This window comes from Enterovibrio nigricans DSM 22720, assembly GCF_900167155.1.
Lineage (GTDB): Bacteria > Pseudomonadota > Gammaproteobacteria > Enterobacterales > Vibrionaceae > Enterovibrio > Enterovibrio nigricans.
Genome location: NZ_FUXU01000027.1, coordinates 1 through 53,009 on the forward strand (window position 1 = coordinate 1; position 53,009 = coordinate 53,009).

Below are 53,009 nucleotides of genomic sequence, written 5' to 3' on the forward strand. Positions count from 1 at the left end.
CTTACAGGACTGGGTATGCCTGAAACTCAGTATATTGCTTAAGAACCGAACAACTTTAGGCTGCCATGTCTTCCAACCGAATTAAGCAACAAAGCCGCTCTTTTATCCTCGGCACGCTTTGTCGGCTTACTACACAAAGAAAAAGCAGCTTTGGGTTACCACCCGCTACCCTCTTCGTTTTGGTATTGGTCGTGTTAGATGAGTCAATACAATCGCTCATCCCCTCAAGACAATTCTCTTGGTTAGATATGGCGGTAAACGTCTTTGGCGCTCTAGCTGGTACATATTTTTGCAGTGTAATTGCGATGATTTGGTCAAAAATAATAGCGTCTCGCTAGATCACCCTACCTTGAATTCCTTATCCATTCTATATCATCTCAAATTTGATATAGTTATTTTTATCAACCTCTTGAATCCACTTTCAAGGAAGAATCATGAAAATCGCAGCCACTCTTTTGAGCGCGACTACCCTTGCATTATCTTCGTTAGCATTTGCTTTCGAAAGCGATGAACAACGCGACGCAATACTGCTTCAGCTCGGTGAAACACCGACAGAAGAAACGTACCAAAACGTTTTAATCGAAAATGCTGAGTTCGCTATCGATATATTGGCGATTTTACTTAGTCTGAAAGGCGTTGACCCTCAATTTGCCGTCCAAGCCGCGATGACGGCAGCCCCAGATAGCGCACTTGAGATTGCCCAACTTGCCCGTGATATCGGAGTGAGCAATGAAAACATAACGACTGCTGCTCTGCTAGCCGGGCTCGACCCAACTGCAATTGCGGAAGCAACCGCCGCGGGTATTCAAACTGCAACTGCAGGTCCCGCTCCACCTTCTGCTCCTACTGTAGGTGGACAAGGTGGTGGTGGCACAGGTGTTATCTCCCCTAATTAGGGTATAGATTCAAAATATTAGCCTTCTATTAGCCCAACATCTGTTGGGCTTTTTGTTGTACTCTCATCAAGAGATTTTGTATGGCTTCCTTAGAGAAACTTTCTTTTTATTCCCTTCTTTTACTTATTATTTGGCTACCAATCCCACTTGGCAGCAATAGAGATTGGGCTTGGGCAATCGCAGAAATCTGGATAGCGCTCCAATCGGTAACGCTGATTCTCGTCTATCGCGGAAACTTACCTTCGGAGCCAATAAAGCGTTATAGTTGCCTACTGTTTGGCCTAGCTCTATTTCAGGTATGGGTGTTTTTTCAAACGCTTCCCCTTCCATGGGAAATCCTCGCTTTCTTTTCTCATAAAAGTGCCGATATTTACCAACTTGTTGGCGCACCACAAGGCTTTGTCTCGCTTGATTCACGTATGACCCTTACCGCACTGTTTAAAGGGATTGCTTATACACTTTTTGTACTAAATGCTATTTTTTTGGTGAGTTCTAGCAAACGGCTCAAACACGTTGTATTGGCCATCGTGATAAGTGGGACGTTACAGGCATTTTATGCCGCTATGGTTGTGTTGCTTGATATAACTGAAAGCCCAGTATTTGACTTTGCTGAGGAAGGTATTGCCACAGGTTCATTCATTTATAAAAACCACCTTGCTAATTACCTTATGATGGCATTGTGTATGGGGCTGGGTTTAATTGTTACACAGCTTCACACCAGCCCTTCTGACTCACGCTTTGTCTTCATAAAACGGCTTCTAGAAGGGATCCTAAGCCGAAAAATGTACATCCGCCTATGTCTCGTTATTATGGTTATCGCACTCGTCATGACGCGTTCGCGCATGGGTAACACCGCTTTTTTCGCAGCAACCGCTATCGGCGGGCTCTTAGCACTGCTGTTTTATAAAAATAAACCCCGTGCGTTAACAGTGTTGGTTGCCAGTGTTATTGCAATAGATACCATTGTCGTCGGTGCGTTATTTGGTCTGGAAAAAGTGAAGCAGCGCTTGGTTGAAACTTCGCTAGGCGTAGAATCTCGCGACCAGGTTGTCATTTGGTCACTCGATATTATTCGTGATTTTCCGCTAACTGGGACAGGCATGGCGAGTTTTTATACCATCTTCCCCATGTACTCACGAGCTGACATTGGATTCTACGACCATGCGCATAATGACTACATTCAATTTATGGTCGAAGCAGGTATTCCCGCAACACTTCTGCTGGGATTTGTCGTGCTTTACGCATTTGCGCGCGCTTTTTCTACCATCAGAAAACGGCATAGCAAGACGATGAAAGGGATCGCGCTAGGGTGTATTATGTCCATCATTGGGATGCTTATTCACATTAGTGTCGACTTTAATCTTCAGCCTATGGCGAATGCCCTCACCTTCATATTGATTTTGTTTCTTGCTAATGCGAGTGCCGTGTTGCCAGCATCGGGAACATTAGTCGCAGCGAGCTCTTCACAAGCTCTCCGACAGAATATAGAGAGCGCCAATCATGTTTAATCGTATTCTTGTCGTTTGTACGGCGAATATCTGTCGTTCACCAATAGCAGAGGCACTCTTGAAAGCGAGCCTACCCGATCACGTGATTGCATCAGCAGGTACCAGGGTTGCGTCTAGCCATTTAATAAACGCCAATGCGCACCATTTATCCCAGCAAGTGAGTGCCGAACGTGGGTTCGACCTATCCGACCACGCTGCTAAACAGCTAAGTCCCGAATTGTGCTCTGAATTCGACTTGATATTGGTTATGTCACATGACCACATTGACGAAGTCGCGCAGCTTTTACCGGGTTCAAGAAGCAAAACCATGCTTTTAGGGCAATGGATTGGTCAAGGCGATATAGACGACCCCATCCACCAGCCCAAAGAGGCCTTTGATTCTCTCTTTCGCACCTTAGTGCGCGCAACTGACGCTTGGGTGCAGAAGCTCACATAAGCTAGATGCTTAATACTGCATCAGCAATGGACAAAAAAAATCCGCCCTAGTGGCGGATTTTTTCTTTCCAGAAACAAAACTCAACGTCGTTGATTTTAATCTCAAAGCATTTGCTATAAAGACAAGGCGACAATTGAACGAATCCCCGGGAGCAAAGTTAACAAGGAATAACTCAGCTCTCGACGAATTTCTAAATCATTGGCTCTGAGGCAGGGCAGCAATTTAGCGAGTCACTGGGAGCTTAGTTTACTAAGTGACTAGTGCGAGTTCATGCAGCTAACGCAGAATCAGAGCCAAGGATGACGAAATTAGCGTTCCCAGTATGCCTCTTCCAAGCTATCTTCCTTCTCAGGAAGCGCACGCGACAAACGTGGAGAGTGCTGCGCAAGCACTTCGTAGCTTACACGGTTTGCGTACTTACAAACCTGTGAGAATGAGCTATAAGTCAGGAATGGGTATGTGTGCTTACTTGAGTTCGGCACATTTTCGCGGTGGTAGCGGTTTGCTGACATATCGTGCAGCACAGCTGATAACGCACCATCGCCCGCACCATTTGTGTTCTTAATGCGCTCTGGACCACCCATATATGGTGCAATGTGTGAATACACCTTTATTGGGTCTTCACAGTATTTTTTCACCATTGGGCGGCTGAACTCATAACGGTTAAATTCCGCTACTGAACCTGGCAGCAACGGTAACGAGGTTTCACGCTTCGCGTCGTTTTCAGTATAACCTGCCATGTACAGACCCACTGGGCCAGCAGTACACAGCACCATGTCTACCCATTCTAGCGCCTTATCGGCTGCGCGTAGCGGATCCGCTTCACCCGTCAGTGCTTCACCTTCTTCTTCGTTCATCGCAACAACGGTTACGTGCTCAGAAAGGAAATCTCGCCACCACTGAGGATTCTGCTGAATAACGTATTTAGTGCCCAGCGTCATCACAACTGGCACATCGTATTTCTTCGCGTACTCAATCGCTTTCATCGTCGCTTCTGGCATTGGATCGCCTTCTTTACAACGAACAAGGTACGCAGTCAAAACCAACGCCGATGCATTCTTAAACACATGTTCAGGAATGGAATCAGGGTGAAGTTGGTTCATTAGGCCTTCACTGATTGCAAAAGTACGCTCGCCATCTTCACTGATCAGCGCGTAACAACGACCAATTGGTCCCTGAACCGCTTGAAGGTAGTTCATATCCATGCGGCTAGACGTGTTACACAAATAGCGATATGCGTAACTACCGATGGTGATGTCACGGCTCATTACACCCAACAGAATCGATTTGTCATCTGCCAACGTGGAATAATTGTGAAGCGTATTTCCAATAGTGCCACCCGCAAATTCGTAGCTGATCATGTTGTTTTCTTTAAGCTCTTGATACAAGGCTTCTGCACGCTTGTCATCAATAACCAAAGAGTGGCCTTTGCTCAACTCGTACTTCTTCACGAAGTCGTCACTGACTTTCGCTTCGATATCTACCAACGTTTGGTCAATACCGATTACACAAGGGCTTTTCAGCCTACGTTGTTCACTTGCCTGAACAACCAATGGATCACGTGCGTGCACAGGAAAATAGTGCTTAGACTTGCGTTGGCCTGGGAATTTCATGATTCGATGCGTCGTAGTAGTGGCGAAAAATGCGAATTCTATCACACATATTTGTATGATAAAGACACCCATTACAAATATACCCAAGTGACAACTATTTCATTTGGGTATATTCAGTATAGAAAGGCGCAATTTTCCCGCTTAAGACCTACCAGCCTTTGGTATGTCTTTCTACAAGATGACACATCATCTCAATGTGAGCAGGGGAATCGTTAAGACACGGAATGTAATTGTACGTTTTTCCACCAGCGGTAATAAATATGTCGCGGTTTTGCTCTGCAATTTCTTCCAAGGTCTCAAGACAATCAACAGAAAACGCTGGCGTGATGATATCGATTCGTTCAACGCCTTCAGAGGGTAAGACTTCCAACGTTTTGTCCGTATACGGCTGAAGCCACTCTTCGCGGCCAAACCTCGACTGATACGTCATCTTAACTGGCACTTCGGTATTCAACCGCGCAGCCAGCTTGATGGTTGTCTCTTGACAATGTTCCGCATACGGATCGCCATTGTCTGCAAAACGTTTTGGTATACCGTGGTAAGAGCACACTAACATGTCCGGTTTACCGTTTGCTTCCCATTGCAATTCAACAGACCGCGCTAACGCTTCAATGTACGTGTCTTCACTGAAATAGTGATTGATAAAGCGAAGCTCTGGCAATGCTGGGTGTTGCTTTAGCGACGTAGCCAGCTTGTCAAAAATCGCCGCGGTGGTCGTTCTTGAGTACTGCGGATAAAGCGGAAAAACGAGGATTTTTTCACAGCCGCGAGCTCTCAATGCATCTACGCCAGAAGCAAGACTCGGGGAGCCATAGGTCATCCCAAGTTCCACCGGCAGATTAAGCGCCGCTTCGAGCGCCATCTTTTGACGCTTAGAATGCACCAGCAGTGGTGAGCCTTCGTCCATCCACACGCTGGCATACAGCTTTGCGACCTTAGGCGCGCGTACCGGAAGAATAATACCATGCAGCAACGGACACCATAACCATCGCGTCATGTCTACGACACGTTTGTCATGGAGGAATTCACCCAAGAAGGCTTTCACTGCTTTCGCGGTCGGTGCTTCAGGCGTTCCCAAGTTTGCCAGCAACACCCCAACTTTTTGAGTACTTTCCATTTCAACCTTCTTTAACAGTTAGTTACGTCAAGAAGAATAACATACCGCACGAAACCATGGCTGCTTTCCTAGAAGATAAGATCAAAAAAGGGCAATCTTTCGATTGCCCTTTTTATCAAATCGCTATGCGTGTCTTACGACAGTGCTTGTTCGATTTCAGCACTAACTGCTGCAACTTGCTGAGTACCATCGAATTTCAGGTACTTAGTGTTACCCGCTTCCGCTTCTTTCGTGTAATAAGCGATAAGAGGTGCTGTTTGGTCGTGGTAAACACCTAGACGTGCACGTACTGTTTCTTCTTTATCGTCATCACGAACAACCAGATCTTCACCTGTTACGTCGTCTTTGCCTTCAACCTTTGGTGGATTGTAAACAACGTGGTAAGTACGACCAGATGCGATGTGAGCACGACGGCCTGCCATACGCTCAACAATAACGCTATCAGCAACGTCGAATTCCAGTACGTAATCTACGTCTACGCCGATTTCTTTCAGCCCATCAGCTTGAGGAATAGTACGTGGGAAGCCATCCAGCAAGAAGCCTTTGGCACAATCTTCTTGTGCAATGCGCTCTTTAACCAGACCCAGAATGATATCGTCAGACACCAACTGGCCAGCATCGATAACTGCTTTCGCCTGTTTGCCCATCTCAGTGCCAGCTTTGATTGCTGCACGCAGCATGTCACCCGTCGAGATTTGTGGAATCCCGTATTTGTCCATGATGAACTGCGCTTGAGTTCCTTTACCTGCACCTGGAGCGCCCAGAAGAATGATGCGCATAGTTATCCCCTTTCTTTACTTTGGAGTGTTCGCAAAAAAATGCAAAATACACGGTTATGTAAACGCTATCAAGCCCAGCGATCCTGCTGGGCTTGATAGTTAATGGTTATCTATTCAAAGCTGTGACGCAATTAGCCTTTAGTCAGAAGTTGATTCACGGCTGTCAGGAATTGAGACGGATCGTCCATTGCACCACGTTCCGCCAACATTGCCTGTCCAAGCAGCATCTCAGCCCAACGACCAAAAACAACCTCGTCAGCTTCATCAGACATCTGTTTCACTAACGTATGTTCAGGGTTCAACTCAAAAATATATTTCACTTCAGGCGCTTGCTGGCCTGCCGCTTCAAGTAGCTTAGCCATCTGTGTGCCCATTTCAAACTGATCCGTCACCACAACAGCGGGTGTGCCAGAGAGTTTGAAGGTTGGTCTCACATCTTTAACGCGATCGCCCAGGTAGTTTTTGGTGCGCTCAACAACAGACTCAAACGCTTTTTCTGTTTCTTCACGCTTCTCTTTCTCAGCATCATCTTCAAACTTACTCAGGTCGAGATCCGCTTTGGTGATCGCTTGGAACTGTTTGCCATCAAACTCTGGCAGGTAACCCATCAGCCATTCATCGATGCGATCGTACATCAGAATAACTTCAATGCCTTTTGCTTTGAACTGCTCAAGGTGAGGGCTGTTCTTCGCGGCCTGATAGCTATCAGCTGTCAGGTAATAAATCTTGTCTTGCTCTTCTTTCATGCGCGACACGTAGTCACCAAGCGACACGCTTTGCTCACTGGTGTCAGTGTTCGTTGATGCAAAACGCAAAAGCGCCGCCACTTTCTCACGGTTAGCAAAGTCTTCCGCAGGGCCTTCTTTCAGTACCAGACCAAATTCTTTCCAGAAGCTCAGGTACTTGTCAGCGTCATTATTCGACAGACGCTCAAGCATCGTTAGCACGCGCTTGGTACAGGCGTTTCGAAGCGCTTGTGTGACTTTGTTATCTTGAAGGATTTCACGCGACACGTTCAAAGGCAGATCATTGGAGTCAATCAGACCACGAACAAATCGCAGGTAACTCGGCATAAACTGCGCAGCGTCGTCCATGATAAATACGCGCTGAACGTATAGTTTCAGGCCATGCTTATGTTCACGATTGAACAAATCCCAAGGAGCTTTTGATGGGATATAGAGCAAGCTGGTGTAATCATTCTTGCCTTCGACACGGTTATGGCTCCACTGCAGCGGATCCGCAAAGTCGTGTGAAAGGTGTTTATAAAATTCTTTATATTCTTCTTCAGAAACATCTGATTTTGAGCGAGTCCAAAGGGCTTGAGCTTTATTTATTTTTTCCCATTTGCCCTGCTCAGTTTCATTACCTTCTTCATCGCGCTCTTTCGCCCACATTTCAACGGGAATGCCAATGTGATCAGAGTACTTACCAATCACTTCGCGCAAGCGCCAATCATCCAGAAACTCTTTGTCATCTTCACGTAGATGCAGCGTAATCACGGTACCGCGAGAAGCTTTATCAATGCCCTCAATGGTGTACTCACCTTCACCAGTTGATTCCCACAACACAGCCTCTGATGCATCAGTACCTGCCGCGCGAGTCTCTACTGTGACTTTGTCAGCAACGATGAACGCTGAATAGAAACCTACACCAAATTGGCCGATAAGCTGGCTGTCCTTGGTTTGCTCATCGGAAAGGTGCTTGAAGAAGTCAGCGGTGCCCGACTTTGCAATGGTGCCGAGGTTATCAATCACTTCCTCTCGGCTCATACCAATACCATTGTCTTCAATGGTCAACGTGCCCGCGTCTTTGTCGACACTAAGTCTTACACGCAGATCGCCATCACTTTCATACAAGGCTGCATTTGAAAGTGCTTTGAAACGTAATTTATCAGACGCATCTGACGCATTAGAAATCAATTCACGAAGAAAAATCTCTTTGTTTGAATAAAGAGAATGGATCATCAAGTGAAGAAGTTGCTTCACTTCAGATTGGAAACCACGTGTTTCCTTACTTTGTAGAGTCGCTTGATCGCTCATTTTAATCCAACCAAATGTAATTTATTAACTGTCTCTATGTAGATAGGGTCGCAGGTTTACTTTTCAAGGCTATTTAGGCATTTTTTCATTTATTGAGGTCTTTTTCGCAATTCGAGTATAATCATCTTCAATTACACCTATAAATCGGCCTTTTCCTCTAAAATTGCCCAAAATTCGTGCAGGTTAGAATTACGAATGTTAAATAAATCGAACCGATACCTACTGGGAGAGCGTTTTGTTTTTTCTCCCAGCGATAGCTCTCTGGTCGATCTTCATGAGAATGACGATTTAGTCCGGTTAGGGAGCAATGAATGCCGCGTATTGATGGTACTCATCGAAGAGCCTCATGCCATCGTTACACGGAACCGAATTCACGACTTTGTTTGGCGTAAGCAAGGCTTTGAAGTTGATGATTCCAGTTTGACGCAGTCTATTTCGACACTGAGAAAAGCGCTGAAAGAATCGACCAAAAATCCGATGTTCGTCAAAACGGTGCCTAAACGCGGTTATCAGGTTGTTTGTTCTGTTGAAGTCTACAATGACCAGCCAGTTGATATACCACAGCCGAGAGCACAGATTCAGGAGGAAACGTTACCGGAGCCTGTCGATAAAGTGTCGGATGACGTCGTTGATACGCCAGAGCCTATTGAAGAGGTTAGTCACGCCACCGACGACAAAATTGAAGACACATTTCCTGAGCCCATCCCGGTCACCCTCTCTGCTTCACCGATTTACCCTAAAACGCCACTGGGCTCTTGGGTTGCCTTTTTATTAGCACTCATTCTTCCGATTGCCTTTTTTGTTGCTTCAACCCCCAAATCAGAAGCATTTCGTGAACTTTTAAAGACCCAAGATGTGCCAGTATATATTCCTGTCACCAATGCACGTATTGAGCAGTGGAAACCAATGGTCGAGCGCTGCGTAAACAGGTATATCAGTCACTACAGCGACGGTGTCAAACTTGAAGAAGTGATTGTCACTGGTGGGCAAGATAATCAAATTTCCTTGAATTACATACACAGTGCGGCAGACGCAAATGACAACGTGACGTATGTTGTCCTGACAAGCGAAGAAGGGAGCCACTCATTATGTCGATAACGCCTGAAAAACGTCGACGCGACCAGTTCAAACGCTATTGTCCTTTTGTGTTGTTGTTGATATCACTTCTCGGCAGCAGCTGGATATTTTTAGGCGAAGATGTCCGCACAGCCAGCTTATTAAAATCACGCGAATGGAAATCAAAAACGTTTAACTACTTCCAAGAATCTGCATACCGTGATGCCAGCGGACTCACCATGTCTGAGCAGCAAAGTAATATGGTCTTTCTCCCGGACAACACGTACTCACGAGATACGCAGATCACTCTAAAAAATCAGGACGAAAACATTCAAATAATGATGTCAGTGTCTGAATCCGGTGAGTGGGAAGTCAGTGGCGGCTATTTAAAGTTGAATCTGGTGGAGTTGAAAGACGTGACAACGGGTGATACTACCGAGTTTTCCGAAAAAGACTTAACCTTTGTCCGCTCTATCTACCGCATGGGTGCAGAGAAAATTCGACGTATCGATGTACTCGGTGATGGTTCTCTGCTTTTAACAAGCTTAAATCATGGTTCGATGGTGTTGCACAGTAAGTACTGATGCCTTTTGAGTGCCAAAACACATAAACGCCGACTTTGTTGGCGTTTTTTAACTCTGCATTTATAGGAATTTTTAGCTTCTTAACGGGTTTGACCGGATATTTATCGGATTCTTGCGCCAATTTTTAGAACATTTTAAGCAAGTCAGTCTGTTGTCATTCTGCGCTTCTCCTCATATCGTTTAGTTGTTGCTCAAGAAGCACACCAAGAAGGAGATACGATTATGAAAACGACAATTATCGCTCTAGTTATGGTTTTTGGTGCATCTGCTGCAGTCGCGATGCCTTCTCACGACCTCAACCTTGATGTTACCCCTGCCAATGGCGGCGCTTGGGTGAAACTGACACAAAATGGTCAGCCAGTATCAGGCGCGAGTATTAACGATCAATTCATGACAGCTGAAAATGGACGCGTATTTGTCTATGTCGATAGCGAACCAGCAAAAAGCATTGAGATCATAGCCACGACGCCTGATGGTGATTTTGCTACAACACGTGCGTTTATCCCGCGTCAGTAAACACATTTAGCGATAAAAAAAGGCCGCTACGCGGCCTTCTTCATCGGAGGCGATGTCGTCCTATTATAGAATGAGACAACGTCGTGCCATCAACTAATTCTAGTTCACCGCCCATCGGAACCCCGTGAGCAATTCGGCTGGCAACCACATCATGCTCTGCACAAAGCTCGCTGATATAGTGAGCGGTTGCTTCCCCTTCCACGGTCGGATTCGTTGCTAAAATCAATTCAGCAATCGACTCTGAAGCCAAACGTTTTTCCAACACATCCAGACCAATGTCCGAAGGACCTATACCATCAAGTGGTGACAAATGCCCCATCAAGACAAAGTAACGTCCAGAGTATTGACCTGTCGCTTCAATCGCGGCGATATCTGCGGGACTTTCCACCACACAAATCTGCCCATTTTCCTGACGACGAGAGTTAGCACAAATGGCGCAGACCTCTTCTTCAGTAAAGGTTCGACATTTATCGCAATGACCAATATCTGTCATTGCAGCAAGCAATGACTCAGAAAGCTTTACGCCACCTTGGCGGTTACGCTGAAGGAGATGAAAAGCCATACGCTGTGCGCTTTTCGGACCAACGCCCGGCAGGCAACGCAACGCTTCCATTAATTGTTCAAGTAGTTGGCTGGTACGCATTCTTAGAATGGCATTTTCATGCCTGGTGGTAGTTGCATACCGCCAGTAACAGAAGCCATTTTTTCTTTCTGCGCTTCTTCAATACGGCGCGCTGCATCATTGAAAGCTGCTGCAATCAGATCTTCCAACATGTCTTTATCATCTTCCATCAGGCTTTCGTCGATATCAACACGACGAACGCTGTGGCTACCCGTTAGGGTAACTTTCACAAGGCCAGCACCCGACTCACCGGTTACTTCCATGTTTGCAATTTCTTCCTGCATTTTCTGCATGCGCTCTTGCATCTGCTGCGCTTGCTTCATCAGGTTGCCCATTCCGCCTTTACCAAACATATCAATCTCTCTTTTATAGTCTGGAACTGCTTCCCTATACGGCAAGCAGCATCACGTGGTTTATATCGGTCTAATGCTCTCTTCATCAATTTCTGCAGCGAACCGCTGACAGATAAAGCGAACATGTGGATCTTCGTTCAGGCTTTGACCGGCCTGAGTTAATTTTTCAGTGTAAAGCTTGTCTCGCCATTCTAGAGGCGTAACACCCTCTTCGCCAAGCACGACAGACAAGGTCACTGCGTGCCCTAATTGCTCACTCAGCGCATCACGCAATTTTACTTGTGCTTGCTCCGTATTCAGGTGCTTCTGCTTTGAACGCAGTGTCAACGTTAGCGTTGAACCCTCACTTTCCATAGACGCATTCAACGCCATTTGTTTCACTAAACGCGGGGCATTCAAGGCGTTGGCAATACGACACCACTCATCCTGCTTAATCGACTCTTGCTCTAGCTTTTCACGCATTTCTGGTGTCCGCTCGTGCTCCAACGCCTTTTTTATTTTTTCTGGCGTTACGGTCACGGCCTTAACTTCAACAACTTGTTGCGTGGGCTTCCAACGATAGGCATCGTCTTTCACCGTAGAGGCTTGAGTTTGTACAGATTGAAAAGTCGCCGGATCAGCAGGCTTGTGTTTGGCTGCAATACGATCAATGACTGACAGCGGTTTGCTGCCAACCGATACCGGACTACCCTTTTTTGGCGGTTGGCCCTCTTGCTTGGTTCTGCTTCTCAGCATGTTACGCGCAGCGAGAATACTGCCCGACGCAGTTCCTTGCGAAGGCGAACCTTGCGACGTTTGGGCAGACTGCTGCGCGATTTGAGCCTGTTGCGCTGGGGCTGGCTGATACTGCTGTTCATCGATAGGTGAGTGGTCGTATTCACGCATCGATTCCTGCTCCATTGCCGCCATGTGCGAAGACATTTGCGGGTCTTCCGTTACAGGCGAACTTGCTTGGGGCATTTGCTGACTAGGCTGAGATTCGGGCGGAGGCAAATCCGCAGGCGTAACTCGCGATTGACGCGTAGCGCTCTGCGGTGCACCTTGGTTCGCGCGCACCGACGCAACCTGTGCTTTTAACGTGGCCAGTTTATCCTGTGAATGTTGAGCTGGCTGTGCACTGTTAGGCTCTGTACTCGGCACATTGACAGGGGCTGGCTCATAGCGTGCGGATGTTACCGGCTTAAATGCCAAAATACGCAGCAACACCATTTCCAGACCCGCGCGTCCATCCGGCGCAAACGGCAAATCTTGGCGCCCCTGGAGCGTAATTTGATAATACAACTGTACATCTTGCGGTGACAGGACTTGGCTAAGGTGGCTTACTCGCTCCGCATCCGGTTGTGCTGTATCAATCGATGCGGGCAATGCCTGCGCCATCGCAATGCGGTGCAATTGCGCAGCGATTTCTTTCAGCAGACCATCCCACTCGACACCCACTTCAGCAAGTTGTGTCAGCACTTGCATAACAAGATCGGCCTGACCTTCAGACAGTGCTTCCAATAAAAGCAACGCTTGATCGGTGCTTAGCGTGCCGAGCATTTCGGTGACTTGCTGTTCAACAACCGCACCGTTGCCCAGTGCGATCGCCTGATCGGTCAAGGACAAGGCATCACGCATACTGCCTTCGGCGGCGCGAGCAATCAATGATAGCGCTCGGGGATCCGCTGTTACCTGTTCTTGTTCTAGAACATGGTGCAGTTGATCTTTAATTTGGGTTGCATCGAGATGCTTCAGATGGAACTGAAGGCAACGCGACAAAATAGTGACCGGCAGTTTTTGCGGATCAGTCGTTGCCAACAAAAACTTCACATATTCTGGCGGCTCTTCCAGCGTTTTCAGCAACGCATTGAAGCTGTGACGCGACAACATATGAACTTCGTCTATGAGATAGACTTTAAAACGACCACGAGCTGGTTTGTACTGGACGTTATCCAGCAAATCTCGTGTGTCCTCAACTTTGGTGCGAGACGCCGCATCAATCTCTAACAGATCGACAAAGCGCCCCTGATCAATTTCTTGGCAGGTCGTACAAACACCACAAGGTGTTGAGGTAATACCTTGCTCACAGTTCAATCCTTTCGCGAAGATGCGCGCAATCGTCGTTTTACCAACCCCTCGCGTGCCGCTGAACAAGTAAGCATGATGAAGTCTGTTGTGATCGAGTGCATTGGCCAGTGCTGTAAGCACGTGCGATTGGCCAACGACATCACGGAACTGGTGCGGGCGCCATTTTCTGGCTAATACCTGATAACTCATGCGTTATAAAATCTATTCTTCTATTGACGCCATCCTAGCACACAGACAAAAAGAGCGCGATCTTGACGATCACGCTCTTTCATTGAATCCGGGCTAAACGAACAATTAGTGTCCGTCAAACTCACACAGGCTGTAAACCTTGATGCCCTGCGTAGTCAGACGCGCTTCACCACCGATTTCTGGCAGGTTGATGATAAATGCCGCGTGTTCAACTTCACCGCCAAGACGACGGATAAGCTTCGTGGTCGCTTCAATCGTGCCACCTGTCGCAAGCAGATCGTCGACAACCAATACTTTGTCGCCTTCAACAATCGCGTCAGTATGAATTTCCAGCGTGTCTTCGCCGTATTCTAATGAGTAACTTTCGCTGATCACTTCACGAGGCAACTTGCCAGGTTTACGCACAGGAATGAAACCTACGCCCAGCTCCAGTGCCAGTGGCGCACCAAAAAGAAATCCACGAGATTCAGTGCCAACAACTTTCGTGAAACCTTGACCTTGGTATTTCTCTACCAGCAAGTCAATCGTTGCTTTGTAAGCCGCTGGATTTTCCATCAGGCTCGTGATGTCACGGAACATGATGCCTGGTTTAGGATAATCAGGAACGGTTTTAATGTTGTCTTTGATAAATGCGATTTTGTCTTGGCTCATAATGTCTCACCACCAACGTGGCTTCCAATGAAACTACAGGAATAAAGATAGAGCCTGAGCAAACATATACCGCCGAGACTCCAAAGAGCACATGTTATGTATTTTCGGGGGTGTGGGCAACCGCTTCTATTTCACGTAAACGGTTAAACCAGATTAAAAGTATGGTTGCCATAACGAATAGCATTACTTTTTGCCACGTTTCCGGCACGATTGCGATAGACAAACAAAAGCTCGCAACAATACAAACATTGGCTCGGCGCTTTATTCGACGGTCAATCGCGCGGTGCTGATGCCAGTTGTTGAGGGGGGGACCAAACTTGGGGTGATCATGAAGCCATTTGGCAATGCGTGGCGAACCACGCATGAAGCAGGCACTGGCGAGCAGCATAAACGGAGTGGTCGGCAATAGCGGGAGAAAGATACCAATTACCCCAAGTGCTACGCAGATCCAGCCAACACTTAACAGCACGATTCTTTTAAACGAAAGATTCACTCTTACTCCCTTTACAAATTGATCAGCGGCTCAACATTCCTATCCACGTCAGCGTCGCTGGTAAAGTTGGTATCAGTAATACAGCAACCATGCCGATAAAGTACATTGCGTTAAATGGGTCTTTGTATTCAGTATCCATCGTTAACTTCCTTTGTTTCCACGTTGGCGATTAAGCCCGCCAATATACCCGTTTCGCTTGAGCCTAAATACCGACAAAACTCAGGGTTTATGGCATTTGTCTTGATGTAAATCAGTGTGCAACAAACCGGAAACACTACACTGTCCTACTTGATAAGCGCACAAAGGCATTTACATGCTCGATAATAAAAAGGTAGCACAGCTACGCCAAAACCTTGAAAGAGAGAAAGAAGAGGTTCGCAGCAGGCTTGAAGATGCGCTAATTCGTTTAACGGGGCTGGACGCATCTTACGTACCAACCGCGCATTTGATTAAGCTATGCCGCCATGAAAGTGAGAAGCTCCATGAGGATGGACTTCGTTTGGAAAAGATTGATGCTGCAATTTGCGCAATTCATACCGGATTATTCGGTTTATGCGCCGATTGCGAAGAAGAAATCACAACAACAGATTTAGAAATAGATGCCGCTGAACCTCGCTGCGTTAGCTGTCGAGAGCACAGCCTCTATGTTCACGATAGGCCTCAATAGAGGCCATTACAGTCCCCGGCTTGAACCACATCTGTCACAAACCCGCCACTGCCTGCGTACCATGTTCTCACGCCCAGCCCCATATCAATGGCAGGGCCAAGCTGCTCACACGTGAACACCCGAACATCCTCTGAAATATCGGATTTGTTCATGTCCCAGTTCCATCTAGCACTGCGAAGTTTTCGGACAACAGTAAGCAAGGCTTTATCTTCTTCATAGACATAGTGGATAGTTTCGCCTCTCAGCGATTGAATCGGTGCATCATTAAATGTCAGGAGTTCTTGATTAAGTGCATCTGGCACATGGCCTTGATAATCAGAAGCGGGTAATTTATCGACCAATGAGCTTTGACAACCCACAATCCCTAAACCAAATAATACTGCGACAGCACTTCTCATAAAAACCTCTCCACCATGGTCTACCTAACCGCTATGACCTAAAGATCTTGGTCAATCATCCAGCGTTTAAACGCTTTCTTTTCTTCCGTTGATGCTTTGGTATACCACAGCTTGAGTTGTGTCACTGTATCGCCTTTGATATCAACATTGCCTTTTTCATCAATAGCTACAACAATTTCTTCAAGGTCTTGTGGTGAGCCACCTTCAAAGATGATGCCGTTCTCTTGGTTATACTTGGCAATAGCTTTTTCCATATTGTTATAAGAACCAAAGCCGCTGCCTGTCAGTTTCACGCCATTGATTTTCTGAGTTGAATCCGTCGTCAGATTTTCAAGTTCCCATTCCGGATTTCTAAAAAATGCTGCTGCCCGACTCTCAAACTTCAATTTTGGAATCGTTAATGCCATATCGTCATTCCCGATATCAATGTCGAATACAAACGGTTTCGATGTAAAAATACTCGTCTTTGAACCACGTTTCACCTCATCGTCAAAGCGCGCGACAACTTGGTAGCTGCCGGGTTGGAGATCAAGGCGCTTATCTCCCTCACTGCCCAGTGTTTTTACGTTTTTACCATTGATAACTAGAAATTCCAGACCATTGTCAGCGGATAACTCCGCTGCCACCGCCCCACCTTGGATGGCCAACAATCCAGCTGCAATTAGCATTTTCATATTTACTCTCCCTGAAACAAAAAGCCGCCCTAGCAGGCGGCTTTACTACGTAAAATAGCGGTTGCTTAGAATTTAACTTCCATACCCAGTACGTAACCAGTATCAGTATCTACGTCTGCGCCATTTACTTCGTCGTCATTTACACCTACTTCTGCATACACTTTCGCGTTGCTGTGCAGTTTGTAAGTGATGTTTGCATACAGGCTAGTGGACTCTTCTTTGGCAAAGCTGCTGCCAGAAGATGGGTCCATATCGATGATGTCATAACCGACTGCGATGTAAGTCTTCTCATCCGCTTGGTAGCCAGCAGAAATACCAAACACATCTACGTCTTTCTTATCAGAAGTATTAGCATGCTTCTTGTACTCAACCTGGCCATAGCTCACTGCGATGTCAAATGCATCAATCGCATAATCAAGCTCAGCGTTAAAGCCGCTTACATCTTCACCAGAGATATCTTCTGCATCGTATAGGTATACACGACCGTCAAAGCCTTCAAAGCGCGCACCGATACGACCGCCTACGATTTGGCGACCATCTGTGGTTTCTGATTTGTCTTGGTCTAAGTCTACGTTAGCACCTGCATAGAAAGTACCGTTGTCGTAAACCCATTTAATAACCTGACCACCTTCTGTTTGCACAAAGCTGATTTGCTCTGTACCCAACTCGTAGTCTTTTTGGTTGCCCGCATCATCAGAGATCAGCAGTTGGCGACCAAAAGTGATAGTACCAAACTCGTCGCTTGCAAAACCAACCCACAGCTCGTCATTCTTAACAGCGCCGCTGTCGTTTGATAGCGTACCGTTGAACTGATCTTCGTACTTGAAGCCCATACCGGCAACAGCATCAAGGCTATCTGTAACAGCGATTGCTGTTGTCAAAATCAAGTCCGCATCATCAATACGCAGATTCGCGTCTTCGGATTTGCTATAACCTTTAAAATACTGAATTTCAGCTGCACCGCTAAGGTCCACTACTACGCCGTCTGCGTCGTATAGGTTAACGCTTGCTTGTGCTGCACCAGCAGTCAGCAGAGCTGGAACTGCCATAGCTAGAACTGTCTTTTTCATGTTAATCCACTGCCTTTTCTTTATTAGAATGGAATTCCTGTTCCAGGATCCCTTTTATAATTGCACCCGTCACAAAGTCTCAACGACGTCACAACAAGTACGCTTTAACTTCGAAACTTAGAGTGCAGAGAAATCTAAAATCTGTCAAATCAGCAAAAAACAACATCAAAAAAACAAAATTGCGTTACACCACAACCACATAGGGGATATATACCGAGTTAGGTCACAATCCTGAAATCTTATTGTCAATTTTCTGTAAACTTACACGCAAAACACCACCAGAATAATTAACCTAATTCACCATGTAAAACACACAAAAACAGAATATTAAACTACAAATTATCAACATAAATAGTGAATGGCATTCCCCTTGGATTTCATAGTGATAGCTAATATTAGTTCAATCGGTATTCGTGATCCTCGTCTCAAAAAATAAAATAAATGCACGAATACTTGAACTCTTTCACATTCTACAAGCGTGTTATACTACGGCTCCCAACCTAACTTTGTGCCAAACATGCTTAGTCAATCAGTCAAAAAAGACATTCGTTGCAGCTACGAGAATTTGAAAGCGCAATTGCAAAATTTTATACCAAGAAAGGCACAGAACTATTTGGTAGCAGAAATCGCCAAAACCCTTGCGGGGGAATACAACCCTAAACGTCGTATCATCGTAGCTGAAGCTGGAACAGGCATCGGGAAATCAATGGCTTACCTAATGGGTGCAATACCGTTTGCGCTCAACAATAATAAGAAAGTCGTTGTGTCTACCGCGACAGTTGCGCTACAAGAACAGCTGTTTGAGAAAGACCTCCCTCTGTTTCGTCGCGTACTTCCAAAAGAATTCAGTTTTGTATTAGCGAAGGGGCGTCAGCGCTATTGTTGTGCGGAAAAACTGGCTTCTGCCGCTGGTGCAGAGGGAGCAGGACAACAAACACTTTTTGAGCAAAAACCTAAAAAATCGGATATTGAACTTATCAATACCATGCTGAGTGCATTGTCTCGCGGCAAATGGGATGGTGATAGAGATGCTTGGCCAAAACCTATTCCTAACCATATCTGGCAAACGATTGTGTCAGATAAGCACACGTGTCACTCCGGACTCAGTGCTCACCGCCAATGCCCTTTCGCGAAAGCCAGAGAGCACCTCGATAAAGCCGATGTCATTGTCGCGAACCACAGCTTATTAATGGCGGACCTCGAATTAGGTGGTGGCGTCATTCTTCCCGAGCCAGAGCAATCGCTATATATGATTGACGAAGCGCATCACCTGCCAATCGTCGCCAGAGACTTTTCGTCAGCCGCAGCCAGCTTACTCGGTGCGTCAGCATGGTTAGAAAAACTGAACCAATCTGCGTCAAAAATTGCCAATGCCGGGGATATAAAAAGAAGTAATCGGTTTTTAGACAGCTTGCAGTCGGGCATTCAAGTACTCATTCCTTCGTTACGCACTGTCAGAGACATGCTACGCCAATTGCCATTGAGCAAGGATGGCACCTATCGTTTTGAAAATGGCGAACTACCCGATGCGCTGGTTACCGAAGCCAAAGAACTACAAAAAGCAGCAAAAAAAGCGACGCAATCTTTAGGGAAGTTGCACGATCTGATTGCGGAACGGGTAAAAGACGGAGAAATCCGCAGCAGCCTTGCTGACCCGATCATGGCCGAATCCGCTTTCTTTCTACAGCGTCTCGAAAATCTCGAAAAGGTCTGGACATTGATGGCGCAGCCCAATTCTGACAAAGGTGCACCGCTAGCACGTTGGATTGAGCAGTGTCCAGAAAAAGAAAGTGATCTCATTGTTCATGTCTCACCACTGGAAATCGGATGGCGACTTGATCAGCTTCTATGGTCGAAAGCGGCAGGCGTGGCGTTATTATCAGCAACACTCAGAGCATTAAACAGCTTTAACTATTTTTGCCGTCAGGTTGGTTTGGATGAAAATGACGGCACACGGTTTCTTGCGCTGCCTTCGCCATTTAACTACCAAGAAAATGCGCGACTGGTCGTTCCATCAATGCCCTGTGAGCCACAAGAAGACAAGTTCACTGAAATACTGCCAGATGTCCTATTCGAATATCTGGAGGGGCAGACATCGAGCTTGGTGCTCTTTTCCTCATACTGGCAAATGAACCAAGTCGCCGACAAAATGCGCGCGCAAATGAAAAAGAATGCTTGGGAACTGCACGTGCAAGGCGAGTCTTCACGCTCCGTAATTTTGGATGCCCACCGTAAGTGTTGCGAGAAAGGGAAAGTCAGTGTCCTCTTTGGTACGGGTAGCTTCTCTGAAGGCCTTGATTTACCCGGCGACCAGCTTACTAACCTCATTATTACTAAGATCCCGTTTGCCGTACCGACGTCGCCCGTCGAAGAGGCACATGCTGAATACATTGAAAGTAAAGGTGGCAATCCATTTTTGCAAATTGCAGTACCTGAAGCCAGTAAAAAGCTTGTACAATCAGCGGGTAGACTACTACGCAAAGAACATGATTCGGGAAGAGTCGTACTGCTTGACCGGCGCATCATAAGCCGACGCTATGGAAAAGCCCTGCTGGATTCCTTACCTCCGTTTCAACGTATTATCGAACACACGTAAGAATATAAGAATGCTTGAACTTATGGATCCTACCGCCATCGCCATTTTGGCTGTGGTGGCTTTCTCTGCTGGTTTTATCGACGCAGTAGCTGGTGGAGGTGGCATGCTCACCGTCCCTGCATTGCTTTCTATTGGCCTTCCACCCCACGTTGCCTTGGGTACAAATAAACTATCCGCCACGTTTGCTTCTTCAACCGCTGCCATTACCTATTACCGTAAAAAACTGTTCTCTCCTGAATTTTGGAAACACGCATTCGCCGCTACCTTCATTGGCGCCATATTCGGCACACTATTGGTTGATTACATAAGTACTGAGTGGCTAGAAAAGGCCCTTCCGCTCGTCATTTTGGCCACTGCGGTCTACACCATCTGGCACCCACAACCTAAAGCTGACAATCATTTCTTACCGAAAGTCGACCCAAACCTAAGCAAAAAGCAATGGGGGCAAGGCCTAACACTCGGTTTTTATGATGGAGTCATCGGCCCAGGCACGGGTGCATTCTGGACAGTCTCTTCAATGTCTCTTTATAAGATGAACATTTTGCTGTCTTCTGGTCTCGCTAAGGCCATGAACTTCACCAGTAATATCACGTCGCTCGTGACCTTTATCATGCTCGGTCATGTAAACTGGGCCATCGGGCTAACCATGGGTGTATGCTTGATGTGCGGTGCATACTTGGGTGCAAATTCCGCCATTAAGTTTGGCGCAAAATTTATTCGCCCCGTCTTTGTTACTGTAGTGGTCGTACTTGCCGTAAAACTCGCTTATAGTGCTTGGTTTTAACACCACTGTTGAGAACCCATGGATTTAACCCAATTAAAGTCAGAGTTGCAGTCACTCGCAACCAAGGCTGCAGACATTGATAGACGACGAGGTGAAGGCGCAAAACCTTTGTTCGACGAGCGTCTATTCACCTGTTTGTCGCGTCTGTTAAGTCCATGCGTGACAGAAGCGAGAAGTGTTGTTGATACACTCGAACGTGAAAAGGAGAGTGGAAGACTCTCCAGCCTTCGTGCAGCACACCTTTGCGAAAAATTAGTAAATCAAATAAGTGCCCTTCAACGAGAAGTCGCTACGGTATCAGTCAGGGCGAAAGAAAAGACGTACGCCCCAAAAATGCGATCCTCTATCAGCCAGCTTTACCAGGATTTAGCGCAACATCAGGAATGGGAAAGACGGCTTTCTGATATGGTTAGAGACGCTGAATCCAAACTAGGGCACTGTGGATCGCTATCTGAGCAGCAAGCGGCACAAAAGCTTCTGTTAACGACCGAGAAAAGGCTTTTACGCTGCAGGGAAGCAAAGCAAAAAATCGAGTCTCGAATTTCATTCAGGGAAAAGAAAGGCTGATGCTACCTGTCGTTTATCACCCGATATACTCAGATTTTCCTATACCTGATGGACACCGATACCCCCTTTCAAAGTACCGGTTGTTAAATGAGTATCTGGCCGACAACTTATGGCCAGTGAGTGTGTATACACCTTCAGCTATTGATACTTCCGCGCTGAAAGAAATCCATGCTGCGGAATACGTCGATACTCTCCTTTCTGGCAGCATCCCGTTGGTCAAAATGCGACGGATTGGATTTCCCTGGAGCAATATCCTTGTGACGCGAAGCCTAACATCCTTAGGCGGCACAACATTAACCGTAGATCTCGCTATAGAGCACGGCGTCGCTATTCACCTCACTGGCGGCTATCACCACGCTCATTACGATTTCGGAAGCGGTTTTTGCCTATTTAATGACTTGGTGTTAGCAGCTAACCATGCGTTGAAATTCGAGAATATCGATAAAGTTCTTATTGTAGATTGTGATGTTCACCATGGCGATGGCACCGCGAGTCTGACTGCAAACCGAGCAGACATCATCACCTTATCGGTACACTGCGAAAAAAACTTCCCCTCTCGCAAGCCCGACTCGAATATCGATTTTCCGCTCCCTATCGATACCGACTCCGAAAATTATTTAAACGCGTTTTTACCCTGTTTACGTCTTGCACTTGCCCAGCACCAACCTGACATGGTGATTTATGATGCAGGCGTAGATATCCACCACGCCGACGAACTCGGGTATCTCTCCGTATGCCAAGATGGCATTTCGAAAAGAGATACTGCCGTTTTTGAAGCTTGCAGTGCCCACCAAGTTCCTGTTGCCGCTGTGATTGGGGGAGGCTATCACACTAATCATACGCAATTGATACCTTTACACGCAGAACTCATTCGCGCAGCAATCAATACCTACTATCCCACGACTTGGAATACAAACCATGACTGACCACGGACTAGAAAACGCGCTAGAAGATGTAAAACTGGCTGTTGATTTAATCTACTTGCTGGAAAGCAATGAGGTTGATCCTCGTATTGCACTTAGTGCATTGAACATGGTGAAACAAGATTTAGAGCGAAAAATCCGTGAAGACAGCCCAAATTCCGACTCCTCGTCAGAATAAGCTAACAAAAACGCGCCGCAATCGTTTTCCTCTTTAAAATCATTTCCTTCATGTTAACTCGACTAGCACTTTCTGTTGCTATGAATTGGTTTTTATATTTCATTCGTCTAATTATTAGCCAATCGCGCAAATTATAAGATGCCCATTCCACAAATTTGAAGTATTATCCTGCCGTTTTTCTTAGTCTGGCTCTTCGCCAATTAAGAAACTGGCCGTAGAAGAAAACTCAAATGGAATTGGAGAAAGCAGGGAGCAATCCTTGCACGCATACTGGCCATTGATCTCTGCACGGAAGCGTCGCCAGGGTGGCTTTCACCCAAGGCAGAGAGCTGAATAAGGAAGTTTCAGATCGTTTGTCGCCTCCTTACTCGCTCAACTGCTTCTTTTATTTTGACGACAGTAGAGTTTGTTATGACGGAACTAAAAGAACTATTTGTTTCCTTTGTCGATGCCGGGAATGGCTTATTGTGGGGAAGCGTACTTGTTTATCTTTTGATCGGCGCGGGTCTGTATTTCACTTTTCGTACCGGTTTCCTGCAATTCCGCTCGTTTGGGCACATGATTCAACTCATCAAAGGTAGCCGTGAAGGTGCCGATGGTGGTATTTCCTCTTTCCAAGCATTCAGTACCAGTCTTGCAGCACGTGTAGGTACCGGCAACATGGCTGGCGTGGCAGTTGCAATCTATCTGGGTGGCCCAGGTGCCGTATTCTGGATGTGGGTAACAGCCCTTGTAGGTATGTCCACCAGCTTTGCCGAGTCTACGCTCGCACAGGCATACAAAATTAATCACAAAGACAACACCTTCCGTGGTGGTCCGGCTTACTACATTGAAAAAGGCTTGGGTCAGCGTTGGTTGGGTATCGCTTTCGCAATCTGTTTGATCATCGCATTTGGTTTGGCCTTTAACGGTGTTCAATCAAACTCAATTGCAGCAGCAATGAACACAGCGTTTGGTACGGATAACACCTGGGTGGGTATCATCCTTGCACTGGCAACTGCGCCAATCATCTTTGGTGGCATGCGCTCTGTAGCACGAGCAGCAGAACTGATCGTGCCATTTATGGCGATTGGTTATTTGCTGGTTGCGCTTTACGTTATCGCTATCAACATCACTTTGCTGCCAGACGTCTTCGCGACCATTATTGGCAGCGCGCTAGGCTTCGAACAAGCGGCTGGTGGTGCATTGGGTGCGGCGATGATGCAAGGTATCAAGCGCGGTCTGTTCTCAAACGAAGCAGGTATGGGTTCTGCGCCTAACGCCGCAGCAACAGCGACAACCAGTCCGAACCACCCAGTGGCTCAAGGTTACGTTCAGATGCTGGGTGTATTCATTGACACCATCGTTATCTGTACAGCAACCGCCGCTATCATTTTGCTTTCTGGCATGCTGGATCCAAGCAGCGAACTGACCGGTATTGCGTTAACGCAAGCGGCGTTGGTTCAGGAAGTTGGTCCATGGGGTGCAGGCTTTATCGCCATTGCTATCTTGTTATTCGCATTCACCTCGCTGATTGCTAACTACTCGTATGGCGAGTCGAACATTGAATACATCTTCAAGAGCAAAGTGGCTATCAACATCTACCGTGCAGCGGTACTGGCGATGGTAGTTATCGGTGCGGTTGTTGACCTGCCAACTGTTTGGGCATTTGCAGACCTATCGATGGGTATGATGGCTATCATCAACCTTATCGCGATTCTGGCTTTGTCAGGTATCGTTATTGCACTTCTGAAAGACTATGAATCGCAAGTAAAAGCAGGCAAGAACCCAACTTTTGATCGTAAGAAGTTCCCTAAGCTGGACAGAGATATCGACAAAGATGTTTGGTAAACAAAAATAACAACACAACATCAAAAAAGGGAGCCTTAGGCTCCCTTTTCTTTGTCTATATCAATCAATGTACGGATTTAAGAATCCTCAAAGCCTCTTTGGCATGCTCCACAGCATCACGACCAATTGAAGTCAAATACCCACCGTCTTTTGCCGTCACCAACTTTTTGTCATACAAGCGTTCAGTCGCTGCCACCAAAATAGGATCCGCATCGCTATGAACCTTAATGCCCGTCAATTCCGATGACAAAGAAAACTTTACCAACACGTTCATTTCATCAATTAACTCAGAAGTAAATGGCATATCGCCTCCGCTGTTTCTTTCTGTTTGATATGACTATAGCCCTTCCTGCGTATGGGAATCTGTGCCGAGATCAAGAACAGGTTAATGCGTGCTAGAAAAATATTAAGCGGTGATAAAAAATATGATTTAGCCCACATCCTCGGTAGGTCTGGTTCTCCACCACACGACTTCATTTCCCGCCTCTGGAGATAACGGTACCATTCTGGCAAGCATCAAAGAACACAATGCGAGGCCTGTACCAAAGAGAAACACTGCGCTAGGGGAATGTAACCACACCAAACCCATCACCGCAGGGATAACAACAGCAGCAATGTGGTTGATGGTAAAACTCACACCCGCCGTCGATGCGATATCTTCTGGGTCGGCGATTTTTTGAAAATAGGTTTTTATGGCAATTGCCATAGCAAAAAACAGGTGATCGACAACATAAAGCACACCCGCCATTGTTGCGTCTTCCACAAATGCATAACCGGTAAACACAGCTGCCAATCCAATATATTCCACGGTCAACGCGCGCTTCTCACCGACTTTTCCAATCCACGATCCTATGCGTGAAGCAAATAACATATTGAACACATAGTTGACGATAAACAGGAGGCTTACTTCACCCACCGAATATTCGAATTTTTCCACCATCATAAAGCCCGCAAATACGATGAAAATCTGCCGGCGGGCACCGCTTAAAAACGTGAGCCCATAATACAACCAATAGCGTTTACGCAAGATCAACGTCTTTGCCTGAACATGTGGAGACGAAAAGGATGGAAAACTGCTCCACAGCACAAGAGTTGCTATGAGACCAAAAAAGCCAAACAGCATATACACCGCATTGTAACTGGCACTGAACAATTCCATCATCACCCATACTGTGCCGTAAGCAAGAAGGCTGGCCGCACCTTTCCACGCAAGCACCTGCCCCATAAAATTGGCACTTTTGTCTTTGTCTATCCATTGCAGCGTGAGTGATTGATTTACTGTTTCGAAGTAGTGAAACCCAACAGACATCACGAGTGTGGTTAAGTAGAGTCCATATTCGCTCGGGAACCAGCCTGTCACCACGACACCAATACACATGACAATCAACGAGAGAATGGCAAAGCGTTGTTCTTTAATCCAAAGCAAAAGATAGATGGCGGTAAAAGCGAGAAAGCCGGGCACTTCGCGCAGGCTCTGCAAAATCCCAATTTCACGTCCTGTAAAACTGGCGCGCTCAACCACAAAATTATTTAGCAGTACATTCCAGACAGAAAACGTCATTGCCATGATAAACGCCATCGCAATAAGAAATACGGGGGGTGTACGAAGTATTGACACAGAAAATCGTCCTATATGTTGTTTGTCATCGTTCCCTGACAGTTGTTACTACTCTACCTGCATTTTCCTTTTTAAACGAACCAACAAAAATAATGAACAAAAAAAAAGCGGCTGATAATCAGCCGCTTTCGCATTTGGAGGAAGTCTTGTTGTTACGCTTGGATACCAACAATCAACCATGGCGCATTTGGACGCGTCATATCGCGCTCAAGGTGCCAGATGTCCGTAATGTCATCTTCTACGCCTTCTTGACGATCGCTATAGCGGCCGCTGAACTGAAGGCTGAGTTGCGCACGGTTACTGTCGTAATCAGCACGGACGATTTCTGCATCCACATACATCACTTCAGTATGTTGCTCGCCATCCAGTTTCCGACGCTCTTCCGCTAAATCGTTATATAGCTCAGGCGTAACATACTCTTGAATCGTTTCAAGCTGGTTGTGGTTCCACGCACCCTGCAGGATTCGGTAGTGTTCACGCGCACCATTAACAAACCCAGACATATCAAAATCAGGTGGGAAGTTAAAAGGTACGTCGTTATTTACTGCACCAAAACCACCTGTAGATGAAGTCGCCGCTGCTGATTCACGGAACTGAGGCTGTTCGTGGTAGTAACCTTTTTGTTGCGATTGTTCTGGCTGCTGTTGCTGGCCACCCGCATAGGCTTGCTTGTTATGCTGGCTAATCGCACCATTTTTCGCTGCCATAAGACTTTTGAAAATCTTAAACAAAACGAACGCAATTACCGCGATGATGAGGAAATCCATCATCTGGAAGCCATCAAACGCACCACCGAACATTGCAGCGATCAATCCACCTGCCAGTAAGCCACCCAATAGGCCTCCCATTAATCCCTTCTTAGAAGAAGATTTAGCCGCAGAAGACGGATCACTTTTCTTGTTAAGTGTGTTTGTATTTGTAGGTTGAGATTTCGGCGCAGGTGCGGTCTTAAAGCTCTTACCAAAAGACTTACCGCCGCCAAATTTCTTCGCTTCTGCATGTGGGGCAGATACCACCATCACAAACATCAGCGCGAATAGAGAGAAAAAGCGTTTCATTCTGAACCTTTAAAGTCATTCCATTACTGCACTCTAGCTCAACAAGAGTACCGAGTACAAGGTAGTATCATGCTAGACTGACGCTCTTGAAAGTCAAACCAAGTTTGACGGGAAAATGTTACGAATCATTTTGTTCGTCACGGCTGCATTTCTTTCTTTAGCGACAATTCAGCAAAAAACGTAAGGAAATCTTCCTATAGGGGCGAATTTTGCAAACGATTTGCTTTACACTCTAGCTGTTTCATCTGTTTTAGGTTCAGTACATGAATGATACACACAGCAAAGTCATCGGCTACATCTTGTGGATTTTTGGTTTCCTCGGCGCACATCGTTTCTACTACGGTAAACCCGTCACCGGTACCATTTGGCTATTCACTTTTGGATTATTAGGCATTGGTTGGATTATCGACCTCTTCCTCATCCCGTCAATGGATAGAGAAGCAGACCTTCGTTTCCACAGCGGTCAATATGATTATTCTGTTGCATGGATACTGCTCACCTTCTTAGGTGTATTTGGTATACACCGGATGTACATGGGCAAGTGGTTGTCAGGTATTCTCTACCTGTTCACGTTCGGCTTCTTCTTCATTGGTATCATCTACGATTTTTGGACACTGAACGAACAAGTGTCTATCAAGAACGCCAAGCGTTTCTCCTAGATTTCACCTATTCCATGCGCCTCTAAAACCCCTATGTGTTGGTTATGAGAGGCGCATTGCTTGCCCTTTTATTTCGTCACTTCTAAAATATCGAACAATGTTCACTATTCTAGGTTGCATTCAGTAATGGCCCGCAGGAACGACCATAGTCGCGAAGAATTGGTTGAATTGACGCTAACTTGCGTTGAAGACTACCTTAAGACTCAACCCTATCACTCACTCAGTCTCCGTAAAATCGCAGCGATGATTGGTTATGTCCCCAGTACCTTGGTTAATGTTTTTGGCAGTTATAACATCCTGCTTTTGCATATTGTGGCGAGAGCCATTGATGAGCTTCGCAGCCAAGCGGCACAAGCACTGTCGGCCACATCGGAGCCCAAAACATCACTGTCTGCGCTTGCACACCTCTACCTCGATTTTGCCGCTGAAAACCGCTATCGCTGGCAGTTGATCTTCGAGCACAGTATGCAAGGAGACAAACTCCCAGATTGGCAAAATGATCGCATTCAAAGCATGACAGGATTGTTAGAGGCACTACTGAGAAAGCTGTCTCCCGACAAATCTGATGAAGACGTGATTCAGGCTAGCCGCGTTTTATGGGCGGGCGTTCATGGCATTACCCTACTCAGTGTGGACGACAAACTTTTCACAGATGTTCCGGTCAATGGTGGCGAGCTGATTGATAACCTGCTTTCAGGTTACTTATCGGGCTGGGTTAGCCACTAAAAGGCATGCAAATGACGATGTGAATACTTCATCGTCATTTCCTTCCCGTATCATCCCCAATGTTGTAATGCGGAAGATGAGCAATTCATAGGACGATTTCATGGCAACACAATCTGGCCTTTTGACGCAGCGACGCTTTCTCCCTTACTTCATCACGCAGGCTCTTGGGGCATTTAACGACAACGTCTACAAAAACGTTCTCTTGATCCTTGTTGCCTTCGCCGCACCTGGTGCAATTGGAGTAAGCACTAACTTATTTATTAACCTTGCTGCTGGCTTGTTCATCCTTCCCTTCTTTCTTTTTTCCGCTTTCGCGGGTGAACTGGCTGACAAATACGAAAAATCGCAATTCATCCGCGCAGTGAAGCTCATTGAAATCGCGATCATGGGCCTTGCTGCCATCGCATTTATCTATGAAAGCTACATGTTGCTGCTGTTCCTGCTGTTTTTAATGGGAACGCAATCTGCGTTCTTCGGGCCTGTAAAATACGCCCTATTACCACAAATACTCACATCAAAAGAGCTGGTTCCCGGTAATGCTTTGGTGGAAACCGGAACGTTTTTGGCCATTTTGATCGGCACCATGGTTGCTGGTGTCATCGCAAATCAACAGGATGCAAAAGAGCTTGCCGCTCTTGCTGTCGTCTTGTTTGCCTTACTTGGCTACCTGAGTGCAAGGCACATTCCGGCAGCCGAAGCAGGAAACCCAACACTGACCATTCGCTACTCCCCGATCCGACAAATGAAAACCACACTTGGCATCGCGCACAAAGATAAAGTGGTGTTACAAGCCATCATGGGGATCAGTTGGTTTTGGTTTTTGGGTGCTAGCTATTTAACCCAATTTCCCAACTACGCGAAGTTGTATCTTGGCGGCAATGAGGCGTCAGTGTCTTTTCTGCTTACGCTGTTTTCCGTCGGTATAGCCATCGGCTCACTGCTGTGCGATAAGCTGTCAGGACACCGCATCGAGCCGGGTATTGTGCCGATTGGCGCGCTGGGGTTAACATTTTTTGGTGCGCGATTGTTTTTATCGACACCAGAGACCGTGCCTGTCACCGCTAGCTTTACGGATTTTCTAAGCCAACCAACGCTTTGGTGGGTATTTACCGATTTGTTTTTTATTGGTGTCTTTGGCGGGATATTTATCGTGCCGCTCTATGCCTTAATGCAAGCAAGGGCCAAAGACAGCGAGCGTTCACAGGTGATTGCCGCTAACAATATCTACAATGCATTGTTTATGGTTGTTAGTGCAGTACTCGCCATTGTTCTACTGGGTGTGGTCGGCATCAGTATTCCGGTGTTTTTCTTCATACTGGCGATGTTGAATTTGCTTGTTGCACTTTACGTTGGAAAACAGGTTCCTGTGTTTGTCATTCGCTTTATGATCTGGGTTCTGAGCCATACCTTCTATCGCGTCGAACACAAGAACTTGCAGAACATTCCAGAGAAAGGCGGCGCATTGTTGGTCTGCAATCACGTAAGTTACGTTGATGCATTGCTGCTCGCTGGCGCCTGCCCTCGTCCCATCCGATTCGTGATGGATGACGATTACTTTAATCTTCCGCTACTCAATTATTTTTTCCGCGCTAGCCGCGCTATCCCAATTACGCTTAGCAGCGGTTCAATACGTCATGCACTGACACAAGTGAAGTCCCAGTTAGAAGCGGGCGATGTGGTGTGTATTTTCCCGGAAGGCCAACTGACGTCCGACGGAGAGATGATCCCCTTTAAGCGCGGTATCGATTTAATCATCAAGCAAACACCGGTACCTGTGATTCCAATGGCGTTACAGGGATTGTGGGGCAGCTATTTCAGCCGAAAAGGTGGCAGAGCATTGTTGAAGTTACCCTGCAGATTCTGGTCGCGCATTGTTGTATCCGCAGGCTCGCCTATATTGCCGGAAGACGCCACCTCTGAACGTTTATTCAATGAAGTGAAGCAGCTAAGAGGTGATGTTTGCTAACCAGTGTTGAAGATCACGGCGGGACACTTTGATTCCGCCATTTAACACGTCTTGGGGAAAGGGGAAAATACGCGTTGGGCATTGGTAAGGAGAAACGGTCACCTTTGCCCAAGCAAGGAACGCCTGAACATCAACGTCGCCATCTACAATCGCAACCGGCACCTGCCCCCATTTTGCATCAGGCAAAGGCAAGATAAAGATCTGACGAATACCGTCGTATTTACCCAATACACGCTCAGCCATTTCCGGCTGCACATTCTCGCCACCACATATAAACATGTTGTCCAGTCGGCCCAGAATCTTCAGTTCGCCATTTTCCCAATCACCCTTGTCTTTCGTGGCAAACCAGTCATTGGTAATAGAGTCCAATTGTCCGTTCTTCACATAACCCGGTGAGAGTGTTTCACCACGCACCAGCACCTCAGAGCAATTAGAGAGCATCAACTCACGATACTGCATCGGCTTACCCACCGAAAATGCGCCATTAGCACGCTTGGCGGTAATGGTTGAGGCCATTTCCGTCATACCATACCCACACCAGCACTGAATGCCAGCCTGCTCCGCACTGTCCACCAGGTCCTGCGGGATCACCGCGCCACCCAAGAGCACCGAATGCAAAGTCGATGAACGTTCACTGTCGAGCAACCGCTGTAATTGCGTCGGCACCAAAGACGCATGCGTTGCCCCTTCCAGTGCTTGGGACAATGCATCTCCCTGAGTATTGGCTATTTTCAGCACTGCACCTTTAGATAACCAGCGCCAGACAATCGCAAGACCAGACACATGAAAAAGCGGCAAAGAAAGCAGCCAACAATCTTGACGCTCAAACGGCATCAACGCAAAGAGTCCCTGTGCACTCGCGAGGTGATTTTTTGCGGTGTGAGCAACTGCCTTGGGTAACCCCGTAGACCCTGATGTGAGTGTCAATGACACGACGCGTGAGATATCAAATACAGGGCTGGGCAGTACGTCACCTTGTTGCTCCGGCATATTGTCGGGAGACAAATATGCCTCTATGCCAATATTCGCGAACAACTCTTCGCGCAAGGGTTCACCCAATGTCGGGTTCAGCATCAGCGTTTGAATACCCACTTCCCACGCCGCAAGCATTGTTACCAGCGTCTGGTAGGTATTTTGACTTTCGAGAGCGAGGAATGTCGGGACAGGAACTGGGAGTCTCGAACGCGCATTCGCGATATCGGCGCAAAGGTCAGCCCAGCTTTTGGCATGATTGTCGATTAAAATGGCCGTTTGCTGCGAACCCTTTAGATTCCAATGCAGCCACGGCCATTCTTTGAACGGATTCAGTTCGCGCGGATTTAGCACGACGCTTCCCAAGCTTTGTCGCATTCGGACAGCGGCATCACTGGCAGTTCGCAGTCTGGCCACGCGTTCTCAAGTTGCACACCAAACATGTCTACCGTGTCCAATCCTGGAATGGAATCTGGGGTCAGCCAGTGAGCAATTCGCGCCAACTGCATCAAGCCGAAGCTTGATTCCAGACTTGAGCTAATCACCACCTCTAATCCCATCTGATGCGCTTGCGCTGTCAGTGCTTTCACCTTGTCCAGCGACCCCACCAGCGTAGGTTTGATGACAATTGCCTTCAAACCGTCATGCATCTCTAGCGAAAAGCCATCATCACGCACCGTTTCATCCCACGCCAACGCAATGCCCGATTCCTGTGCAAAAGCGAGGCTGTCACTCGGTGATTGACAAGGCTCTTCTAGGAAAGCGATACGCGAGCGATACGCGGGGTGCACATACTTCGCAAACTGCGCGGCTTTTGCGGCCGTCCATTGACGGTTTGCATCCAATCGCAGCATCAAGTCTGGGATAACTTCAAGGAACATGTTCACGACCATGCCATCTCGAATGGCTTCGTACATGCCCACTTTAATCTTGGCGACTTTCTGCCCCGGCATGTCCGCCAGTTTTTGCACCAAATCATCAGGGTCGCCATTGCAAAGCGGCGCGGCCTGATAGTTACCTTCTAATGGCACCTCGGCATCAAGTTCCGCCATTGCCATTGAAAGACCAAACGCAACGGATGGATACAACGAATCTACGTCGATAGCATCGCCGCGTAGCCATTGAGTGAGAGCTTCTTGTGCCTGTTCACCCGCTTGCTCCGCATTCTCACGACTAAACTCTGGTAGTGGTGCAATCTCACCACGTCCAACCTTGTTGCCGTCACGCAGCTCAACGATGTATCCGTCTCTGTTTACCAGACGGGTGTGACGCAAGATCACACCACTGTCCATAGGCAAACAATAGCGATATAAAACAGCCTGTTTCATATCTGATGTCTTTATGGGTTACGAGGGAATTTGTTGAAGTCTGGACGACGACGCTCGTTAAACGCGTTACGCCCTTCCTGACCTTCTTCCGTCATGTAAAACAGCATGGTTGCGTTACCCGCCAGTTCTTGCAAGCCCGCTTGACCATCACAGTCAGCATTCAACGCAGCTTTCAAACAGCGAAGTGCCATTGGGCTGTGCTGCAGTACTTCACGACACCAGCGAACAGTTTCACGCTCTAGCTCTGCGTAAGGAACCACGTGGTTCACCAAGCCCATATCCAACGCTTCTTGTGCATCATAGAAACGGCACAGGAACCAGATTTCACGAGCTTTCTTCTGACCAACGATGCGCGCCATGTACGACGCGCCCCAGCCACCGTCAAACGAGCCCACTTTCGGTCCAGTTTGACCAAACTGCGCATTGTCAGCAGCAATCGTCAGGTCACACATCATGTGAAGAACATGACCACCCCCCACTGCGTAGCCAGCAACCGATGCGATCACAGGTTTCGGACAAGTACGGATTTGACGTTGGAAATCCAACACGTTCAAGTGGTGAGTACCTTCGTCATCACGGTAGCCGCCGTAGTCGCCGCGAATCTTTTGGTCGCCGCCAGAACAGAATGCGTGTTCACCTTGTCCTGTCAGCACGATTACACCAACGCTTTCATCATAACGGGCGTCAGCCAATGCATTGATCATTTCTTTGACTGTCTGAGGGCGGAATGCATTACGCACTTCAGGACGGTTGATGGTGATACGCGCGATACCGTCTACAGACTTTTGATAGATAATGTCTTCGTAACCGCTTGAGCAATCATTCCACTCTACAGGTGCATAGAGTTCTTGTTCGGTTAAACCTGTTGTTCTGGCCATAGTGATTCCATTAAATCGTCAGTTAAATTGTTTCTATCAGTTGTTTGACCAACTGGCTAAACAGCTTGGGCTGTTCAGCGTGAATATTGTGTCCAGCGTTTGGGACAATATGAAAATCAAATCCCGCTCCTCTCGCAATCGTCAAAAATTTGCCATCACCTTCACCACAGATAAAGTGGACAGGAATCCCTCCATCTCGAAGCGCATCGCACAACAGCGGCTGCTTAGATAAAGATGTGGCACGCAGCATGCTGGCTACTTTATTTCCGAGATTACCACCACGAACTGCAACCAAACATTGTTTTTGCTCATGGTTTAGCGAGGAAAATACGGGTTGTTCATACCAATTCTGAAGCACATCACTCATGGGTTCCTGTTCAAACCTTATTGCCCATTGCTTGTCATTTTGCCATCTCGCTTCTCGCTCTTGCGGCGGTATGCCTGTATGCCCGCTTTCCACAATTAACGCGTCGATTGAAAACGCAGCATTCGGCAACAAACGCGTGTGAAATGACGAAATATACATTGCCAATCGCGCACCTAAGCTGTAACCAATCAACCAAATCGGTCCGTCTACATGCTGTGCGATACTCTGAAGGATAAGTCGACATGTGGTATCAAAATCCACGCCGTCGACATCAGCACTCGCGCCATGCCCAGGAAGATCGAGGGTTAAACACGAATAGTGACAGGCGAGTTGATCAACCACTGGCTGCCAATCTTTTTGTGACCCCAGCAAACCATGAAGAAAAACCAGCGTCGGTGCGCTGGCGTTCTCATGTTTTTGCAGCGTAGCGGCGAGCATGTCAGAACAGACTTGCATGCGTGATCTCTTCAAACAACGCCTTCAAATCTTTCCCGCACTCACCAGCTGGCGCACGGATTTCCATTAGCGTGGTGCCACAATGCTGTTGCGCTTCTAAGCAAGCTGCTCTTGCTTCCAACAAGTCGGTTGGGGCTATGTAATTCAAGGCAAACATTTGTGCGGCATGCTCAAAAGAAAAACCGTGCGGCATGCGGTAGTAGTTGTCTTTGTTCGCATCTGGCACAGGCAACATGTCGAAAATACCGCCACCGTCGTTATTAATAACAATCAGCACCAATGGCAACGTGCTGCGTGCTAGCAATGCCAAACTGTTTAAATCATACAGAGCAGAGGTATCGCCAACGAGGCACACCATTCGACGACGGCGCGCGCGTTGCACACCGCTCGCTGTTGCAATCAGCCCATCAATTCCGGAGGCACCACGATTGGCAAAAACCGGTACATCGGGCAATGAACAGCACATATCTAACAGACGAATGGCCATGCTGTTACCGATAAACAGATCGGAGTCAGGTGCCAACCAATTTGCAAAATCGGTTGCCAGCGTTTTTTCTGTCAACGCTGCGGGTGCACGGCATTGCTTTTGAATAATCGAAAAATAGGTGCTTCTCGCAATATAAAGCGACACCGCCCAATGCGCATTTTCTGCTGATGTGGAGTGTTCCAACATTGCGTTAGCCAGCGTCTCACCCTTAGCAACGACGCGCAATGATGAGCGATTACTCGGATCTAACCGCCCAGGATGTTCATCTATCAGCCAATAGGTGCCGTTAAACTGTCCAAGAAACTGCCCCAACCGCTTGGATACCAAACGCGCGCCAAATTGCAGGATAACCTCTGCTTGGTTTAAGACATCTGCACAAGCTGGGTTTTGCAGCCATACATCAAAGCCCGCATAGTCTGACCCTTGCCCCGCTTGCGGGTCGCAGAGTAATGGCCAGCCTAGCTTCTCAGCTAAATCCCCCGCGGCAATGCGCGTTTTTCGATCTGTTCGGCCAACAATCAACACGCCTTTTTGGTGCATTAACGAGGTCCAATCTGACAGCGCTGTATCGAGGTTGGGCACGGTCTGGGTAAAAGAGAGGAAGTGCGTATCGCTCTCCAACCATGTTGAGACAGGAGAAAGGTAAGCGTCAGCATTTTCCATCTCGCCATACAGCGGTTCAGGGAACGGACAATTTATATGTAGGCTACCGCCGCCTTGTTCCTGTTGATGACGTTTTTCTTCGATAGCGCTAAGAAGCCAAGCCGGAGAAAGGGACTGTGTTGGCGAAGGTAAATGCAGTGCACCAGACACATGGTCGCCAAAGATATTGTGTTGTTGAATCGCTTGATTCGCGCCGTTTTGAATCAGTTCAGGCGGCCTGTCTGCCGTTAGTAGAACCAGCTTTTCTCGGGTTAATCCCGTTTCGGCGACCGCAGGAAGAAGGTTTGCTACCGCAGTCCCCGACGTGACGATAACAGCAACGGCATCCTCGCTGGCCTTGGCAAGACCCAACGCGAGAAAACCCAATCCACGTTCATCAAAGTGGGTGTGAAGCGTCACATCCGCGTGTATTTGGCTGAGTGCTTCGGCTTCCAACGTCAACGGTGTTGAACGTGAACCTGGCGCGATACAGATATGACGAACACCAGAGCGATACAAGCAAGTCAGCGCTAGCCGAGCCCATACACGATTTAGGGTGGATTGTTTTAAGATGAATTGTTTCATCCGTATTTTTTCTCCGCCGTCTTTTCAGGAACGGGCTTTAGTAAGCTCATTAGCGTTGACACTTTGCGATCTAATTCTTTCCATTCGCATGCTGGCTGAGAACCGGGAACAATGCCCGCGCCTGCGAACAAATGCAGTACATTATCCATCACGAGTGCACTTCGAATTGCTACACAAAATTCGCTTTTTTTTGCGCTGAGGTAACCGACTGAACCACTGTACCAACCTCGAACAAACGGTTCATTATCAACGATAAAATCTACAGCTTGTTGTCTCGGTAAACCCGCTATCGCGGCGGTCGGCTGCAATATTTCCAGTAACGTCGAACTCGGGACATCAGCGTGCAGCACACCAGATATGTCACGTTTTAAGTGCTGAACTTTACGCAACCGCACAAGGTGTGCCGCTTCTTCCACCTCTAGGTTCTCGGTACACACTTGCATCCGCGAGGTAATGTCATCGACCACCAAACGGTTTTCATACACATTTTTCTGATCGTTTAGCAGCCATTGTGCGAGTTCATCATCATGCTGCGTGTCCTTGCCACGTCCGATTGTGCCCGCTAATGCTTCCGTTTTCACTTCACAATCATGACGTTCAAACAAACGCTCAGGGGTGGACCCCACGAAGCAATGCTTTTCATCCAGCGCCAGTAAAAAATGGAAATTGGACACATTTTGATCACGGCTGGCTTTCATCAGCTGGGCAGCCGATAAGGGGCGATCAAGGGTCAGGGATGTTTTTCTGGCCAATACCACTTTTTGGAGTTCAGTCGCTTCAATGGTTGTTAGCGCGCGGTCAAGCATGGTTGACCATTCAGGGAATGCTGGGGAATGTTCAGACGATAGAATGTTGCACTCAGGCTCCGAAAGACGCTGTGGGATATGCGTCACTTTCGATAACGCAGCCTGCGCTCTCAACGGCTCTTCATTTATATTGATCGCGACAGACCAATCGTTACCTTTCCGCGATATTTCTATGCATGGCAGGAAAAAAAACGATTGTAAGCAGCGATGATTTCGTTCCGTTCTCCCGTCAAACGAACGGCCACCCCACACGCGCTGTCCCGGTGCCAAATAATTTTCTGCCACCTGTGGATCTGAAAACGTTTTAACCTGACCCATCGCAATAACTTCTTCGTTACCGTCACGCGTCTGCCAATAGAATTTGGGGAAAAGAGGTTGTGCATCCAACCAAGCAATGGGGTCGAGAGCTGAAGGCCATGTAAAGGGTAAAGACAGTCGCTTCTCAATGGGTGCCGCTATTGATAGGGTTTCAATGAACCGAGCTATCGCTTGGCTTAAATCGGTCAAATAACCTCGCTTAAAACTTACAACCAGTTTGCAAAACTCCCGACTCCTTGGAGATATGCCTGCTTCGCTAAGCCCTGCGACAGCAACTGAAGTTACACACAGAGAATAAGACTGAACAAGCCGAACGAAACACAACCACTTTGATGGAATTTGCATCAATAGACATTGATTTGCGACAAGCTCAATAATATTTCCTGTTGGAAACGCATTCTACAACCTTATTGATTCTGATGAAAATCGAATGATCTAGCATAATATTCCAGCCAAACAGGATTAAATCACTAACTTTCTGCTTTTTGGCTTATTTTTATTATTAGATACTTATAAATGCCGTTTCGTTAGTGTAATTTACTGCAAATATCAAAAATTCAAGTTCGGGAACCAAGATGCAAGAAATCGGGATGTCGTCAAAGCTGGATAACGTCTGTTACGACATTCGTGGTCCGGTTATGAAGCAGGCAAAGTGCCTTGAAGAAGAAGGCCATAAAATTCTAAAACTGAACATCGGCAACCCTGCTCCATTTGGTTTCGATGCACCAGATGAAATTCTGGTCGATGTGATCCGCAACCTTCCTACTTCTCAAGGATATTGCGATTCCAAAGGCATTTATTCTGCGCGTAAAGCGGTCGTTCAACACTACCAAAAACGCGGCATGCTGGACTTGGATGTCGAAGACGTTTATCTGGGTAATGGTGTATCTGAGCTGATTGTGATGTCAATGCAAGCTCTGTTGAACAGTGGTGATGAACTACTAGTGCCATCACCAGATTATCCGTTGTGGACTGCTGCAGTGTCTCTGTCAGGCGGTAATCCTGTTCACTACATGTGTGATGAAGAGTCTGATTGGTACCCAGACTTAAACGACATTAAAGCGAAGATCACGTCAAAGACCAAAGGGATTGTTCTGATTAACCCAAACAACCCAACAGGTGCAGTATATAGCCGAGACTTCCTGCTTGAGATCGTTGAAATTGCGCGTCAGAACAACCTCATCATCTTTGCGGACGAGATTTACGACAAAATTCTGTATGACGGCGCGCAACATCACTCAATCGCACCGCTTGCACCAGACGTTTTTTGTGTCACGTTCAGCGGGCTGTCAAAGTCGTACCGCGTATGCGGTTTCCGTTCAGGCTGGATGATCCTGTCAGGTCCAAAGCAAATAGCTACGGGCTACATTGCCGGACTGGAAATGTTGGCCTCTATGCGTTTGTGTGCAAACGTGCCAATGCAGCATGCAATACAGACAGCATTAGGTGGTTACCAAAGTATCAATGAGTTGATCCTGCCTGGTGGCCGCTTACTGGAGCAGCGCGACAAGGCATGGGAACTGCTGAATCAGATTCCAGGTGTTAGTTGTGTGAAACCGAAAGGCGCACTGTACTTGTTCCCGAAAATTGACATCAAAAAATACAGCATTCATGACGATGAGAAAATGATGCTGGACTTCCTGATGCAAGAGAAGGTTCTGATGGTTCATGGTACAGGCTTCAACTGGCACAAACCTGATCACTTCCGCATCGTAACGCTACCGCGCGTGGACGATCTTGAAACCGCAATTGGTCGATTTGAACGCTTCCTGACAACGTATCGTCAGTAACTGTTTCGATTATAAAAACAGAAAAAAGCTTGGCTCAGCCAAGCTTTTTTTGTTTTGCCTCAAGAGCATCACCCGACGGTTTCCACAGCAACGCAAACATAAGCCCCACAATTGCACCCGCCCAATGCGCCTGATAGGCGACCCCTGCTTCTATAATCTGCGCGGTCAATGCATCTCCACCGTTGTAAGCTTCGTAGCTCATCTTGCCGAAGACACCCACCAGCAATGGCCAACCTAGCGGCACTTTATTTTGGATATCTCTGACAACACCCCAAACAAACAATCCGTGTAATACGCCGGAAAGACCAGCATACCAATCATACGGGCTGATGAACATGACCAGTCCGATAACCAGCATCATGCACCACACGATGATGACCATTGAACGCACTTGATAATACTGACGGTGCAAAAACGTAATAATTACCAATGCCGATAGGTTCATCGCGATATGGGCAAGATTGGTGTGAGTGATATTTCCTGTTACGATGCGCCACCATTGCCCAGCTAAGATCTCTGTACGTTCCCAAACAAGAAATTGGTGAACCACAGGAATTTGTGCAATAAGGGTGACAATCACAATCAAACAGAGAATGCGAATAACCGACAAGCGCGTCTCCAAACATCGTATTTTCATTTAGTTATAGCGTACAGTGGGAATGAATAAGAAAGCCAGCCGATATTGCGAACAATGCGGAAAAGCCAAGAAAGCCTGTATCTGTCATCTCATCACGCGAATTGATAGTGATATCCCTGTTGTGGTGCTTCAACACTCATCAGAGGTCAATCAACCGATTGGCACTGCCCGTATTTTGTCTCTGTCTTTGCCTAACTGCACGCTGATCGTCGGTGAGGACTTTTCCAGCAACGAACAGCTGAACTCGCTTCTTAGCAAAGGGGACACAGAGTACGCGCTGCTTTATCCAGCCGAAACCGCTACCCCCATCAACCAATGGACGCCCAAAGAAACAAAACAACAAGGCATCATCCTCCTTGATGGCACCTGGCGAAAAGCGTTCAAAATGTATCAGCTTTCCAATAATTTGCAGGCACTCCCTTGCGTCATGCTCGATGAACGTGCAAATGGAAATTATCGCATTCGAAAATCCCCTAAAGAAGGCGGGCTGTCGACGGTTGAAGCAGGGTTTCACGCGTTGGCTAAACTGTCAGGTGACACAGAAAGATTCACCCCACTGATCGATGCTTTCAACGGCATGATTGAGTTCCAGATAAAACAGATGCCACCCGGAGTATTCGAGCGGCACTATGGTAAGGAAAGCTGATGGCAAAAATGACTGGCTCGTTTTGCTTATCGAATCGGGTACCACGGCCCTTGGCTGGTTCCGGTAAACATCGTGGCATGCAGGCGTTGTGCATAACCGTCAGTCATCGCTGAAATGTAATCAGCAATCACGCGGCGGCCACTTTTTCCCTCTTCGAGGTCTTTACGCCACAAATCTCGGGTCGCGACAGGCAATAAGCGTTTCGGATCGGCGTCAAAGGCATCAAACAATTCCATCACCAACTGTTGCCCTTTGTACTCAATCACCTGTAGCTCAGGCTTTTGCACCACATACTCACTGACAAAGCGTTTTAAGATATCCAACACACGGTGCATGGTATCTGACAGCATGGCATTCCATTGCAACAGTGGATCATCGAACCGGTTCACCCCATCTTGCACCGCAGGCTCTATCTGAATGGCCGTCAGCAGAGTATTCACTAACGCACCAATGGCATCTTTACGCTCATAGTGTGGGCCAAACATTTGTTCGCTTAAGTGTCCAATATTCGTTTCGAGCCAAGGATCACCACATTCCGCAATCTGACTCGCTACTGCCTCCTGCCACTGATCACGATTCACTATCCCCATCACGATGGCATCCTCCAAGTCATGCACGCCATATGCGATGTCATCAGCAAGCTCCATGATAGAGCAATCTAAAGATTTGAACCCTGTCCGGCCATGCGAATAATCTGTCGGCTCGGTTTTTAATGACGAAAACAACGCCTTGTCATTGTCAGAGAGCGGTTCAAGTACCCAATCAAAACGGCTGATATCATCATCATAGAGCCCTTTAGCTGGGTGCCACTGTGACGCTTTCAAACGGCGGAAGTCACTAACCTCTTCCTCTGCAATACATTTGTGCGTTTTAGTGAGCAATGCAGGATATTTCAACAAGCCCAGCAACGTGCGACGTGCCAAATTCATGCCGTCATGTTGCGTGTACGGCTCTAGAAGCGTGAGAATTCGAAATGTTTGGGCATTGCCTTCAAAACCGCCATCGTTTCGCATCATGTAATTCAACGCAATTTCGCCACCGTGACCATAAGGTGGGTGCCCGATATCGTGTGCTAAACACAGACTTTCCATCAAACTGGTCGATGGGAGTAACGACCGGAACTCCGGTTGCTTCTCTTTAAGCTGGGCAAGAATACCCGTGCCTATCTGGGAAACCTCTAAAGAGTGCGTCAGGCGAGTTCGGTAAAACTCACTGTGTTCAGCGCCTAGCACCTGCGTTTTGGCTTGAAGGCGACGAAAAGCAGCAGAATGCAGGATACGAGCCCTGTCGCGCTGAAATACGGAGCGTTTATCGTTTCGACGTTGTTTGTGCTCATCAGCAAGGCGGGCTTCCCACGCGATATTCACGGAAAAATCACTCATCGCTGATTTCATCCAATGTCAGGCTAAAGCTTTTCGCGAACGTTTCCATAAAATAGGTTGTCGCGTCACTCGCTCTCTCTTCCATCGTCGTTACCAAACGGCGCTTGGCCTTCGCAAATTCGTGGTTACCCGCAGACAGTTCCTCTAAGCATTTTAAGTATGCGCAAATCGCATCCGCTTGTTTAACCAACTGGTAGTCGTCAGGGTCAATCGAATCACTATCGATCAGCGGCCGATAATCATCACGAAACTCCTCTGGTAACATGGACACCAGTTTGTCTTCCGCGATTTGCTCAATTTTCTTGTACTCATCAGCAATGGCAGGATTAAAATATTTAATGGGGGTTGGAAGATCGCCAGTCAATACTTCGCTGCAATCATGGAACATAGCAAGAAGCGCCACACGTTCCGGTGAGTATTTCCCACCAAATTTTTTGTTTTCAATCAAAGCCAGTGCATGCGCGACAAAAGCCACCTGAAGGCTATGTTCGGAGATATTTTCATTCGAGACATTGCGCATCAACGGCCAGCGATAGATAAGTTTCATTCTGGCTAAATAGGCAAAAAAATGGCTGGGTTTGTTACTCATAACGTCCTTGGCACTCAGGTAACGGTTGGTCTTCTACCATTCTGTTGCCGATACGCCGAATTCTCAAGCTTGCACTTCTATTTTTGCCTCATTCCGTGCGAAGTATGCAGCGATGAGATAAACGTAGAGATAGGGAGAGCGTGCTCCCCAGCACACAGCTTCATCATTGCGATCGCTCAGTAAGGATTAAAGCGTTATACGATCGCGGTTTTTCTCTACGATTGCCGAACCAATTCCTTTTACATCAGACAGAGAGTCGGCACTTTCAAATGCGCCATTTTCAGTACGGTAGTCGACGATGGCTTGCGCTTTACTTTTCCCCACACCATCCAGATACTTATCCAGCTCTTCGGCGTCAGCCGTGTTGATATTTACCGCTGTCTGATGATCTGCGGCAGACGCGAAATTGATAGGCGAAAAGGCGAGTACGACAGCGACAAATGCTGCAGAAAGAAATGCTTTCATGGTTAACGTTCCTTGTTGAGTTATACATCCGAAGGTTCTGTCAAAGGCAGGGCCTGACAAGTACTAGCGTAATGAGCAAAGAGAGGAAAACCATTTGAGAGGGCAAAAAAACGACGGGGCGCGAAATGCGCCCCGTCGGTGTGACTTATCAATTACAACTAAGTGCGTTTTCTACTATGAGTAAGCCTTATTGCTCGACTTGCTCCAGTGAATAGGTCACTTTGGTATCCGCTTTCAGTTGCTCAACCACTGACGCGAGTTCAGTGTTTGCCAACGTACGAGATACGCGATCAGCCAACTGGCTTTCCAAGCTGATTTCTGCCGCTTCTGGCTCGTTCACACTGTCCAGCGCAACCAGAACCACGTCACCGTTAACCGCTCGCGTGAAACCATACTCACTCTTACCGTCAGCAGGTGTCGCCATAGTGAATGCCAGTTCGGCCACTTCACGCTCAGGAGACCCACGATTAATTTCTGATTCTGTGCCGAACGTGTAGCCTGACGCATTCAAACCTGCGTCATTGCCTTCACTCAGCTCTTTCACCAAAGAATTCGCCAGTGTTTGCGCTGCGTTTTCACCTTCTTGACGTTTAAGCAATGCAGTCACCTGCGCTTCAACATCTTCGTAAGGCAGTACGATTTCCGGACGAGAATCGTCAATGCGCACAACCATCACATGCTCAGGTGCAATCTCGATGATGTTCGAATTTAGACCATCTTCCTGTACTTCAGGTTGCTGCAATGCTTGCAGCACAGTTGGGTTTGCCAACGCACCTTGCAGATCAGCCAGTGAAACAAAATCGGTCTTCTCAACGTTCGCGTTCACCGCAGCAGCAGCTTCATCCAGATTGTCTGGCATTTCGAATGCTTTCTCAGCAAGCTCATTAGACAGAGAGTAGAACTTGTCCGCAGCATGCTGTTGCTTAAGTGTCGCAAGAATCTCGTCTTTCACTTCTGCGAAAGGTTTTGCATCTGATGGTTTCACGTCATCCAACTTGATGATGTGGTAACCAAATTCAGATTGAACAACACCCGACACGTCACCTTTATTGGTTAACGCAAAAGCCGCATCTTCGAATGCAGGATCCATTACGCCTTTATCGAACCAATCCAGTTGACCGCCCTGCTCTGCGCTAAAGGTGTCATCAGATTCTGTTTTCGCCAGTGCAGCGAAATCCGCACCTGCATTCAACTCAGCCAGTACTTTTTCAGCTTTCGCTTTCGCTGTAGCGTCATCACCTTGGATCATGATGTGGCTTACTTTGCGTTGCTCTGCCGTACCGTAAGTTGCTTTATTCGCTTCGTAGTAAGCTTTAGCTTCCTCTTCAGTGACATCGGCAAGATCAGCAATGCTGTTGCCCGTCAACTCAACATAAGAAATCTTGAATTGCTCTGGGCGAACAAACTGAGATGGATTCTGCTCGTAGTACGCTTTTTTCTGCTCATCGGTGATGTCAGCTTTGTCTGCGAACTCTGAAAGCGGCAACGTAACGGTGCGAACCATACGTGTTTGGCCTTCCAGCTGATAAATCGCTTGCAGTTCATTTTCCAGTGCAAATTCGCTGTTTGTCAGTGCACCAATCAACTGTGCACGAACCATATCTTGACGAACATATTCCGCAAATTGATCCGGTGATAGACCAGTACGACGCAGTGCAGCCAGGTATTGCTCGTTATTAAAAATACCGTTGCTTGCAAATGCAGGCATTGAACGGATTTCATTTTTCACCTGCACATCACTGACGCGAAGGCCCAGCTTGCTTGCTTGTTGATCAAGCAAAGCTTGGTTCACCATACGGTCAAGCACATTTTGGCGGAATTGAGCCAGGTAGGTAGGGTCGCTCAACAGTGTTGAGAAGAAGTCCCCTGCCTGAGCTTGCATCTGTTGACGCTCGTTCTGGTAGGCCTGCTCAAACTGATTGCGGCTAATTTCTTGATCACCCACTTTTGCTGCTGGTTCTGTAGTGCCGCTCGCTAAGTAGCCCCCCACCCCTGCAAATACAAAAGAAAAGATAATAAGGCTTAAGATGATCTTAACGGCGAGGCTGTTAACGCCTTCGCGTAGTCGCTCCATCATAACGTGCCGTCTCTCCTGCTAATTCAAACGTTCGTTTTTTAAAACTAAAAAAGCGCATCCCGAGATGCGCCTTTACACTCTGATTTGACCTGATTATACGCTGATGTCGCAGACATTACAGCCTTAAAACAGCCTCTTCGCGACAAAGAGCAAAACGGCAAGTTAGATTTAGTTAACCGCGTCTTTCAGAGTTTTACCAGCTTTAAAGCCTGGGACTTTAGCTGCTGGGATTTTAATTTCAGCGCCAGTTTGTGGGTTACGGCCAGTACGTGCTGAACGCTCACGAACAGAGAAAGTGCCAAAACCTACAAGAGCCACTTGGTCACCGTCTTTCAGGCTGTCTGAAACCGCTTCAATCAGAGCATCCAGCGCGCGACCAGCAGACGCTTTAGACAGATCAGCATTTTGTGCAATTTTATCAATTAACTGCGACTTGTTCACTTTATATCCCCTTTACAAACGAACCACAAATCCCATTTTTTGCGGCGGCGAACAACAAATGTCCACCTAAGTTATTAAACAAGACCTACAAACGCTGTAGCTGTTAATAATGAAGGGCTTGCAGCGTTTCCATTAACTTAGCCCTCAAAAAAAACGCTGACAAGCCTTTTACCGACTGTCAGCGTTTTACGTTGCTTAATTTTGCTGCGCGTCACTCTTTTGCGGCGTCACAAGCTCGATTCCAAGCGGATTGTTCTGTAACGCTAACGTCAGAACATCATCAATCCAGCGTACGGCATGGATATCGAGATCCGCTTTGACGTTGTCTGGAATTTCTTCCAGATCACGTTCATTCTCTTTTGGAATGATCACGGTTTTAATACCACCGCGATGCGCTGCCAGTAGTTTTTCTTTCAAACCACCAATCGGCAACACTTCACCACGCAGGGTTATTTCACCTGTCATTGCAACATCCGAACGCACAGGGTTGCCCGTTAGGCTCGATACCAGTGCTGTACACATTGCGATACCCGCACTCGGGCCATCTTTTGGTGTCGCACCTTCAGGCACGTGAACGTGAATATCACGCTTCTCATAGAAGTCGTTATTGATACCCAGCTTCTCAGCACGAGTACGCACCACTGTCATTGCCGCCTGAATCGACTCTTGCATCACATCGCCCAGCGAACCGGTTTGTGTCAGCTTGCCTTTACCCGGCATAGATTCGGTTTCGATAGTCAGTAAATCACCGCCTACCGATGTCCATGCAAGGCCCGTAACCTGACCAACGCGATTACTCTCGTCAGCTTTACCGAAATCAAAACGTTGTACGCCGAGGTAATTTTTCAGGTTATCTTGATTGATGGTGATAGATTTCAACTCTTTGTTCAGCAGAATTTCTTTCACTGCTTTACGGCATAGCTTAGAAATCTCGCGTTCAAGGCTACGTACACCCGCTTCACGCGTGTAGTAACGGATGATACCGATGATGGCAGAATCTTCGATGGTCACTTCGTGAGGTTTCAGGCCATTACGCTGAACCTGTTTGTCCACCAAGTGCTGCTTAGCAATATTCAGTTTTTCGTCTTCGGTGTAACCTGAGAGACGAATCACTTCCATACGGTCAAGTAATGGACCCGGGATGTTCATTGAGTTCGAGGTCGCCACAAACATCACATCCGACAGATCATAATCCACTTCCAGATAATGGTCGTTAAACGCATTGTTTTGTTCTGGGTCCAACACTTCCAACAGTGCTGAAGACGGGTCACCACGCATGTCTGATGACATCTTGTCGATCTCATCAAGCAGGAACAACGGGTTTTTCACGCCCACTTTGGCCATCTTCTGAACCAGTTTGCCCGGTAACGAACCAATGTATGTACGGCGGTGACCGCGAATTTCCGCTTCGTCACGCACGCCACCCAACGCCATGCGGGTGTACTTACGGCCTGTTGCTTTCGCAATCGACTGACCCAGAGAGGTTTTACCTACACCCGGAGGACCGACCAAACACAGGATTGGGCCCTTAAGTTTGTTAATACGATTTTGTACCGCTAAATACTCAAGGATACGTTCTTTCACACGCTCCAAGCCGAAGTGATCGGCATTCAGAATTTCTTCCGCTTTCGCCAAATCTTTCTTCACTTTTGAACGCTTCGACCATGGCACACTGACCATCCAATCGATATAGCTACGAACAACCGTGGCTTCTGCAGACATCGGCGACATCATCTTAAGCTTCTGAAGCTCTTGTTCTGTCTTTTCTTTCGCTTCCTGAGGCATTTTAGATTCTTCAATCTTCATCTTCAGGCTTTCAAATTCGTCTGGCGCGTCATCCAGCTCACCCAGCTCTTTCTGGATAGCCTTCATCTGCTCGTTCAAGTAGTACTCGCGCTGACTTTTTTCCATCTGCTTTTTCACGCGACTGCGAATGCGCTTCTCAACCTGCAGCAGATCGATTTCTGACTCCATCATGGTCATCAGAAACTCAAGGCGCTCTGCAATGTCGATGATTTCCAGCACTTGTTGCTTGTCATGCAGCTTGAGCGGCATGTGCGCGGCAATGGTATCGGCCAATCGCGCTGCTTCATCAATGCCGTTCAACGACGTCAGTACTTCTGGCGGGATTTTTTTGTTCAGCTTGATAAAACCTTCAAACTGACTGATCGCGGTGCGTACAAGCACTTCCTGCTCGCGCTCGTCCATCTCCGCCGTAACAAGATACTCTGCATCCGCAGTAAAGAAATCATCTTCGCGGAATTTCTTAATTTCAGCGCGTTGCAGGCCTTCCACAAGGACTTTTACTGTGCCATCTGGCAGTTTTAGCAACTGCAAAATTGACGCGACTGTACCTACTTCATAGAGGTCAGAAATCGATGGGTCATCGGTCGCTGCGTCACGCTGAGCAACCAACAAAATCTGCTTATCATTGTCCATCGCTGCTTCAAGGCAACGGATTGATTTATCCCTTCCCACAAACAGCGGGATAACCATATGAGGGTAAACAACCACGTCACGCAAAGGCAGGACCGGAATTTCAATGCGCTCGGAACGCTCCAAGTTCATATTTTTCTCTCTTCCGTTTTTGATATTAAAGAGTATATGGGGATAGTTTGTCAGGATTCAACGGCGCAGGCGGCAGAATGTAAAAAAGGGGGCCCTAGCCCCCTTTTTTCTGTACTCTGACCGCACAAATGATTAATTTTGCAGCAGAATAACCGCACAAATTGATGTATTACTCAGCACCAGCAGCCTGATTTTCCGCTGCTTCATAGATTAGCAGTGGGTCAGATTCGCCTTTAATTACCGATTCATCGATAACTACTTTCGTCACATCTTTACTTGACGGCAGATCGTACATGGTGTCCAAAAGTACCGCTTCAACGATAGAACGAAGACCACGTGCACCGGTTTTACGGTCCATGGCTTTCTTCGCAATCGCTGTCAACGCATCATCACGGAACTCCAGTTCCACACCATCGATTTCCAGCAATGCTGCATACTGCTTGGTCAGTGCGTTTTTCGGCTCACGCAGGATCTGAACCAGTGCATCTTCATCCAGCTCGCTCAAAATCGCAGTGACTGGAAGACGACCGATAAATTCTGGGATCAGACCGTATTTCACCAGATCTTCTGGCTCAACCTGACTGAATAGATCGCTCAGCGTCGCTTCTTGGTCTTTAGAACGCACTTCCGCGCCAAAGCCAATACCGCTGCCTTTCGCAACACGCTGATCAACCACTTTATCCAAGCCTGCAAATGCACCACCACACACGAAGAGAATCTTAGAGGTATCAACCTGCAAGAACTCCTGCTGCGGATGTTTACGACCACCTTGAGGTGGCACGGATGCAATTGTGCCTTCAACCAGTTTCAGCAGTGCTTGCTGAACACCTTCACCAGAAACGTCGCGGGTGATTGATGGGTTGTCGGATTTGCGGGAGATTTTGTCGATCTCATCGATGTACACGATGCCACGTTCCGCTTTAGCGACGTCATAATCACATTTTTGTAGCAGTTTTTGGATGATGTTTTCTACATCTTCACCCACATAGCCTGCTTCAGTCAGGGTGGTCGCATCCGCCATTGTGAACGGTACATCAAGGAAACGCGCTAACGTTTCTGCCAGCAGCGTTTTACCGCTACCCGTAGGACCAATCAGCAAAATGTTACTTTTGCCCAGCTCTACGCCGTCTGCGTTTGTGTCGCCATTTTTCAGTCGTTTGTAGTGGTTATATACCGCTACGGAAAGCACTTTCTTCGCTCTATCCTGACCGATAACGTAGTCGTCAAGGTGCGCACGAATTTCCTGTGGTGTAGGAAGTTCGTTACTGTCGCGCTTCGGCATGACCTCTTTTATTTCTTCACGAATGATGTCGTTACACAGGTCAACACACTCATCGCAGATATAAACAGAAGGTCCAGCAATTAACTTGCGTACTTCATGCTGGCTTTTGCCGCAGAAAGAGCAGTACAGCAGTTTGCCGCTGCCACCGTCTTTTCGCTTGTCTGTCATTCGCTAACCTCTTTAGGCTCTCGCCCATGTTTGCCATGATCTGAGTCTATAACATCTCGGCAGAAATTACAGAGTGCTGAGAGACTCAATTCCGAATCAGTTCGAGTCATCTGACCTAACTGCCTCAGAATTAAAAATTAATCACGTTTCGCCAAAACTGCATCAACCAAACCATATTCAACTGCATCGGCAGATGACATGAAGTTATCACGGTCTGTGTCACGCTCAATGACTTCCAAAGGCTGACCAGTATGTTCAGACAACAAGGTGTTTAGCTTTTGCTTGATTGTCAGAATTTCCTGCGCATGGATTTGAATATCTGAAGCCTGACCTTGGAAACCGCCCAAAGGTTGGTGAATCATTACGCGAGAGTTTGGCAGACAGAAACGTTTGTCTTTTGCACCACCTGCAAGCAAGAACGCGCCCATTGAACACGCCTGCCCCATACACACTGTGCTCACGTCAGGTTTGATGTATTGCATGGTGTCATAAATTGACATACCCGCAGTGACTGAACCACCTGGTGAATTGATGTAGAGGTAAATGTCTTTTTCTGGATTTTCTGATTCGAGAAACAGCAGCTGCGCAACAACCAGATTCGCCATATGATCTTCTACCTGACCGGTAAGAAAAATCACACGCTCTTTCAGCAAGCGGGAATAAATGTCATAGGAGCGTTCGCCTCGGGAAGTCTGTTCAACAACCATCGGCACCAACGCATCCATGATAGAAGGCATTCCGTTATTATTTTGAAAGCTCATAGTCTTATTTCCCTAAAATAAATGGCCCGGATGAAATTACTTCATTCGGACCATTGTTATCAGAAGAGTGAATTCTAAGTCAAATGTCCACTCAACAATTCTAGCACTTAAGCTTGAACTGGGTTCATCAGTTCGTTAAAGCTTTGCTCTTTTTCAGAAACTTGTGCTTTCGCTAGCAGAGCGTCGATTGCTTGCTCTTCCAGTGCGATATTGCGCATGTTTTCCATCAAACGCTGGTCTTTCTCGTAGTATGCAACGACTTCTGTTGGATCTTCGTAAGCTGAAGCCATATCTGCGATCAGTGCTTTAACACGCTCTTCGTCAGCTTTCAGTTCTTCAGACTTGATCACTTCACCCAGAAGCAGACCAACAACTACGCGACGACGCGCTTGTTCTTCGAACAGTTCACGTGGCAATTCTGGCGCGTTGTCCATTTGACCACCAAAGCGTTGAACCGCTTGCTGGCGCAGAACATTGATTTCTTGGTCGATCAGGGCAGTTGGTACGTCGATGTTGTTTTGCTCAACCATACCGTCGATAACTTGCTCTTTGATCTTGTTCTTAACCGCTTGCTTCAGTTCGCGTTCCATGTTTTTACGAACTTCTGCTTTCAGGCCGTCAACGCTACCGTCTTCAACGCCGAAACGTGCTACGAACTCTTCAGTCAGTTCTGGCAGTTCTTGCGCTTCAACTTTGCTCAGTTTGATGTCGAACTTCGCCGCTTTACCTTTCAGGTTCTCTGCGTGGTAATCTTCTGGGAAGTTCACGTCGATAGTGAATTCTTCGCCTGCTTTCTTACCAGAGATACCGTCTTCGAAACCTGGGATCATGCGGCCTTGGCCCATAACCAGCGCGAAGCCTTCAGCTTTACCGCCTTCAAACTCTTCACCGTCGATAGAGCCAGTAAAGTCCATGGTTACACGGCTGTTTTCTTCAGCAGCTGCGTCAACTTCAGACCAAGAAGCCTGTTGCTTACGCAGGGTATCGATCATTTCAGCAACGTCTTCTTCTTTAACGTCAGCCAGTGGCTTAACCACTTCTACTTTGTCCAGGTCTTTCAGTGCGATTTCTGGGTAAACTTCAATAGAAGCTTTAAATACCAAGTCTTTGCCTTCTTCAGTGTCAACTGGAGTGAAAGTTGGCGCACCCGCTGGGTTGATCTTCTCTTTGATGATTGCTTCGATGAAATGACGCTGCATCACTTCACCCATCACGTCGTTACGTACTGCTTGACCGTACATACGTGAAACCATCTTCAAAGGCACTTTACCTTTACGGAAACCATCGAAACGACGATTTTTAGCAATGTTGCGTAGTTCAGCAGTAACTGCATCTTCGATGTTTGCTGCTGGAACAGTGATAGTCAGGTGGCGCTCTAGGCCTTCTGTGGTTTCAACGGTAACTTGCATTGTATATTTAACCTCAAAACTTACTCAGGTTTGCTGAGTGATGTTGCACGGCTCCTGCCGTTAGCATCCTTTCGTGCTACAACGAATTATCGCCATAGCGCCTGTGAATCGGGACACTTAGCGTCAATACGCCAGCATCGATAAACCTCAAAACACGAGGCGTGATTTTTAAGACGCGCCATTATAGCGGCATGGCCCTGATGAGTCGAGACGGGCCGTGTCCATCGTCGTGTTTCTGTGAGATTGGGGCACTAAAAAAGATTTCAAGGGGAAAACAGAAGAAATACGCATTAAAAAACGAATAAACGTTTTAATCGGGCAAAAAATTGAACGAAAAAGCGCAACTACGGCTAGAAAATGGCGTCGAATCAACGGTGTATAAAAAAGGGATTTTATTGCAAGAAGAAGTCGAAATGGCGCGCCCTACAGGATTCGAACCTGTGACCCACGACTTAGAAGGTCGTTGCTCGTTTAACACCCTAAATTTAACTTACTACATATTACTACTTTCCCTTAAAGTTTGTCTAACCTCTTCACGCCTTAGCATTTTCAGGGGATTTTTCCATCCACAAATCATTTGCGTAACCCCTTGCAAATAGTTACCATTTAAAGAGCTATAATAGTAAGGATGTCTATGAAAGATTTTTCCGCGCATGGTCGATACCACTTCGTCGTAAAGCAAAAGGTAGCAGTAGTACCTGCTACTGCATTTCCTGTCTTGTACCTTGAAGGAGAAGATGGTTACACAATCATGTGGTCGTTGGTTGATTACTTCATTGCATACCCATCAAGAAGTGAAACATGGATGCGGGACACTGCTCGTGCGGTTGGTCTCTTTTATGACTACTGTACTGCCTGCCGTAATACTAACGCAGATCGCCGCACCCAACTTCGTAAGTTCATGTCTAGCCTTGAAAACGGAACAGTGGATGTTGATACAAAGATTGACCCAACTGGTTTGTATTGGGCACCTACTGGTATAACTAAAGCTAAGAGGCTGTGGTAAGACCCCAGAACTCTATACACTTTCAAGCTTCTGATAATACTGTCTTTCGTATTCATTCGGTGACAGTCCACCATTAGTACCATGATTCCGTTTTGGATTGTAGAAGTACTCGATATATTCAAATATCTCAGAGCCTGCTTCCTCACGGGTTTTATAGATTCTTCGTTTTACTCTATCTTTCTTGAGCAGCGAGAAAAAACTCTCAGCAACGGCGTTGTCGTGACAGTTTCCCTTTCTACTCATGCTAATTTCCATATTGTGTTCTTTTAGGAAACTGCGCCAGTCGCTCGAGATATATTGAACGCCTTGATCAGAG

52 protein-coding genes and 1 tRNA gene are annotated in these 53,009 nt (G+C 47.1%); 20 read left to right on the forward strand and 33 right to left on the reverse strand.

Annotation, left to right across the window (positions count from 1 at the left end; translation table 11 throughout):
• Window positions 1–65 precede the first annotated feature (65 nt).
• From B5D35_RS25500 to B5D35_RS11340, 4 genes are all read left to right on the forward strand, one after another.
• The gene (locus tag B5D35_RS25500) at window positions 66–338 is read left to right on the forward strand and encodes a VanZ family protein (protein ID WP_078752689.1); all 273 of its coding nucleotides are present in this window, start codon (window positions 66–68) and stop codon (window positions 336–338) included.
• Between the two features lie 96 nt (window positions 339–434).
• Entirely contained in the window at window positions 435–896 is a 462-nt protein-coding gene (locus B5D35_RS11330) for a hypothetical protein (RefSeq protein WP_078752690.1), read from the forward strand.
• Window positions 897–976: 80 nt separating this feature from the next.
• Complete coding sequence (locus B5D35_RS11335) at window positions 977–2,404, forward strand: O-antigen ligase family protein (RefSeq protein WP_078752691.1); 1,428 nt, start codon at window positions 977–979, stop codon at window positions 2,402–2,404.
• Window positions 2,397–2,840 (forward strand): low molecular weight protein-tyrosine-phosphatase, encoded by a 444-nt coding sequence (locus tag B5D35_RS11340; RefSeq protein ID WP_078752692.1) that lies wholly within the window; start codon window positions 2,397–2,399, stop codon window positions 2,838–2,840. The genes B5D35_RS11335 and B5D35_RS11340 overlap by 8 nt, the downstream gene beginning before the upstream one ends.
• 308 nt (window positions 2,841–3,148) lie before the next feature.
• Here the strand turns inward: B5D35_RS11340 and B5D35_RS11345 are convergent, their stop codons facing one another.
• The 4 genes from B5D35_RS11345 to htpG all read right to left on the reverse strand — a co-directional run bounded on the left by B5D35_RS11345 (window position 3,149) and on the right by htpG (window position 8,388).
• Window positions 3,149–4,453, reverse strand: coding sequence for an inosine/guanosine kinase (locus B5D35_RS11345; protein WP_078752693.1), 1,305 nt, complete (start codon window positions 4,451–4,453; stop codon window positions 3,149–3,151).
• Window positions 4,454–4,601: 148 nt separating this feature from the next.
• Window positions 4,602–5,570: a ferrochelatase gene (gene hemH, locus B5D35_RS11350; protein ID WP_078752694.1), complete on the reverse strand. Its 969-nt coding sequence runs from the start codon at window positions 5,568–5,570 to the stop codon at window positions 4,602–4,604.
• A gap of 134 nt (window positions 5,571–5,704) precedes the next feature.
• Window positions 5,705–6,349 carry an adenylate kinase gene (adk, locus tag B5D35_RS11355; protein WP_078752695.1) on the reverse strand — a complete coding sequence of 215 codons (645 nt, stop codon included), beginning with the start codon at window positions 6,347–6,349 and terminating at the stop codon, window positions 5,705–5,707.
• A 131-nt stretch (window positions 6,350–6,480) separates the two neighbouring features.
• Entirely contained in the window at window positions 6,481–8,388 is a 1,908-nt protein-coding gene (gene htpG, locus B5D35_RS11360) for a molecular chaperone HtpG (protein WP_078752696.1), read from the reverse strand.
• A gap of 195 nt (window positions 8,389–8,583) precedes the next feature.
• On the opposite strand from htpG, the gene B5D35_RS11365 reads away from it, so the two are divergent.
• The 3 genes from B5D35_RS11365 to B5D35_RS11375 all read left to right on the forward strand — a co-directional run bounded on the left by B5D35_RS11365 (window position 8,584) and on the right by B5D35_RS11375 (window position 10,544).
• Window positions 8,584–9,486 (forward strand): transcriptional regulator, encoded by a 903-nt coding sequence (locus B5D35_RS11365; RefSeq protein WP_078752697.1) that lies wholly within the window; start codon window positions 8,584–8,586, stop codon window positions 9,484–9,486.
• The gene (locus B5D35_RS11370) at window positions 9,477–10,028 is read left to right on the forward strand and encodes a regulatory protein ToxS (RefSeq protein ID WP_078752698.1); all 552 of its coding nucleotides are present in this window, start codon (window positions 9,477–9,479) and stop codon (window positions 10,026–10,028) included. Before B5D35_RS11365 ends, B5D35_RS11370 begins: the two co-directional genes overlap by 10 nt.
• A 222-nt stretch (window positions 10,029–10,250) precedes the next feature.
• Window positions 10,251–10,544 carry a hypothetical protein gene (locus tag B5D35_RS11375; RefSeq protein ID WP_078752699.1) on the forward strand — a complete coding sequence of 98 codons (294 nt, stop codon included), beginning with the start codon at window positions 10,251–10,253 and terminating at the stop codon, window positions 10,542–10,544.
• 40 nt (window positions 10,545–10,584) lie between these two features.
• Here B5D35_RS11375 and recR read toward each other — a convergent pair whose 3' ends face one another.
• The 5 genes from recR to B5D35_RS11400 form a co-directional block, all read right to left on the reverse strand.
• Window positions 10,585–11,187, reverse strand: coding sequence for a recombination mediator RecR (recR, locus tag B5D35_RS11380; RefSeq protein WP_078752700.1), 603 nt, complete (start codon window positions 11,185–11,187; stop codon window positions 10,585–10,587).
• A 2-nt stretch (window positions 11,188–11,189) separates the two neighbouring features.
• Complete coding sequence (locus tag B5D35_RS11385) at window positions 11,190–11,519, reverse strand: YbaB/EbfC family nucleoid-associated protein (RefSeq protein ID WP_078752701.1); 330 nt, start codon at window positions 11,517–11,519, stop codon at window positions 11,190–11,192.
• 60 nt (window positions 11,520–11,579) lie between these two features.
• Window positions 11,580–13,775, reverse strand: coding sequence for a DNA polymerase III subunit gamma/tau (dnaX, locus tag B5D35_RS11390; protein ID WP_078752702.1), 2,196 nt, complete (start codon window positions 13,773–13,775; stop codon window positions 11,580–11,582).
• Window positions 13,776–13,880: 105 nt separating this feature from the next.
• Window positions 13,881–14,426 (reverse strand): adenine phosphoribosyltransferase, encoded by a 546-nt coding sequence (apt, locus tag B5D35_RS11395; protein ID WP_078752703.1) that lies wholly within the window; start codon window positions 14,424–14,426, stop codon window positions 13,881–13,883.
• A 94-nt stretch (window positions 14,427–14,520) separates the two neighbouring features.
• The gene (locus B5D35_RS11400; protein ID WP_078752704.1) at window positions 14,521–14,919 is read right to left on the reverse strand and encodes a YbaN family protein; all 399 of its coding nucleotides are present in this window, start codon (window positions 14,917–14,919) and stop codon (window positions 14,521–14,523) included.
• Window positions 14,920–15,232: 313 nt separating this feature from the next.
• Here B5D35_RS11400 and B5D35_RS11405 point away from each other — a divergent pair, with 313 nt between their 5' ends.
• A complete protein-coding gene (locus tag B5D35_RS11405; protein ID WP_078752705.1) occupies window positions 15,233–15,586 on the forward strand; it encodes a TraR/DksA family transcriptional regulator in 354 nt (117 codons plus the stop codon).
• Here B5D35_RS11405 and B5D35_RS11410 read toward each other — a convergent pair.
• The 3 genes from B5D35_RS11410 to B5D35_RS11420 all read right to left on the reverse strand — a co-directional run bounded on the left by B5D35_RS11410 (window position 15,580) and on the right by B5D35_RS11420 (window position 17,728).
• Window positions 15,580–15,984: a hypothetical protein gene (locus B5D35_RS11410; RefSeq protein WP_078752706.1), complete on the reverse strand. Its 405-nt coding sequence runs from the start codon at window positions 15,982–15,984 to the stop codon at window positions 15,580–15,582. The genes B5D35_RS11405 and B5D35_RS11410 overlap by 7 nt on opposite strands.
• A 38-nt stretch (window positions 15,985–16,022) precedes the next feature.
• Entirely contained in the window at window positions 16,023–16,658 is a 636-nt protein-coding gene (locus B5D35_RS11415; RefSeq protein WP_078752707.1) for a YccT family protein, read from the reverse strand.
• Window positions 16,659–16,723: 65 nt separating this feature from the next.
• Complete coding sequence (locus B5D35_RS11420; protein WP_078752708.1) at window positions 16,724–17,728, reverse strand: porin; 1,005 nt, start codon at window positions 17,726–17,728, stop codon at window positions 16,724–16,726.
• Between the two features lie 517 nt (window positions 17,729–18,245).
• Here B5D35_RS11420 and dinG point away from each other — a divergent pair.
• The 6 genes from dinG to B5D35_RS11450 all read left to right on the forward strand — a co-directional run bounded on the left by dinG (window position 18,246) and on the right by B5D35_RS11450 (window position 24,606).
• Window positions 18,246–20,324 (forward strand): ATP-dependent DNA helicase DinG, encoded by a 2,079-nt coding sequence (gene dinG, locus B5D35_RS11425; RefSeq protein ID WP_078752709.1) that lies wholly within the window; start codon window positions 18,246–18,248, stop codon window positions 20,322–20,324.
• A 10-nt stretch (window positions 20,325–20,334) separates the two neighbouring features.
• Window positions 20,335–21,108 (forward strand): TSUP family transporter, encoded by a 774-nt coding sequence (locus B5D35_RS11430; RefSeq protein WP_078752710.1) that lies wholly within the window; start codon window positions 20,335–20,337, stop codon window positions 21,106–21,108.
• Window positions 21,109–21,126: 18 nt separating this feature from the next.
• Window positions 21,127–21,675, forward strand: coding sequence for a primosomal replication protein PriC (priC, locus tag B5D35_RS11435; RefSeq protein ID WP_078752711.1), 549 nt, complete (start codon window positions 21,127–21,129; stop codon window positions 21,673–21,675).
• Window positions 21,675–22,601, forward strand: a complete 927-nt coding sequence (locus tag B5D35_RS11440) for a histone deacetylase family protein (protein WP_078752712.1) — start codon at window positions 21,675–21,677, stop codon at window positions 22,599–22,601. Before priC ends, B5D35_RS11440 begins: the two co-directional genes overlap by 1 nt.
• Window positions 22,594–22,776 carry a pleiotropic regulatory protein RsmS gene (gene rsmS, locus B5D35_RS11445; RefSeq protein WP_078752713.1) on the forward strand — a complete coding sequence of 61 codons (183 nt, stop codon included), beginning with the start codon at window positions 22,594–22,596 and terminating at the stop codon, window positions 22,774–22,776. Before B5D35_RS11440 ends, rsmS begins: the two co-directional genes overlap by 8 nt.
• A 411-nt stretch (window positions 22,777–23,187) precedes the next feature.
• Window positions 23,188–24,606 (forward strand): alanine/glycine:cation symporter family protein, encoded by a 1,419-nt coding sequence (locus B5D35_RS11450; protein ID WP_078752714.1) that lies wholly within the window; start codon window positions 23,188–23,190, stop codon window positions 24,604–24,606.
• A 64-nt stretch (window positions 24,607–24,670) separates the two neighbouring features.
• Here the strand turns inward: B5D35_RS11450 and B5D35_RS11455 are convergent, their stop codons facing one another.
• The 3 genes from B5D35_RS11455 to B5D35_RS11465 all read right to left on the reverse strand — a co-directional run bounded on the left by B5D35_RS11455 (window position 24,671) and on the right by B5D35_RS11465 (window position 27,282).
• A complete protein-coding gene (locus B5D35_RS11455) occupies window positions 24,671–24,910 on the reverse strand; it encodes a TIGR02647 family protein (RefSeq protein ID WP_078752715.1) in 240 nt (79 codons plus the stop codon).
• A 126-nt stretch (window positions 24,911–25,036) separates the two neighbouring features.
• On the reverse strand, window positions 25,037–26,224 hold the full coding sequence (locus B5D35_RS11460) for an MFS transporter (protein ID WP_342068297.1): 1,188 nt from the start codon (window positions 26,222–26,224) through the stop codon (window positions 25,037–25,039).
• Between the two features lie 152 nt (window positions 26,225–26,376).
• Entirely contained in the window at window positions 26,377–27,282 is a 906-nt protein-coding gene (locus tag B5D35_RS11465) for a Tim44 domain-containing protein (protein WP_078752717.1), read from the reverse strand.
• 263 nt (window positions 27,283–27,545) lie between these two features.
• Here B5D35_RS11465 and B5D35_RS11470 point away from each other — a divergent pair, with 263 nt between their 5' ends.
• The 3 genes from B5D35_RS11470 to B5D35_RS11480 all read left to right on the forward strand — a co-directional run bounded on the left by B5D35_RS11470 (window position 27,546) and on the right by B5D35_RS11480 (window position 30,633).
• Window positions 27,546–27,941: an NINE protein gene (locus B5D35_RS11470; RefSeq protein ID WP_078752718.1), complete on the forward strand. Its 396-nt coding sequence runs from the start codon at window positions 27,546–27,548 to the stop codon at window positions 27,939–27,941.
• Between the two features lie 126 nt (window positions 27,942–28,067).
• Window positions 28,068–28,667 (forward strand): TetR/AcrR family transcriptional regulator, encoded by a 600-nt coding sequence (locus tag B5D35_RS11475; protein WP_078752719.1) that lies wholly within the window; start codon window positions 28,068–28,070, stop codon window positions 28,665–28,667.
• A gap of 100 nt (window positions 28,668–28,767) precedes the next feature.
• Window positions 28,768–30,633 carry an MFS transporter gene (locus B5D35_RS11480; RefSeq protein ID WP_078752720.1) on the forward strand — a complete coding sequence of 622 codons (1,866 nt, stop codon included), beginning with the start codon at window positions 28,768–28,770 and terminating at the stop codon, window positions 30,631–30,633.
• On the opposite strand, the gene menE is transcribed toward B5D35_RS11480, so the two are convergent.
• From menE to B5D35_RS11510, 6 genes are read right to left on the reverse strand one after another with little or no spacing between them, the layout of a single operon-like run.
• Complete coding sequence (gene menE, locus B5D35_RS11485) at window positions 30,613–31,959, reverse strand: o-succinylbenzoate--CoA ligase (protein WP_078752721.1); 1,347 nt, start codon at window positions 31,957–31,959, stop codon at window positions 30,613–30,615. The genes B5D35_RS11480 and menE overlap by 21 nt on opposite strands.
• Window positions 31,953–32,933: an o-succinylbenzoate synthase gene (gene menC / locus B5D35_RS11490; protein ID WP_078752722.1), complete on the reverse strand. Its 981-nt coding sequence runs from the start codon at window positions 32,931–32,933 to the stop codon at window positions 31,953–31,955. The genes menE and menC overlap by 7 nt, the downstream gene beginning before the upstream one ends.
• Before the next feature lie 11 nt (window positions 32,934–32,944).
• The gene (menB, locus tag B5D35_RS11495) at window positions 32,945–33,811 is read right to left on the reverse strand and encodes a 1,4-dihydroxy-2-naphthoyl-CoA synthase (protein WP_078752723.1); all 867 of its coding nucleotides are present in this window, start codon (window positions 33,809–33,811) and stop codon (window positions 32,945–32,947) included.
• 22 nt (window positions 33,812–33,833) lie between these two features.
• The gene (gene menH, locus B5D35_RS11500; RefSeq protein WP_078752724.1) at window positions 33,834–34,634 is read right to left on the reverse strand and encodes a 2-succinyl-6-hydroxy-2,4-cyclohexadiene-1-carboxylate synthase; all 801 of its coding nucleotides are present in this window, start codon (window positions 34,632–34,634) and stop codon (window positions 33,834–33,836) included.
• A complete protein-coding gene (menD, locus tag B5D35_RS11505) occupies window positions 34,618–36,348 on the reverse strand; it encodes a 2-succinyl-5-enolpyruvyl-6-hydroxy-3-cyclohexene-1-carboxylic-acid synthase (RefSeq protein ID WP_078752725.1) in 1,731 nt (576 codons plus the stop codon). Before menD ends, menH begins: the two co-directional genes overlap by 17 nt.
• A complete protein-coding gene (locus tag B5D35_RS11510) occupies window positions 36,345–37,661 on the reverse strand; it encodes an isochorismate synthase (RefSeq protein WP_078752726.1) in 1,317 nt (438 codons plus the stop codon). Before B5D35_RS11510 ends, menD begins: the two co-directional genes overlap by 4 nt.
• A 386-nt stretch (window positions 37,662–38,047) precedes the next feature.
• Between B5D35_RS11510 and B5D35_RS11515 the strand changes: the two genes are divergently transcribed.
• Complete coding sequence (locus B5D35_RS11515) at window positions 38,048–39,262, forward strand: pyridoxal phosphate-dependent aminotransferase (protein ID WP_078752727.1); 1,215 nt, start codon at window positions 38,048–38,050, stop codon at window positions 39,260–39,262.
• A 34-nt stretch (window positions 39,263–39,296) separates the two neighbouring features.
• On the opposite strand, the gene rrtA is transcribed toward B5D35_RS11515, so the two are convergent.
• Window positions 39,297–39,872, reverse strand: a complete 576-nt coding sequence (rrtA, locus tag B5D35_RS11520) for a rhombosortase (RefSeq protein WP_078752728.1) — start codon at window positions 39,870–39,872, stop codon at window positions 39,297–39,299.
• 49 nt (window positions 39,873–39,921) lie between these two features.
• Here rrtA and B5D35_RS11525 point away from each other — a divergent pair, with 49 nt between their 5' ends.
• A complete protein-coding gene (locus tag B5D35_RS11525) occupies window positions 39,922–40,545 on the forward strand; it encodes a tRNA-uridine aminocarboxypropyltransferase (protein WP_078752729.1) in 624 nt (207 codons plus the stop codon).
• A gap of 26 nt (window positions 40,546–40,571) precedes the next feature.
• Here B5D35_RS11525 and B5D35_RS11530 read toward each other — a convergent pair whose 3' ends face one another.
• The 10 genes from B5D35_RS11530 to B5D35_RS24305 all read right to left on the reverse strand — a co-directional run bounded on the left by B5D35_RS11530 (window position 40,572) and on the right by B5D35_RS24305 (window position 52,178).
• Window positions 40,572–41,939 (reverse strand): anti-phage deoxyguanosine triphosphatase, encoded by a 1,368-nt coding sequence (locus tag B5D35_RS11530; RefSeq protein WP_170915170.1) that lies wholly within the window; start codon window positions 41,937–41,939, stop codon window positions 40,572–40,574.
• Complete coding sequence (gene yfbR / locus B5D35_RS11535; protein ID WP_078752730.1) at window positions 41,920–42,516, reverse strand: 5'-deoxynucleotidase; 597 nt, start codon at window positions 42,514–42,516, stop codon at window positions 41,920–41,922. Before yfbR ends, B5D35_RS11530 begins: the two co-directional genes overlap by 20 nt.
• Before the next feature lie 186 nt (window positions 42,517–42,702).
• A complete protein-coding gene (locus tag B5D35_RS11540) occupies window positions 42,703–42,981 on the reverse strand; it encodes a ComEA family DNA-binding protein (RefSeq protein WP_078752731.1) in 279 nt (92 codons plus the stop codon).
• A 187-nt stretch (window positions 42,982–43,168) separates the two neighbouring features.
• Window positions 43,169–45,058 carry a peptidylprolyl isomerase gene (ppiD, locus tag B5D35_RS11545; RefSeq protein ID WP_078752732.1) on the reverse strand — a complete coding sequence of 630 codons (1,890 nt, stop codon included), beginning with the start codon at window positions 45,056–45,058 and terminating at the stop codon, window positions 43,169–43,171.
• A 168-nt stretch (window positions 45,059–45,226) separates the two neighbouring features.
• Complete coding sequence (gene hupB, locus B5D35_RS11550) at window positions 45,227–45,499, reverse strand: nucleoid-associated protein HU-beta (protein ID WP_078752733.1); 273 nt, start codon at window positions 45,497–45,499, stop codon at window positions 45,227–45,229.
• 195 nt (window positions 45,500–45,694) lie between these two features.
• Window positions 45,695–48,067, reverse strand: a complete 2,373-nt coding sequence (lon, locus tag B5D35_RS11555) for an endopeptidase La (protein WP_078752734.1) — start codon at window positions 48,065–48,067, stop codon at window positions 45,695–45,697.
• A gap of 169 nt (window positions 48,068–48,236) precedes the next feature.
• Window positions 48,237–49,517 (reverse strand): ATP-dependent protease ATP-binding subunit ClpX, encoded by a 1,281-nt coding sequence (gene clpX, locus B5D35_RS11560; protein WP_078752735.1) that lies wholly within the window; start codon window positions 49,515–49,517, stop codon window positions 48,237–48,239.
• A gap of 137 nt (window positions 49,518–49,654) precedes the next feature.
• Entirely contained in the window at window positions 49,655–50,278 is a 624-nt protein-coding gene (gene clpP, locus B5D35_RS11565) for an ATP-dependent Clp endopeptidase proteolytic subunit ClpP (protein WP_078752736.1), read from the reverse strand.
• Between the two features lie 107 nt (window positions 50,279–50,385).
• The gene (gene tig / locus B5D35_RS11570) at window positions 50,386–51,687 is read right to left on the reverse strand and encodes a trigger factor (RefSeq protein WP_078752737.1); all 1,302 of its coding nucleotides are present in this window, start codon (window positions 51,685–51,687) and stop codon (window positions 50,386–50,388) included.
• A gap of 414 nt (window positions 51,688–52,101) precedes the next feature.
• A tRNA-Arg gene (locus B5D35_RS24305) sits at window positions 52,102–52,178 on the reverse strand.
• A 143-nt stretch (window positions 52,179–52,321) separates the two neighbouring features.
• Here B5D35_RS24305 and B5D35_RS11575 point away from each other — a divergent pair.
• On the forward strand, window positions 52,322–52,693 hold the full coding sequence (locus B5D35_RS11575) for a hypothetical protein (RefSeq protein WP_078752738.1): 372 nt from the start codon (window positions 52,322–52,324) through the stop codon (window positions 52,691–52,693).
• A gap of 12 nt (window positions 52,694–52,705) precedes the next feature.
• On the opposite strand, the gene B5D35_RS11580 is transcribed toward B5D35_RS11575, so the two are convergent.
• Window positions 52,706–53,009: IS3 family transposase (locus B5D35_RS11580; protein WP_139367754.1), on the reverse strand; the 304-nt coding region annotated here is incomplete at its 5' end.

Excerpts from the sequence above, each read along its gene's own strand:
- B5D35_RS11335 (WP_078752691.1), top strand. The coding sequence starts at position 977 with ATGGCTTCCTTAGAGAAACTTTCTTTTTATTCCCTTCTTTTACTTATT.
- B5D35_RS11330 (WP_078752690.1), top strand. The coding sequence starts at position 435 with ATGAAAATCGCAGCCACTCTTTTGAGCGCGACTACCCTTGCATTATCT.
- B5D35_RS11480 (WP_078752720.1), top strand. The coding sequence starts at position 28,768 with ATGGCAACACAATCTGGCCTTTTGACGCAGCGACGCTTTCTCCCTTAC.
- menH (WP_078752724.1), bottom strand. The coding sequence starts at position 34,634 with ATGCAAGTCTGTTCTGACATGCTCGCCGCTACGCTGCAAAAACATGAG.
- B5D35_RS11465 (WP_078752717.1), bottom strand. The coding sequence starts at position 27,282 with ATGAAACGCTTTTTCTCTCTATTCGCGCTGATGTTTGTGATGGTGGTA.
- B5D35_RS11420 (WP_078752708.1), bottom strand. The coding sequence starts at position 17,728 with ATGAAAAAGACAGTTCTAGCTATGGCAGTTCCAGCTCTGCTGACTGCT.
- B5D35_RS11455 (WP_078752715.1), bottom strand. The coding sequence starts at position 24,910 with ATGCCATTTACTTCTGAGTTAATTGATGAAATGAACGTGTTGGTAAAG.
- B5D35_RS11375 (WP_078752699.1), top strand. The coding sequence starts at position 10,251 with ATGAAAACGACAATTATCGCTCTAGTTATGGTTTTTGGTGCATCTGCT.
- yfbR (WP_078752730.1), bottom strand. The coding sequence starts at position 42,516 with ATGAGTAACAAACCCAGCCATTTTTTTGCCTATTTAGCCAGAATGAAA.
- B5D35_RS11475 (WP_078752719.1), top strand. The coding sequence starts at position 28,068 with ATGGCCCGCAGGAACGACCATAGTCGCGAAGAATTGGTTGAATTGACG.
- htpG (WP_078752696.1), bottom strand. The coding sequence starts at position 8,388 with ATGAGCGATCAAGCGACTCTACAAAGTAAGGAAACACGTGGTTTCCAA.
- B5D35_RS11345 (WP_078752693.1), bottom strand. The coding sequence starts at position 4,453 with ATGAAATTCCCAGGCCAACGCAAGTCTAAGCACTATTTTCCTGTGCAC.
- menB (WP_078752723.1), bottom strand. The coding sequence starts at position 33,811 with ATGGCCAGAACAACAGGTTTAACCGAACAAGAACTCTATGCACCTGTA.
- menC (WP_078752722.1), bottom strand. The coding sequence starts at position 32,933 with ATGAAACAGGCTGTTTTATATCGCTATTGTTTGCCTATGGACAGTGGT.
- B5D35_RS11450 (WP_078752714.1), top strand. The coding sequence starts at position 23,188 with ATGACGGAACTAAAAGAACTATTTGTTTCCTTTGTCGATGCCGGGAAT.
- B5D35_RS11410 (WP_078752706.1), bottom strand. The coding sequence starts at position 15,984 with ATGAGAAGTGCTGTCGCAGTATTATTTGGTTTAGGGATTGTGGGTTGT.
- dinG (WP_078752709.1), top strand. The coding sequence starts at position 18,246 with ATGCTTAGTCAATCAGTCAAAAAAGACATTCGTTGCAGCTACGAGAAT.
- B5D35_RS11530 (WP_170915170.1), bottom strand. The coding sequence starts at position 41,939 with ATGAAATCAGCGATGAGTGATTTTTCCGTGAATATCGCGTGGGAAGCC.
- B5D35_RS11365 (WP_078752697.1), top strand. The coding sequence starts at position 8,584 with ATGTTAAATAAATCGAACCGATACCTACTGGGAGAGCGTTTTGTTTTT.
- lon (WP_078752734.1), bottom strand. The coding sequence starts at position 48,067 with ATGAACTTGGAGCGTTCCGAGCGCATTGAAATTCCGGTCCTGCCTTTG.
- B5D35_RS11540 (WP_078752731.1), bottom strand. The coding sequence starts at position 42,981 with ATGAAAGCATTTCTTTCTGCAGCATTTGTCGCTGTCGTACTCGCCTTT.
- B5D35_RS11370 (WP_078752698.1), top strand. The coding sequence starts at position 9,477 with ATGTCGATAACGCCTGAAAAACGTCGACGCGACCAGTTCAAACGCTAT.
- recR (WP_078752700.1), bottom strand. The coding sequence starts at position 11,187 with ATGCGTACCAGCCAACTACTTGAACAATTAATGGAAGCGTTGCGTTGC.
- apt (WP_078752703.1), bottom strand. The coding sequence starts at position 14,426 with ATGAGCCAAGACAAAATCGCATTTATCAAAGACAACATTAAAACCGTT.
- B5D35_RS11405 (WP_078752705.1), top strand. The coding sequence starts at position 15,233 with ATGCTCGATAATAAAAAGGTAGCACAGCTACGCCAAAACCTTGAAAGA.
- B5D35_RS11515 (WP_078752727.1), top strand. The coding sequence starts at position 38,048 with ATGCAAGAAATCGGGATGTCGTCAAAGCTGGATAACGTCTGTTACGAC.
- B5D35_RS11385 (WP_078752701.1), bottom strand. The coding sequence starts at position 11,519 with ATGTTTGGTAAAGGCGGAATGGGCAACCTGATGAAGCAAGCGCAGCAG.
- B5D35_RS11525 (WP_078752729.1), top strand. The coding sequence starts at position 39,922 with ATGAATAAGAAAGCCAGCCGATATTGCGAACAATGCGGAAAAGCCAAG.
- B5D35_RS11340 (WP_078752692.1), top strand. The coding sequence starts at position 2,397 with ATGTTTAATCGTATTCTTGTCGTTTGTACGGCGAATATCTGTCGTTCA.
- ppiD (WP_078752732.1), bottom strand. The coding sequence starts at position 45,058 with ATGATGGAGCGACTACGCGAAGGCGTTAACAGCCTCGCCGTTAAGATC.
- clpX (WP_078752735.1), bottom strand. The coding sequence starts at position 49,517 with ATGACAGACAAGCGAAAAGACGGTGGCAGCGGCAAACTGCTGTACTGC.
- priC (WP_078752711.1), top strand. The coding sequence starts at position 21,127 with ATGGATTTAACCCAATTAAAGTCAGAGTTGCAGTCACTCGCAACCAAG.
- B5D35_RS11575 (WP_078752738.1), top strand. The coding sequence starts at position 52,322 with ATGAAAGATTTTTCCGCGCATGGTCGATACCACTTCGTCGTAAAGCAA.
- B5D35_RS11440 (WP_078752712.1), top strand. The coding sequence starts at position 21,675 with ATGCTACCTGTCGTTTATCACCCGATATACTCAGATTTTCCTATACCT.
- hemH (WP_078752694.1), bottom strand. The coding sequence starts at position 5,570 with ATGGAAAGTACTCAAAAAGTTGGGGTGTTGCTGGCAAACTTGGGAACG.
- adk (WP_078752695.1), bottom strand. The coding sequence starts at position 6,349 with ATGCGCATCATTCTTCTGGGCGCTCCAGGTGCAGGTAAAGGAACTCAA.
- B5D35_RS11430 (WP_078752710.1), top strand. The coding sequence starts at position 20,335 with ATGCTTGAACTTATGGATCCTACCGCCATCGCCATTTTGGCTGTGGTG.
- clpP (WP_078752736.1), bottom strand. The coding sequence starts at position 50,278 with ATGAGCTTTCAAAATAATAACGGAATGCCTTCTATCATGGATGCGTTG.
- B5D35_RS11470 (WP_078752718.1), top strand. The coding sequence starts at position 27,546 with ATGAATGATACACACAGCAAAGTCATCGGCTACATCTTGTGGATTTTT.
- menD (WP_078752725.1), bottom strand. The coding sequence starts at position 36,348 with ATGAAACAATTCATCTTAAAACAATCCACCCTAAATCGTGTATGGGCT.
- rsmS (WP_078752713.1), top strand. The coding sequence starts at position 22,594 with ATGACTGACCACGGACTAGAAAACGCGCTAGAAGATGTAAAACTGGCT.
- B5D35_RS25500 (WP_078752689.1), top strand. The coding sequence starts at position 66 with ATGTCTTCCAACCGAATTAAGCAACAAAGCCGCTCTTTTATCCTCGGC.
- dnaX (WP_078752702.1), bottom strand. The coding sequence starts at position 13,775 with ATGAGTTATCAGGTATTAGCCAGAAAATGGCGCCCGCACCAGTTCCGT.
- B5D35_RS11415 (WP_078752707.1), bottom strand. The coding sequence starts at position 16,658 with ATGAAAATGCTAATTGCAGCTGGATTGTTGGCCATCCAAGGTGGGGCG.
- tig (WP_078752737.1), bottom strand. The coding sequence starts at position 51,687 with ATGCAAGTTACCGTTGAAACCACAGAAGGCCTAGAGCGCCACCTGACT.